Annotated in this window: 55 protein-coding genes and 1 pseudogene; 23 read left to right on the top strand and 33 right to left on the bottom strand. The window is 58.5% G+C overall.

All coding sequences use genetic code 11. From position 1 onward, the window contains the following. Window positions 1–101: 101 nt before the first annotated feature. The 6 genes from KZJ38_RS26635 to KZJ38_RS26660 all read right to left on the bottom strand — a co-directional run bounded on the left by KZJ38_RS26635 (window position 102) and on the right by KZJ38_RS26660 (window position 6,581). A complete protein-coding gene (locus KZJ38_RS26635) occupies window positions 102–1,163 on the bottom strand; it encodes an ABC transporter substrate-binding protein (protein ID WP_219802901.1) in 1,062 nt (353 codons plus the stop codon). Between the two features lie 95 nt (window positions 1,164–1,258). After that, complete coding sequence (locus KZJ38_RS26640; protein ID WP_219802903.1) at window positions 1,259–2,377, bottom strand: cupin domain-containing protein; 1,119 nt, start codon at window positions 2,375–2,377, stop codon at window positions 1,259–1,261. A gap of 78 nt (window positions 2,378–2,455) precedes the next feature. Beyond that, complete coding sequence (locus KZJ38_RS26645; RefSeq protein WP_219802904.1) at window positions 2,456–3,064, bottom strand: cupin domain-containing protein; 609 nt, start codon at window positions 3,062–3,064, stop codon at window positions 2,456–2,458. Window positions 3,065–3,066: 2 nt separating this feature from the next. Continuing rightward, on the bottom strand, window positions 3,067–3,687 hold the full coding sequence (locus KZJ38_RS26650; protein ID WP_246642023.1) for a cupin domain-containing protein: 621 nt from the start codon (window positions 3,685–3,687) through the stop codon (window positions 3,067–3,069). A 26-nt stretch (window positions 3,688–3,713) separates the two neighbouring features. Continuing rightward, complete coding sequence (locus KZJ38_RS26655; RefSeq protein ID WP_246642024.1) at window positions 3,714–4,787, bottom strand: ABC transporter ATP-binding protein; 1,074 nt, start codon at window positions 4,785–4,787, stop codon at window positions 3,714–3,716. A 57-nt stretch (window positions 4,788–4,844) separates the two neighbouring features. Continuing rightward, on the bottom strand, window positions 4,845–6,581 hold the full coding sequence (locus KZJ38_RS26660) for an ABC transporter permease (protein WP_246642025.1): 1,737 nt from the start codon (window positions 6,579–6,581) through the stop codon (window positions 4,845–4,847). A gap of 309 nt (window positions 6,582–6,890) precedes the next feature. Here KZJ38_RS26660 and KZJ38_RS26665 point away from each other — a divergent pair, with 309 nt between their 5' ends. Beyond that, window positions 6,891–8,693, top strand: coding sequence for an ethanolamine ammonia-lyase reactivating factor EutA (locus KZJ38_RS26665; RefSeq protein WP_219802908.1), 1,803 nt, complete (start codon window positions 6,891–6,893; stop codon window positions 8,691–8,693). Between the two features lie 21 nt (window positions 8,694–8,714). Here the strand turns inward: KZJ38_RS26665 and nikR are convergent, their stop codons facing one another. Next, complete coding sequence (gene nikR, locus KZJ38_RS26670; protein WP_219802909.1) at window positions 8,715–9,149, bottom strand: nickel-responsive transcriptional regulator NikR; 435 nt, start codon at window positions 9,147–9,149, stop codon at window positions 8,715–8,717. Between the two features lie 198 nt (window positions 9,150–9,347). Here nikR and KZJ38_RS26675 point away from each other — a divergent pair, with 198 nt between their 5' ends. Continuing rightward, on the top strand, window positions 9,348–10,397 hold the full coding sequence (locus KZJ38_RS26675; RefSeq protein WP_219802910.1) for a HoxN/HupN/NixA family nickel/cobalt transporter: 1,050 nt from the start codon (window positions 9,348–9,350) through the stop codon (window positions 10,395–10,397). Between the two features lie 138 nt (window positions 10,398–10,535). Here the strand turns inward: KZJ38_RS26675 and KZJ38_RS26680 are convergent, their stop codons facing one another. The 3 genes from KZJ38_RS26680 to KZJ38_RS26690 all read right to left on the bottom strand — a co-directional run bounded on the left by KZJ38_RS26680 (window position 10,536) and on the right by KZJ38_RS26690 (window position 12,719). After that, window positions 10,536–11,069: a chromate transporter gene (locus KZJ38_RS26680; RefSeq protein ID WP_219802911.1), complete on the bottom strand. Its 534-nt coding sequence runs from the start codon at window positions 11,067–11,069 to the stop codon at window positions 10,536–10,538. After that, a complete protein-coding gene (locus KZJ38_RS26685; protein ID WP_219802912.1) occupies window positions 11,070–11,639 on the bottom strand; it encodes a chromate transporter in 570 nt (189 codons plus the stop codon). A gap of 276 nt (window positions 11,640–11,915) precedes the next feature. Beyond that, on the bottom strand, window positions 11,916–12,719 hold the full coding sequence (locus tag KZJ38_RS26690; RefSeq protein WP_219802913.1) for an IclR family transcriptional regulator: 804 nt from the start codon (window positions 12,717–12,719) through the stop codon (window positions 11,916–11,918). A gap of 364 nt (window positions 12,720–13,083) precedes the next feature. Between KZJ38_RS26690 and KZJ38_RS26695 the strand changes: the two genes are divergently transcribed. Next, complete coding sequence (locus KZJ38_RS26695) at window positions 13,084–13,776, top strand: class II aldolase/adducin family protein (RefSeq protein WP_246642026.1); 693 nt, start codon at window positions 13,084–13,086, stop codon at window positions 13,774–13,776. Between the two features lie 169 nt (window positions 13,777–13,945). Here KZJ38_RS26695 and KZJ38_RS26700 read toward each other — a convergent pair whose 3' ends face one another. Further along, a complete protein-coding gene (locus KZJ38_RS26700; RefSeq protein ID WP_219802915.1) occupies window positions 13,946–14,272 on the bottom strand; it encodes a non-heme iron oxygenase ferredoxin subunit in 327 nt (108 codons plus the stop codon). 141 nt (window positions 14,273–14,413) lie between these two features. On the opposite strand from KZJ38_RS26700, the gene KZJ38_RS26705 reads away from it, so the two are divergent. From KZJ38_RS26705 to KZJ38_RS26725, 6 genes and pseudogenes are all read left to right on the top strand, one after another. Next, window positions 14,414–15,703: an aromatic ring-hydroxylating dioxygenase subunit alpha gene (locus tag KZJ38_RS26705; protein WP_219802916.1), complete on the top strand. Its 1,290-nt coding sequence runs from the start codon at window positions 14,414–14,416 to the stop codon at window positions 15,701–15,703. Between the two features lie 77 nt (window positions 15,704–15,780). Then, a pseudogene (locus tag KZJ38_RS36750) lies at window positions 15,781–15,987 on the top strand (2Fe-2S iron-sulfur cluster-binding protein); the annotation flags it as partial. Window positions 15,988–16,113: 126 nt separating this feature from the next. Further along, window positions 16,114–16,818, top strand: a complete 705-nt coding sequence (locus KZJ38_RS26710; protein WP_246642157.1) for an FAD-binding oxidoreductase — start codon at window positions 16,114–16,116, stop codon at window positions 16,816–16,818. Between the two features lie 28 nt (window positions 16,819–16,846). Then, window positions 16,847–17,839: an ABC transporter substrate-binding protein gene (locus KZJ38_RS26715; protein WP_219802917.1), complete on the top strand. Its 993-nt coding sequence runs from the start codon at window positions 16,847–16,849 to the stop codon at window positions 17,837–17,839. Window positions 17,840–17,905: 66 nt separating this feature from the next. Further along, a complete protein-coding gene (locus KZJ38_RS26720) occupies window positions 17,906–19,285 on the top strand; it encodes an MFS transporter (protein WP_219802918.1) in 1,380 nt (459 codons plus the stop codon). Between the two features lie 98 nt (window positions 19,286–19,383). After that, window positions 19,384–19,878, top strand: a complete 495-nt coding sequence (locus KZJ38_RS26725; protein WP_219802920.1) for a bacteriohemerythrin — start codon at window positions 19,384–19,386, stop codon at window positions 19,876–19,878. A 69-nt stretch (window positions 19,879–19,947) separates the two neighbouring features. Here the strand turns inward: KZJ38_RS26725 and KZJ38_RS26730 are convergent, their stop codons facing one another. The 13 genes from KZJ38_RS26730 to KZJ38_RS26790 form a co-directional block, all read right to left on the bottom strand. Further along, entirely contained in the window at window positions 19,948–21,282 is a 1,335-nt protein-coding gene (locus KZJ38_RS26730) for an MFS transporter (RefSeq protein WP_219802922.1), read from the bottom strand. Between the two features lie 92 nt (window positions 21,283–21,374). After that, a complete protein-coding gene (locus KZJ38_RS26735) occupies window positions 21,375–22,331 on the bottom strand; it encodes an alpha/beta fold hydrolase (RefSeq protein WP_219802924.1) in 957 nt (318 codons plus the stop codon). Next, window positions 22,328–23,878, bottom strand: a complete 1,551-nt coding sequence (locus tag KZJ38_RS26740; RefSeq protein ID WP_219802925.1) for an ethanolamine ammonia-lyase reactivating factor EutA — start codon at window positions 23,876–23,878, stop codon at window positions 22,328–22,330. Before KZJ38_RS26740 ends, KZJ38_RS26735 begins: the two co-directional genes overlap by 4 nt. A gap of 91 nt (window positions 23,879–23,969) precedes the next feature. After that, the gene (locus KZJ38_RS26745; protein ID WP_219802927.1) at window positions 23,970–25,190 is read right to left on the bottom strand and encodes a cupin domain-containing protein; all 1,221 of its coding nucleotides are present in this window, start codon (window positions 25,188–25,190) and stop codon (window positions 23,970–23,972) included. Window positions 25,191–25,267: 77 nt separating this feature from the next. Then, complete coding sequence (locus KZJ38_RS26750; RefSeq protein WP_219802929.1) at window positions 25,268–25,951, bottom strand: 2,3-bisphosphoglycerate-dependent phosphoglycerate mutase; 684 nt, start codon at window positions 25,949–25,951, stop codon at window positions 25,268–25,270. A gap of 38 nt (window positions 25,952–25,989) precedes the next feature. After that, the gene (locus KZJ38_RS26755) at window positions 25,990–27,051 is read right to left on the bottom strand and encodes a CobW family GTP-binding protein (protein ID WP_219802931.1); all 1,062 of its coding nucleotides are present in this window, start codon (window positions 27,049–27,051) and stop codon (window positions 25,990–25,992) included. Between the two features lie 88 nt (window positions 27,052–27,139). Continuing rightward, complete coding sequence (locus KZJ38_RS26760) at window positions 27,140–28,246, bottom strand: zinc-dependent alcohol dehydrogenase (protein WP_219803650.1); 1,107 nt, start codon at window positions 28,244–28,246, stop codon at window positions 27,140–27,142. Between the two features lie 112 nt (window positions 28,247–28,358). After that, window positions 28,359–29,207, bottom strand: a complete 849-nt coding sequence (locus KZJ38_RS26765; protein WP_219802933.1) for an HpcH/HpaI aldolase family protein — start codon at window positions 29,205–29,207, stop codon at window positions 28,359–28,361. A gap of 47 nt (window positions 29,208–29,254) precedes the next feature. Next, on the bottom strand, window positions 29,255–30,316 hold the full coding sequence (locus tag KZJ38_RS26770; protein WP_219802935.1) for an amidohydrolase family protein: 1,062 nt from the start codon (window positions 30,314–30,316) through the stop codon (window positions 29,255–29,257). Window positions 30,317–30,360: 44 nt separating this feature from the next. Further along, window positions 30,361–31,194, bottom strand: coding sequence for an alpha/beta fold hydrolase (locus KZJ38_RS26775; RefSeq protein ID WP_246642027.1), 834 nt, complete (start codon window positions 31,192–31,194; stop codon window positions 30,361–30,363). A gap of 58 nt (window positions 31,195–31,252) precedes the next feature. Next, a complete protein-coding gene (locus KZJ38_RS26780; protein WP_219802937.1) occupies window positions 31,253–32,089 on the bottom strand; it encodes a 3-methyl-2-oxobutanoate hydroxymethyltransferase in 837 nt (278 codons plus the stop codon). Between the two features lie 46 nt (window positions 32,090–32,135). Then, entirely contained in the window at window positions 32,136–33,077 is a 942-nt protein-coding gene (locus KZJ38_RS26785; protein ID WP_219802938.1) for an ABC transporter substrate-binding protein, read from the bottom strand. 25 nt (window positions 33,078–33,102) lie between these two features. Further along, window positions 33,103–33,402, bottom strand: a complete 300-nt coding sequence (locus KZJ38_RS26790; protein ID WP_219802940.1) for a hypothetical protein — start codon at window positions 33,400–33,402, stop codon at window positions 33,103–33,105. 236 nt (window positions 33,403–33,638) lie between these two features. On the opposite strand from KZJ38_RS26790, the gene KZJ38_RS26795 reads away from it, so the two are divergent. Next, window positions 33,639–33,800, top strand: a complete 162-nt coding sequence (locus tag KZJ38_RS26795) for a hypothetical protein (protein ID WP_219802942.1) — start codon at window positions 33,639–33,641, stop codon at window positions 33,798–33,800. Window positions 33,801–33,822: 22 nt separating this feature from the next. Here KZJ38_RS26795 and KZJ38_RS26800 read toward each other — a convergent pair whose 3' ends face one another. Further along, complete coding sequence (locus KZJ38_RS26800) at window positions 33,823–34,767, bottom strand: LysR substrate-binding domain-containing protein (protein WP_219802943.1); 945 nt, start codon at window positions 34,765–34,767, stop codon at window positions 33,823–33,825. Window positions 34,768–34,879: 112 nt separating this feature from the next. On the opposite strand from KZJ38_RS26800, the gene pcaH reads away from it, so the two are divergent. The 4 genes from pcaH to pcaDC are packed head-to-tail and all read left to right on the top strand — an operon-like array spanning window position 34,880 to window position 38,764. Then, the gene (gene pcaH / locus KZJ38_RS26805; protein ID WP_219802945.1) at window positions 34,880–35,590 is read left to right on the top strand and encodes a protocatechuate 3,4-dioxygenase subunit beta; all 711 of its coding nucleotides are present in this window, start codon (window positions 34,880–34,882) and stop codon (window positions 35,588–35,590) included. Continuing rightward, on the top strand, window positions 35,587–36,120 hold the full coding sequence (locus KZJ38_RS26810) for a peptidase associated/transthyretin-like domain-containing protein (protein WP_219802947.1): 534 nt from the start codon (window positions 35,587–35,589) through the stop codon (window positions 36,118–36,120). The genes pcaH and KZJ38_RS26810 overlap by 4 nt, the downstream gene beginning before the upstream one ends. Window positions 36,121–36,163: 43 nt before the next feature. Then, window positions 36,164–37,534, top strand: a complete 1,371-nt coding sequence (locus KZJ38_RS26815; RefSeq protein WP_219802949.1) for a class-II fumarase/aspartase family protein — start codon at window positions 36,164–36,166, stop codon at window positions 37,532–37,534. A 45-nt stretch (window positions 37,535–37,579) separates the two neighbouring features. Beyond that, window positions 37,580–38,764: a bifunctional 3-oxoadipate enol-lactonase/4-carboxymuconolactone decarboxylase PcaDC gene (gene pcaDC, locus KZJ38_RS26820; protein WP_219802950.1), complete on the top strand. Its 1,185-nt coding sequence runs from the start codon at window positions 37,580–37,582 to the stop codon at window positions 38,762–38,764. A gap of 140 nt (window positions 38,765–38,904) precedes the next feature. Here the strand turns inward: pcaDC and KZJ38_RS26825 are convergent, their stop codons facing one another. Beyond that, the gene (locus KZJ38_RS26825) at window positions 38,905–39,792 is read right to left on the bottom strand and encodes a LysR family transcriptional regulator ArgP (protein ID WP_219802952.1); all 888 of its coding nucleotides are present in this window, start codon (window positions 39,790–39,792) and stop codon (window positions 38,905–38,907) included. Between the two features lie 162 nt (window positions 39,793–39,954). On the opposite strand from KZJ38_RS26825, the gene KZJ38_RS26830 reads away from it, so the two are divergent. Next, the gene (locus KZJ38_RS26830) at window positions 39,955–40,404 is read left to right on the top strand and encodes an ACT domain-containing protein (RefSeq protein ID WP_219802954.1); all 450 of its coding nucleotides are present in this window, start codon (window positions 39,955–39,957) and stop codon (window positions 40,402–40,404) included. 535 nt (window positions 40,405–40,939) lie between these two features. Here the strand turns inward: KZJ38_RS26830 and KZJ38_RS26835 are convergent. Further along, window positions 40,940–41,629 carry an alpha/beta hydrolase gene (locus KZJ38_RS26835; protein WP_219802956.1) on the bottom strand — a complete coding sequence of 230 codons (690 nt, stop codon included), beginning with the start codon at window positions 41,627–41,629 and terminating at the stop codon, window positions 40,940–40,942. A gap of 733 nt (window positions 41,630–42,362) precedes the next feature. Between KZJ38_RS26835 and flgK the strand changes: the two genes are divergently transcribed. Then, a complete protein-coding gene (gene flgK, locus KZJ38_RS26840; RefSeq protein WP_219802958.1) occupies window positions 42,363–44,354 on the top strand; it encodes a flagellar hook-associated protein FlgK in 1,992 nt (663 codons plus the stop codon). 9 nt (window positions 44,355–44,363) lie between these two features. Beyond that, the gene (locus KZJ38_RS26845) at window positions 44,364–44,675 is read left to right on the top strand and encodes a flagellin N-terminal helical domain-containing protein (protein WP_219802960.1); all 312 of its coding nucleotides are present in this window, start codon (window positions 44,364–44,366) and stop codon (window positions 44,673–44,675) included. Window positions 44,676–44,775: 100 nt separating this feature from the next. On the opposite strand, the gene KZJ38_RS26850 is transcribed toward KZJ38_RS26845, so the two are convergent. The 3 genes from KZJ38_RS26850 to KZJ38_RS26860 all read right to left on the bottom strand — a co-directional run bounded on the left by KZJ38_RS26850 (window position 44,776) and on the right by KZJ38_RS26860 (window position 47,684). Beyond that, window positions 44,776–45,600 carry a flagellar hook-basal body complex protein gene (locus tag KZJ38_RS26850; protein WP_219802962.1) on the bottom strand — a complete coding sequence of 275 codons (825 nt, stop codon included), beginning with the start codon at window positions 45,598–45,600 and terminating at the stop codon, window positions 44,776–44,778. 62 nt (window positions 45,601–45,662) lie between these two features. Then, the gene (gene flgE, locus KZJ38_RS26855; RefSeq protein WP_219802964.1) at window positions 45,663–46,922 is read right to left on the bottom strand and encodes a flagellar hook protein FlgE; all 1,260 of its coding nucleotides are present in this window, start codon (window positions 46,920–46,922) and stop codon (window positions 45,663–45,665) included. Window positions 46,923–46,946: 24 nt separating this feature from the next. Next, window positions 46,947–47,684, bottom strand: a complete 738-nt coding sequence (locus tag KZJ38_RS26860) for a flagellar hook assembly protein FlgD (protein ID WP_425518439.1) — start codon at window positions 47,682–47,684, stop codon at window positions 46,947–46,949. Between the two features lie 260 nt (window positions 47,685–47,944). On the opposite strand from KZJ38_RS26860, the gene KZJ38_RS37220 reads away from it, so the two are divergent. After that, on the top strand, window positions 47,945–48,232 hold the full coding sequence (locus KZJ38_RS37220; RefSeq protein WP_425518416.1) for a hypothetical protein: 288 nt from the start codon (window positions 47,945–47,947) through the stop codon (window positions 48,230–48,232). 47 nt (window positions 48,233–48,279) lie between these two features. On the opposite strand, the gene KZJ38_RS26870 is transcribed toward KZJ38_RS37220, so the two are convergent. Next, window positions 48,280–49,803 (bottom strand): xylulokinase, encoded by a 1,524-nt coding sequence (locus KZJ38_RS26870; protein ID WP_219802968.1) that lies wholly within the window; start codon window positions 49,801–49,803, stop codon window positions 48,280–48,282. Between the two features lie 475 nt (window positions 49,804–50,278). Here KZJ38_RS26870 and KZJ38_RS26875 point away from each other — a divergent pair, with 475 nt between their 5' ends. Continuing rightward, window positions 50,279–50,806 carry a VOC family protein gene (locus KZJ38_RS26875; protein ID WP_219802970.1) on the top strand — a complete coding sequence of 176 codons (528 nt, stop codon included), beginning with the start codon at window positions 50,279–50,281 and terminating at the stop codon, window positions 50,804–50,806. 154 nt (window positions 50,807–50,960) lie between these two features. On the opposite strand, the gene KZJ38_RS26880 is transcribed toward KZJ38_RS26875, so the two are convergent. After that, entirely contained in the window at window positions 50,961–51,794 is an 834-nt protein-coding gene (locus KZJ38_RS26880) for an arylamine N-acetyltransferase family protein (protein ID WP_219802972.1), read from the bottom strand. A gap of 395 nt (window positions 51,795–52,189) precedes the next feature. On the opposite strand from KZJ38_RS26880, the gene KZJ38_RS26885 reads away from it, so the two are divergent. Both KZJ38_RS26885 and KZJ38_RS26890 read left to right on the top strand, forming a co-directional pair. Further along, window positions 52,190–52,807: a nitroreductase family protein gene (locus KZJ38_RS26885; protein WP_219803652.1), complete on the top strand. Its 618-nt coding sequence runs from the start codon at window positions 52,190–52,192 to the stop codon at window positions 52,805–52,807. Window positions 52,808–53,245: 438 nt separating this feature from the next. Next, window positions 53,246–53,779, top strand: coding sequence for a YkgB family protein (locus KZJ38_RS26890; protein WP_219802974.1), 534 nt, complete (start codon window positions 53,246–53,248; stop codon window positions 53,777–53,779). Between the two features lie 54 nt (window positions 53,780–53,833). Here KZJ38_RS26890 and KZJ38_RS26895 read toward each other — a convergent pair whose 3' ends face one another. Then, the gene (locus tag KZJ38_RS26895; RefSeq protein WP_219802976.1) at window positions 53,834–54,517 is read right to left on the bottom strand and encodes a hemerythrin domain-containing protein; all 684 of its coding nucleotides are present in this window, start codon (window positions 54,515–54,517) and stop codon (window positions 53,834–53,836) included. Window positions 54,518–54,791: 274 nt separating this feature from the next. Between KZJ38_RS26895 and KZJ38_RS26900 the strand changes: the two genes are divergently transcribed. Beyond that, entirely contained in the window at window positions 54,792–55,094 is a 303-nt protein-coding gene (locus tag KZJ38_RS26900; RefSeq protein ID WP_219802978.1) for a VF_A0006 family four-cysteine protein, read from the top strand. Between the two features lie 121 nt (window positions 55,095–55,215). Continuing rightward, entirely contained in the window at window positions 55,216–56,022 is an 807-nt protein-coding gene (locus KZJ38_RS26905) for a hypothetical protein (protein WP_219802979.1), read from the top strand. Window positions 56,023–56,065: the final 43 nt, after the last annotated feature.

The raw sequence follows: 56,065 nt of genomic DNA on the forward strand, positions 1-56,065 counted from the left end.
ATGCGGGACTGAGCTTCCGTGTGGTAACGGGTCGGCTCAACAAGCTACTGCATTTTTAGGCGAAGATAAAAGGCGGGCAGACTTTCCCGCCCTGGAATCGACTACGTGCCACTAAAAACACTATCGAACAATGCCTGGTTTTTCGCCTGATTGTCGATGATGTCCTTATTCGAAATGATTTGCATCGAGACGTCCGGGAGCTTGCGCTTCACCGTCGTGTTCGTCACCGCCATATCGTGCGCCGCGTACAGGGCCTGACCGTCGGTGAGCAGGAAGTCATAAAACAGGACCGCTGCATTCGGATGCCTGAGCATGTGCGCGACACCGACGCCGTTCGGCTGGGTGATAGCCGGCCCGATCGAAAACCAGTCGATAGGGGCGCCGGCCTCCTTCATGGACTGAACCTTGTAGTTGTAAATGCCGAAAGCCATCGGCACGTCGCCCGAGGCGACCAGGTTCGCCACGAGCGTATGGCCGCGACGCACGGACACGTGGTTTGTTGCGACGATCTGCTTGAAAAGGTCGATTCCCGATTGACCGCCGAGGTTGTGTACGGTTTCGGCGAACCACGGCAACGAATCCTGGCCTTCCACGCCAAGCTTGCCTTTCCACTTGGGATCGAGCAGGTCTTTATACGACTTTGGAAGATCAGCCTTCTTGATAAGGTTAGTGTTGTACGCGACTGTGAATACGTTCAGGCGCGTAGCCGTCCACGCGTTGTTGTCCTGAATTGCCGCGGGAATCAGCAATTTGAGAACCGGCGAATTGATCGGTTGCAACAGTTTTTCCCGATACATCGCCTCAAGCTGCGGGCCGTTGGTTTCGTACACGTCGGCTTCATAGCGACCGGCGCGGCCTTCCGAAATGGCGCGTTGCAGAATGCCCGAAGCGCTCGAGCGCCAGACCGTAACGTGCACGCCGTACTTCTGCTCGAACGCCTTGATGACCGGGTCGAAGTCTGCAGGCGGCAGCGACGAATACACCGTCAGCTTGCCTTCCTGCTTCGCCCCGGCGATCAGCTTTTGCGTGCGGTCCGCACCGTTATATTGTGCGACGGACTCACTCGATTCATAACCTGCGGAGAAGGCGGGACTGGGGCCCATCAATGTCAACGCGGCACCGAGAAGCCCAGCAATTGCTGCGAGGCGGATATTCTTCTTCATCAGGAGTCTCAGATAGGTTTACTTTGGCAGGGCACATCGGCCTGATGTACCCCGCACCTTCAGCTGTACCGGACTAACGGCTCACCGGCTGGGATTCAGGCTGCGAGCGGAGGCAGCGTTTCCAGTTCCTTCGTATACGCGCCGTCCATCTGCATCGCCAGGCCGATCTTTTCCAGCTCCGATGAAAACGTCGAACGGATGACCGGATTTTCGTCCGCGTAGTCGATCTGGCAACCGCCGATGCGCCGTGAAATCCACGCCTTCGGCACGCCTTGCGAATTGCGCTGAGAGACGACCTCGTGTTTGAGCGCGAGATAACGCGACGGATTCGGGTTCGTGTTGAAGTGCTGATGAAACTCGCCGTTGGCCGGCGTGATCAGCGAACCTGTCTGCCAGTCGTAACGCTTCGGCTCTTCTCCCTCACGCCACATCATTGAGTACCCTGAACCACTCATGATGATGACGTGCGCGCCGGGACCATGGGAGTGCGCTTTTTTGTAAGTCGAGGTCGGGAATTGAGAAATGTGGCTGTTCTGCGAACCGCGCGCCATGTTGAAACGGATATGACCGCCGCCGGCGCCCCGTTCAGCGGCGCTGATCAGCGGCAGGTTCACTGCGTCAGCGACAAAATTCGTTTCCATCAGCAGGCCCTTCTGCTCACCGCCGTTCGCGAAGTAGTCGGGCTCGCCGTTAAAGCGGTTCTTGAAATCGTACGCCGTGCCGAAGATGAAATCGATGTCTTCGAGCGCGTTGATCGTGGGCGGGCCGTTCGTGACCGAGACAAAACGCGCGGCATCTTTGCCGGACGTGTTGTAGTGCGTGTGCCAGCAGTTCAGGGGGATGGCGAAGAGGGCACCCGCCTGCCATTCGAACGTGACTTCCGCACCTGCTTCGTTGCGAACGGTAGTCGACCCGCGACCGCTCAGCACGTAGATCATTTCTTCGAACAACTGGCGCTGCGGTGCGAGCGATTTACCCGGCGGGATTTCGCAGACGTAGCAGTCGTTCGACGTGCGCGACGCTTCGTGATTGATGTACACGCCCTTGCCTCCACGACGCGCCCAATCTTTCAGATCAACCGTACGCAAGTCCTGAATATAGTGACCGTCGATGATGTCCAGGCCTTGCTGGGCAATCCAGCGCGTATACGCCGTTTCCTTCTCGGTAGCGAATTTCTTCGCCATGTCCTCGGAAACAACTGCGTTCTTGCTCATTCACTTCTCCATTCAATGCGGGTTGCGCACACCACAAGATAGCTCGCGGAGCTGCAAGCTAACTGATTCAGGCGTTGTTTAGACGGTGGCCGTGTGCTTCAGATATTCGCGAATCTTCTCGGCTGTGAGCGTGACGGCCGGATCGTATTCCGGTGCGTCTTCGAGTTGCTGCAGATCGTTGAGGCCGCTCTTCCAGAAAATGCGGTTGATCGCGGAGATCAGGCGCACGGGACGATCCGGGTCTGCGTTGAAATGCTGATGGGCGGTGCCGGGCGGAATATAGATCACGTCGCCGGCTTCCCATTCGAAGCGCTTGACGTCACCGACCGGCTTCCACGCGTACTGATCGACGATTTCGACATCGAAGTCCTGGTGCAGGTCATAGCCGCGACCTTCGAGCACGTAGAGGCATTCTTCAGCCAGGTGACGGTGCTTGCCCGACTTGCTGCCCGGCGGAATGATCTGCATGTATGCGTCGACGGTCTCCATGCGCGTGTTCATGCCTTCGTTCAGCAGGTGCTTGAGCAGGCCTTGGCGCGACATCTCCCACGGCATGTTCTCAGGTCGCACGATCTTCGCGCGTTTGGCGTTACGCTCCGCGGCCTGTTCAGCGTTTTCCAGCAGACCCTTGTAAAGCGCACGATTTTCTTTGCCAGCCAACCAGTTTCCCGATTCGGTCCATGCCATGATCAGTAGCCTCCTTCCGGATGATTGAAATCAGTCTCTTCCATGCGCGCGACGAAACCAGCACCGGTTGGCGACGGCTCATCGGGACGAGGCTCGACAGTCTTCTGGAACAGCATGTTCATGAACATGAACATCGGCTTCGTCTTGATGACGAGCGCACGCGCAGGCTTGTCGAGACTACGGTTGAAGTGTTGGTGCACGCAGTTGTTGTGCACGATCGCGATGTCGCCTGCTTCCCAGTCGTAGCGGACGCCGTCGTGCACTTCATAGCCGATGCCGTCGAGAATGTAAAACGCTGCTTCGTTCACGTGGCCGTGCTTCTGCGAGTGACCGCCCGGCGAGTATTCTTCGAGGTGAATGTGGAACGTCTGCGTGATTCCGTTCTTCGGCTGCACATAGTGGCGGCTGAAGGTCTGCGGTCCCTTGCTGAACTTGATTTCTTTCCCTTTGCGCACGCGCGGAACGGAACGCAGGCGTTCCAGTTCTACGTTCAGGTTGTACGCGCCTTCAATGCCACGCACGAATACGCGATTTTTCACGTTGCCCGCGGGACTGTGATGCGATTCTTCAGCGCGCTGATCCTCTTCATACATCTGGTTCGTGTCGATATTTGCTTCAGACATAGTGACTCCTTGTGGGTACAGCGAATTTACTGAGGGTTCAACGCGACACAGCGGGCTGGATCAATCGTCACCCAGATTTTTGCGCCAACCGGCTCGCGATGTGACGGATGCGCGCGTGCGAGCAGAATCTGTTCACCGACCTTGATCTGCAAATCAAGCGTCTCGCCAAGGAATACTTTGGAATAGACGGTTCCTTCAAACACATTGCCGTGCCCGATCGATGGCTTACGATCGAAAATCTCCAGATTCTCGGGGCGCAACGACACGACGGCTTTTGCGCCGACGTTCATGCCGCCGCTGTGGGTCACCGTGATCGGGCCGATAGTTGAATTAATGGTGAGCTCCTCGCCGTTCGTGTCCCGGACGGTGCCATCGACAAAGCTCGTTGTGCCGATGAAATCTGCTACAAACCGATTAGCCGGCTGTTCGTAGATACTGCGAGGGCGTGCCTTCTGGACGATGTGGCCGTCCTTCATGATCGCGATCTCGTGCGACATCGCGAGCGCTTCTTCCTGATCGTGCGTCACGTAGATCGTCGTGATGTTCAGTTCACGTTGCAAACGCTTGAGTTCGAAACGCATCTTGTCGCGCAGCTTCGCGTCGAGGTTCGACAGCGGCTCGTCCAGCAGCAGCAGTTTCGGCTCCATCACAATCGCGCGGGCGAGGGCCAAACGTTGCTGCTGCCCGCCGGACATCTTCGTTGCATCGCGATCCGCGGCATGATCGAGGCCGACTGCGGTGAGCGCACGCATGACCTTCGCGGTGATCTGCTGTTTCGTAAATTTCTTCTTGCCGACTTCAAGCGGGAAGCTGCAATTCCTGAAGACGGTCATATGCGGCCAGATGGCGTACGACTGAAACACCATGCCAAACTGGCGTTTGTTCGGCGGTACGAAAATCTTGCGATCTGCATCAAAGACGGTCACGCCGTCCGCCGTGATCTTTCCACCATCGGGCTTTTCGAGTCCTGCGATCGAGCGCAGGGTAGTGGATTTACCGCATCCGCTCGGGCCGAGAAGCGTGAACAGTTTGCCTTCGGGGACCTCGAAACTGACATTTTCAATGCCTGCGACTTTGGCGCCGTGACTGTCGAGATACACCGTGTTCAGATTCTGAATATTCAGCATAGTCGTCTCAATGATTTCCGTTTCGCGAGTTCAGATCGATTTCACGCCGAATTTGCTGCCCACCCACTGCGCGAGCGATACGAGCGCGAGCAGGCCAATCGCGAACATCACACTCAATGCCGACAGCTCGACGTATTGACCGTTTTGCCACAGCTCCCAGACCACGACGGAAATCGTTTCGCTACCAGGGCTATACAGCAGGATCGATGCGGACAGCTCACGGATCGACACAATGAACACGTAAATCCAGCCGGCCATCAGACCGGGCTTGAGTAGCGGCAAGACGATACGGGAGAACGTCGTGCCCCAGCCAGAACCGCACATTTCCGCGGACTCTTCCAGCTCCTTCGACAATTGCACCATCGACGTTTGCGTATAGCGCATCCCATACGGCATGAACCGCGTGATGTATGCAATGAGGAGAATCGACAGCGTGCCGTAAATACCGATGTTGACGTTCAGGAAGAAGACCATGAATGCCAGGCCTAACACGAGTCCCGGAAACACCATCGGAAGCGATGCGAGGTTATCGAGCAGCCAGCGGCCGCGAATCTTCGTCTTGATCACGATCCAGCACACAATGGAGGAAAGCAGCATCACACCCGTTGCGCACGAGAAGCCGAGAATCAGGCTGTTGCCTACGGCTTCTCTAAGTTCGGGATAACTGAAGATGTAGCGATAAGAATCGAGCGTCAGATGATGCAGGGCTTCCATCGATGGCGGCGCATAAAACTTCTGGAAGGAAGACCACAGCAGCACGAGCAAAGGCAGAACCACGATGACAAGCGCGTACAGCACAAAGAGCGCGGCAGTCAGATAGCGCCATGGTCCAAGGTCGATGGCGCGTGCGCGGAATGCCTTCCCGCTGACCGTCGTGAATTTTCCGCCCTTGGCAAGCAGGCGGCTCTGAAGGAAGATGCCGGCCGAAGTGATGAGCAGCAGGATCGTTGAATAGGAGGCAGCCAGTCCGGTCGGCGTCGGATATTGCTGCAACGCCTCGTAGATCGACGACGTGAGAACCTGGATTTTTACCGGCAGGCCGATCAGCGCAGGCACTTCGAACGATTCGACGGCACGCACGAAAAGGATAAGGACCGTCGAAACGATTGCGGGCACGGCAAGTCGGAAGGTGATGCTGAATGTGGTCTTGAACAGGCCGGCGCCACTCATGATGGCGGACTCTTCCAGTGATGGGTCCATGCCACGAAATGCAGCGGACATCAGCAGGAAAGCCATGGGGGAATATTGCAAGCCGTCGATCCAGATCATCCCGCCCATGCTGTAGATGTTGAACGGCGGGTGCGAAAGATCAAACAAGTGCATCAACGCAACGTTCAACACGCCGATCTTCGGGCTGGCAAGCAGAATCCACGCAATCGTAAAGAGGATTGCCGGATTGATGAGCGGAACGACCGTGACGACCGAAAAGAAACGACGCAAAGGCGTATTGGTGCGCTCGTTTATCCAGGCAAGCGCTGAGCCGACGACGAACGAAACGAGTGCGGCGCCAATGGCGAACTCCACCGAATTCGCGAAAGCCGACCAGGAGTCGGCGCTGCCGAACGCAATGCGGTAGTTGTCGAGCGTGAATACCGACGGCGTATCTGCACCCTGCGGCGTCATAAAGCTCTGCCACAGCAGGAAACAAAGCGGGATCAACGCCAGCACGGCGACGATAAGGATCGCGCTGCCTACCACCAGCCATTTTGAATCGAGCCGCTTCAAGAATCGAGGCGGCGTATTGGTGACATCAAGTTGAAGCTCCACCCACTGTCTCCTTACGTGACTTCTTTGGTTCCTATATATGGAACGGCGTTTCCATTTCAGGATGCGGTCCCGGTATTGAGCGCGCCCGGTAGATTTTTGTCAAGGAGCAGGAGGGGCGGGTTAGCCCTAGGGCGGACGGTTTTATTGCCTTCTGCACGGCCTTCTTTGCCGTATGACAGCGGCTGCGGTCAAATATTTCATTGAAAAACGATTCTTTTATGTGGAGAGCCGTTCCATTTTAGGGATGCTGTGGCTGCGCAAGCTGCGGTATGATCGCGGCACATAGGCCATTCAAACCGGAGACACCCTATGCCGAACGATGCAAAAAACGTTCATTCGCTTGACGATCACCTGGGCGGCTACGATCCTGACCATGAGCATGGTGACGACGCTGATCATGACCACGATCACGATTTTTCCCAGTCCGAAACAAATCAGGAAGCGGTGTGGCTGCTCGATAACGTCGTTCTCAACAGCGTAGGTATCGATATCGGTTCGTCGGGTACGCAACTCGTGTTCTCGCGCATCCATATGCGGCGCATCGCTGAAGAGCTCTCGAGCCGTTACATCATCGTCGGGCGTGAACCGATCTACCAGAGCCCGATTTCGCTCACGCCATACCTGAGCGAAACGCAGATGGATACGCGCGGGCTCAAGCGTATCGTTGCGGCGGCCTACAAGGAGGCCAATCTTGGTCCGGACGACATCGATACAGGTGCTGTGATCCTGACCGGCGAAGCGCTACGGCGTGAGAACAGTGAGGGCATCGCGGATATGCTCGCGGAACAGGGCGGCGAATTTGTCTGCGCGACGGCCGGGCATCACATGGAAGCGATGCTTGCCGTTTATGGTTCTGGCGCCGCGAAATACTCGCACGAGCACAAGAAGCGCGTGCTCAATGTCGATATCGGTGGCGGCACGACCAAGCTCGGCTTGGTGGATTCCGGCAACGTGATCGGTACGGCCGCGGTTCACCTTGGTGGACGTCTGATCGTGACAGATCAGAAAGGGCGCATCACGCGCCTCGACCCGGCGGGTAAAGACCACGCACGGGCAGCAGGATTCGCTTGGGAAATTGGCAGTCAAACGACGCGCGAACAGCTTGAACAGGTTGCCGACTGGATGGCGCAAACGCTTGTGCGTGTGCTGACCGAGCGCTTCACCGCTGACGATCTGAATTCACTGTTCCTGACCGATCCGATTGCGGACTTGGGTAAACTGGACGGTCTGATTTTCTCGGGTGGTGTCGGCGAATATGTTTACGAGCGTGAAACACGGGACTTTCTCGATCTTGGGAAACTTTTCGGTTCCGCGGTGCGTCAGCGCTTGCTCGCTGCTCAAGTGCCCTGGCCGCTGCTACCTGCCATCGAATGCATTCGCGCGACCGTTCTAGGCGCATCGGAATACAGCATCCAGTTGAGCGGTAACACGACGTTCATTTCGAATCCGCGCAACCTGCTGCCACGCAAGAATATGCAGGTCGTGCCGATCGAAGAGCGCATGCCCGAAGTGATCGATCCTGCCGCGGTCGTTCAATCGCTGCGCAAGAGCTTCCAGCGCTACGACCTGAAGGAGGGCGATCGGGATGTGGCAATCGTAGTGCGTTGGGCGGGGCCACCCGAATATTCGCGTCTGGCTGCACTCGCTCGCGGGTTGATCGACGGCAATCCGCGGACCATCGCGGCTGGCAAGCCGCTGTATGTCATTGCCGATGGAGACATTGCCAATTCGCTCGGCAACCTGTTGCGCGAATCACTGGGTGGAAATGACCTGTTCGTGATCGATGGCGTTTCGCTGCGAGGGCTCGATTACGTCGATCTGGGCCGCATCCGTATGCCGTCACGCACGGTTCCGGTCACGGTCAAATCGCTGGTGTTCAGCGAGGATCCCAGCCTGCACGGCAAATCCGATGCATCCGAATGGCATGCGCACGAAGATGGCACCGTACATCGTCACCATCACCCTGTAACCGCAGGCAAGCATCAACATCACGATCATGCACACGCACACGGCCATCACCATCATCACAATCATGACCATAGTCACGGTGCTGATCACGGGCATCACCACCATGTGGATCACACGCGTGACCACGCAGGCAGTCACGACTAACGGCTAAAGCCACAAACGCCGTCACACGTGCAAATGCTCGTGTGGCGGAGCGTGCTCTTCCATCAACGGCATCAGATGCAGGTTGCTGTTGCGCACACCACGTTGTGACGCAAGCGACCATGCGAACTGCTGAATCGTACCCACTGGACCGCGCAGCACGATCATTTCCAGGCAATTGTCGTGATCGAGATAGATGCGACTGCCGCTAACGATCAGCGCGTGTTGTGCGTGATACGCATCCGATAAGCGCTGCGCGAGGTCGCGCACGCCGTGCTCAAACACAATCGTCAAGGTGCCGACGCATTGTGCGTGGAGGTCATCGAGAAGCTCCCCTGAACGATGGGCGCGCAGGATGTCACGCAGCGCCTCCGAGCGGCTGTTATAGCCGCGCTGCTTCATCGTGTCGTCAAGCGTCGAGAGCAGGACATCGTCAATCGTAATCGTGATGCGTTGCATGTCGGCTATCCATTTCCGCAGAAATTGCGTCTTGACACCACCATAGCACAGCCCCCATCATTCGTTGTCTTTTGTTCCAAATACAGACATGTCGTTCTTATATATGGAACTTAAGATGCGGTCAGAAATATGAGGAACTTCGCAAAAAGTGTGAGCGATGTGCGGTCCGTGCATGACGGTCTTTCGGTGGAGACATGAATGATTCAATTCCTGAAATTTCTGTTCAATGATGCCGACACAAATATTCGAGGCCGTATAGGCGCGATGTATGTGCTCCTGGTCGTGTTCAACCTCGGAGCATGGGCGTGGGCATTCATCGCGTTACACGGGCAACCGGTGTTGCTCGGCACGGCCCTTCTTGCCTACAGCTTTGGGTTGCGTCACGCAGTCGACGCCGACCATATCGCCGCCATCGATAATGCGACGCGCAAACTCATGCAGGAGGGGCAGCGACCGGTGACGGTGGGGTTCATGTTTTCGTTGGGTCATTCGACCGTCGTCGTCGCCGCAACCGCTGCGATTGCGGCTACCGCCATGGCGTTGCAACATCGCTTCGAGGCGTTTCAGGAAATTGGCGGCGTGATCGGTACGCTGGTATCGGCGGGCTTTCTGTTCGTGATCGCGGCCATCAATCTCATCGTGCTGAGATCGGTGTTTGCGACATTTATGCGCGTGCGCCGGGGCGAGCGCTACGATGAAGAAGATTTCAACCTGCTGCTCGCCAATCGCGGCCTGCTCGCGCGCATTTTCAAGCCGATGTTCCGCCTGATTACGCGAAGCTGGCATATGTACCCGCTCGGCGTGCTCTTCGGACTTGGCTTTGATACGGCATCCGAAATAGGATTACTCAGCGTGTCGGCCACGCAGGTGTCGCATGGTGTGCCTATCTGGTCGATCATGGTATTCCCCGCGCTGTTCACGGCAGGAATGTCCCTCGTTGATGCGACCGACAGCATCCTGATGTTAGGCGCGTACGGCTGGGCGTTTATGAAGCCGATTCGCAAGCTCTATTACAACATGACGATCACGCTAGTGTCGGCGGTTGTCGCAATCGGCGTTGGCGGAATAGAAGCGCTTGGGCTGATCGCGGACAAATTGCATCTGAACGGCGCGTTCTGGGATGTAATCGGTGAGATTGGCGATAATTTCGGGGTGGTCGGCTATGCGATTATCGGCCTCTGCGCGTTCATCTGGCTGGCCTCTACCATCGTCTACAAGTGGCGGCGTATCGATGAACTGGAAGTGTGATCGCAATGACGAGGCGACACATGGTGCGTTCGGTTCGAACGCGCTCGCTCAACGCGATCGGTCTACCGAAAAACGCAAGAGGCGGATCTATGTCCGCCTCTTTGTGCTCAGTTCACATCCGCTGCCCGTTTCGTTCTATCAGAACGGCATGTAAAAAACGGCCGCGTAGGCTAGCGCTACGGCTGACATCAGCACGTACGGATTGAGCTTGGTGAAGTACACGACGCAAGCCGCAATGGCCGTTGTTCCCCATGCAAACGTAGTAGCGTGCATGGATTGCATCACGGCAACCGCGCCGGCGAAAATCAGACCAACTGCAACCGGCGCCAGCCCGCGCTCGATGGCGAGACGCCAACGTGTACCTTCACTCTTATGCCAGAACAGCGTCACGGTCACGAACACCGTTGACGACGGGATATACATCGCGAGCGTCGCAACGAGCGCGCCTATCAATCCCTCCAGATGCCAGCCGATCAGCGCGGAAATCAACGTAGTCGGCCCAGGGGATACGCGCGAGATAGCGAAGAGGTCAGCGAATTCCTGACCGGAAAGCCAGTGATAGACCGACACGCTTTGAAGCTGGATATCGGCAATGATGGTCTGGCCACCGCCAAACGAAAGCGCGGAAAGCGGCGCGAACAGAACGATAAGTCTTAGCAGGACGTTGGCCATTTACTTTTCCATAGCAGCGCAAATAACGCTAAGTGGTACGAGAACGAGCACGACAGGCACGGTAGGCCAGTGCAGCACGCCGACCGCGACGAAGGCGATAACGGCAAACGCGTAGCGCAGTAGCTTGCGCTCGATGCGCACCGCAACCTTGGCGCCCATCGAGAACGTCGCACCCACACCGGCCGCGGCAATGCCGAGTAGCAGAAAGTGCGTGAGCGGATAGCCCGAAAGACGCGCATAGAGCACCGCGAGCACGAGCACAACCACAAGCGCAGGCGAAATCATGCCGAGCGCACCAACCAGCGCGCCGAGCGGCCCACGCAGACGCTGGCCGACATAAAGCGAGACATTGACGGGGTTTGCGCCCGGCATGACTTGCGAGAGGGTCATGCCCGAGACGAACGCGTCGTTATCCAGCCATTTGCGTTCTTCGACGACAGCGCGATAGGACCATGCGGCAGTGCTACCGCCGAACGACATCACACTGATGCGCACGAACGTTGTGAATATGTCCCATAGCGCGACGTTTTGAGCTGCGCGCGCGGCAGCGGGTTCATCGATGGTAGACATGGTGCGAAGTGAACAGAGGTTAAAAGTTTGTTCCGCATAAAGGAACTGCATTCCGATTTATACCTGTACTTTTAACATGTCACGTCCATGCTGGGCAATGAGGTTTTGCGCGATGTGTACGTCCGTTGTGTTACGTAAAATAAAAAAGCGCTGTGCCTATCGGACACAGCGCTTTGAGGAGGGGCGTACTAAAGACTTGCTAAAGGCGGTTCGTTACGCCGCTACGTCCAGGCATCGCAAGGACTGAACGAAACCTTCGTAACCTGATGGACTATCTCAAGGGTGATAGCCAAGCGTTGCAGAAATGCCTTCCGTGGCGGCGATCAGATGCGGCAACGCCGCCCGCAGTGCTTTCTTCGTGAGACGTTGTGCAGGTCCGCCGAAACCGATTGCTGCGACGACATTGCCGGTCGTGTCACGCACGGGCGCCGCAATGCCGCGCATGCCGATTTCAGATTCCTCATCGTCGATCGCATAGCCGTCGCGACGGACTTCCTCAAGCGTTTTCAAAAACACCTGCGTATCCGTGTTCGTCTTGGGCGTTTGCGCGACAAGTCCCTGCCTGATCGCGCGTGAAACGACATCGGGCGTGCTGAACGCGAGCAGTACATGGCCTTCTGCGGTATAGCAGGCAGGTTTGCGCACACCGATATACGAGCGCATACGGATCGTCTGTTCGCTTTCAAGGTTGAACATGTAGACGACGCTCGTATCGTCGAGAATGGCCAGGTGGACGGTTTCGTCTGTCTGCGAGCGCAATACATGCAAGAACGGCAGCGCCTGTTTCGTCACGTCGAAACGACGGCGCACAAGGCCGCCGAGTGTGAACAAAAGGACGCCGAGCCGATAGCGGCCGTTGTCCGGATTCTGTTCCAGCATTCCCTCAGCGAGCAACGCAGCGCACAGACGATGCACCGTGCTCTTTGCGAGGCTCATGCGCTTTGACAATACGCTGATCCCCAGTTCGGGCTCCTCTTGCGAAAACATCTTGAGTAGTCGCAATGCCGCCGTCACCGATGACAGCCTGCGCGGCCCATCCTGTTCCGCTTCCAGTTCTGCGTCCGTTTCGTTGTTCCGCATGCTTTTTGCGTCCAATTTACTCATCCTCGTCATATTTAGCGCCGCGTCTTCAGGGAACGCAATCTATAGGGTAGCTCGGCGTATACCGGCGGCTCCCCGTCCGACGCATGCGCACTAACCCTAAGTTCTCTTCCGTTTACCTTGACTTTTCTATCGACGCACACGGATACTTATTTTTGTTCCATCTTAACATACGTGGTTCCACATATAAGAACAATTTTTAGCGCAGTAGCCAAGGTTAGCATCACTTGCGTCGGATTCCCAGGCAGATCGGGTACGCCCCGATAGCTGCAACCTTTCCCATGCTGGCGAGCGACATTGAATGCAAGCTGATTCCATGGAAGTGAAGATAATGGATCGACACATGCAGCAGAAGCACATGCTCGTTGACGCAATTCTGATGCTCGAACGTGCTGGGGTCATCGACTTCAACGGTCACTTTAGCTGGCGTGTGACGGGTCAAGATCGCATGTTGATCAACTCAGGTGCGTCAGTGCGTAGCGCGCTTGACGTGAATGACATCGTGACGATCGATTTCGACGGCAACCTGATTGACGGCGATGCGGTTCCGCCGATGGAGTTCCACATTCACTCGGAAGTCTATCGCAAACGACCTGACGTCAATTCGGTCGTGCATACGCATCCTACCTGGTCCACCCTGTTCAGCATGACGGGCAATGTCGTGCAACCGGTGATCATGCAGGCTTCAGTGCTCGGTAAGATCCAGCAGTTCCCGAAGACGGCTTCGATCAACCAGAGGCCGCTTGGTCAGGAGTTGGCGGAATGTCTTGGCGCGCACCGCGTCGCAATGCTCAAATCGCACGGTGCGGTGATTGCGGCCGAAGGCGTTCTTGAGGCATTTGTGCTCGCGTTTTATCTCGAGGAGAACGCGCATCGCCAGTATCTTGCGCAACAAATCGGTGAGCCGATGGTTCTATCGCCCGAACAGGTCGAGACGATCGGCCGTAATCTGTGGAAACCGAACCTGTTGCAAAAGGTGTGGGACTATCACGCGGGTAAGCTCCGCGCAGAACAGACAGTGCCGATGCATCAGTAATCAGCGCAGCGGAAATGCCCGTCGGCGATTATTGTGCAGGTTCGCACATCCTCCATTCCGCTAAAGGCAAGCTTCTGCCAGACGAAGCACTTACGCTGCTTTCGCGACCCGTGAGGCATGCAGCACGCACGGCCTTTCCCGATGTTTGATTGCATCGGGAGCGTCGTTTTCAATCCCCATCCGTTTCGATCACGATCACCCCATCTTCAACGTGCGTCCTGTACGTCTTGAGCGGAATCATGCATGGCGGCGCAACGACCTCACCGGTCCTGATATTGAACGAGCCGTTGTGGAAATCGCATTCCACTGTGTCGCCATCAATATAGCCTTCCGACAACGAGCCTGGACCGTGCGTGCAGGTGTCATCCGTTACGAAATATTCACCCTGAACGTTAAATACAGCGAGTGTCAGGCCGTTCTTTTCGACCTTGATCGCTTTACCTTCAGCTACGTCTCCTGCGTGGCAGAGGTGAGCGAATGCGCAAGCGTGACTCATAGGGAATCTCCATCGTTGACATGTTGTGGGTCCGATGATAACTTTGTTCTTGCTTCTTGAACAGCGTTCCTCATAGAAGAACATAAGAGGAAACGGATTACAACTGCGTTGCGCAACAACAGCACCCCCGAGGCACATACCATGTTGAGAAAAGAGCAGAACGATCTCGTCACACAAACCGGCCCCGGTACCCCGATGGGCGAACTGTTCCGTCGTTACTGGCTGCCGGCGTTGCTGTCGGAAGAACTGGCGGAGCCTGGGGGCGAACCGGTTCGTCTGCAACTGCTCTCGGAACGCATGCTTGCGTTCCGGGATTCGGACGGCAAGCTGGGCCTGATCGATGAATTCTGCGCACACCGTGGCGTGTCGCTGTGGTTCGGCCGCAATGAGGACGGCGGTATTCGCTGCCCGTACCACGGCTGGAAATACAACGTGACCGGTCAATGCACCGAGGTGCCGTCCGAAGCAAAGGAAAGCGGCTACGCGGAAAGGATCAAGCTGAAGTCGTATCCGCTCGTTGAACAGGGCGGCGTCATCTGGGTGTACATGGGGCCGGCCGACCAGCAGCCGCCCCTTCCCGCATGGGAGTTCTCGACTGTGCCGGCACGACAGTCATTCATGAGCAAGCGGATTCAGGAATGCAACTGGCTACAGGCGCTCGAAGGCGGCATCGATTCAAGCCACGTTTCGTTCCTGCACAGCGGCAGCCTCAACGCCGATCCGTTGTTCAAGGGCGCCAAGGGCAACCAGTACAACATGAACGACCTCGCGCCCGTCTTCGAGGTTGTCGAAGCGTCCGGCGGCCTGGCAATCGGCGTGCGGCGCAACGCAGAGGACGATCAGTATTACTGGCGTATTACGCCGTGGGTCATGCCTTGCTTCACGATGGTTCCTCCGCGTGGCGATCACCCGATACATGGCCACTTCTGGGTGCCGATTGACGATCACAATTGCTGGGCCTGGAGCTTCGATTACCATCCGACGCGCGATTTGACGGAAGGCGAAGTGCAAGCCATGAGGGACGGCAAGGGTATCCACGTGCGCTATGTGCCGGGCAGCAACTACGTTCCCGAGCAGAACAGGACGAACAACTATCTGATGGACCGCGCGGCACAGAGGGCGGGCACCACGTACAGCGGGGTGGAAGGCATCGCCATGCAGGATGCCTCGCTTCAGGAGAGCATGGGGCCGATCCAGGATCGTACGAGAGAGAACCTGGTTGGCACCGACAACGGCATCATCATGATGCGCAGCCGGATCATGAAATCCGCGCGTGCACTCGTCGAGCACGGCACGCTGCCGCCGGGCCGCGATGCGGAGTCGCAGAAAGTTCGCTCGGTTGCCATTCTGCTGAAGCGCGAAACTCCGTTCAGCGACGGCGCACGCGATGCAATGATCGCGGAAGCAGGCAAGAAACACCAATCGATCTAAAGCCCCTGCAACTCCGCTGTTCAAAGAGGTATTCGTTCGAGCCGCCGGAAAAAGGACGCAAAGCACGAATACCCGACATGGATGAGACTCTTGTGAATAACCAGAATCATCGCATCACGCTTGCGGGCACCGATCAGTTCTTCGAATGCGCTAACGATGACGTACTGTTGCGATCGGCCCTCCGGAATAACATCGCGTTTCCATACGAGTGCAATGTAGGCGCGTGCGGCAACTGCAAATTCGAACTGATCGAAGGCGCGGTTGACGCCAGATGGCCCGAGGCGCCTGGCTGGACCGCGAAGGACCGCGAGCGCCGTCGTCATCTTGGCTGTCAGAGCACGCCGCGAGCCGACTGCACGATCAGGATACGTCCAAGTCAGCACTACGCGCCTATACATCGACCGAAGCGTGTGACGGGTACGCTCACATCGCGTCGCCCGGTCACGCACGATATCTGGGAATTCCGCTTCGAGCTTGCCGATGACATGCGATTTGAGCCGGGACAATACGCGTTGCTGACGCTACCCGGCGTTAGCGGTCAGCGGGCCTATTCGATGAGCAACATCGTGCAAGGCTCGCATGCAAAGGTGCTTGATTTCCAGGTGCGCCGCGTACCGAATGGTCGCGGGAGCAACGCGCTGTTCCACACCCTGGCGACCGGCGATGAGGTCGGGATCGATGGTCCCTACGGTATGGCCTATCTGCGTCGGGACGTGAAACGCGACATTCTATGTCTCGCCGGCGGTTCGGGCCTGGCGCCGATGATTTCGATCGCGCGCGGTGTGGCGGCAGACCCGGAAATGCGGGGCGTCAGACTGAACTTCCTGTATGGCGGTCGTTCGCCACGTGATGTGTGCGGACGCGACATGCTCGAAGCGCTCGAGAATTTCGGCGAGCTTCTTCATTTTGACGCAGCCGTTTCGGACGCGGGCGGTGAGCAGTGGGGCGGTCACACCGGCTTTGTGCACGAACTGGCTGAGTCGATGTTCGGTGATCGCCTGCGCGACATGGAAATCTATTTTGCGGGACCCCCTGCGATGGGGCAGGCGATCCAGAAGATGCTGCTGGCGCACGGCGTGTCGTTCGGACAGGTGCACTTCGACCAGTTCTATTGATTTTTCTTCGCACTCTAAAGGAGACAGCGTGAGCAAGCTGCAGCTTTCAGTTGCGGTCGGCCCCTATGACCGTATGCGCCCCTTGGTCGATGGTGAAGTGCAGATCGAGGGCGTCGATCCGACATTCATGTTGCAGGAACCCGAGGAAATCTTTTTTCGCGCGCTGCGTCACGCGGATTACGACATCTGCGAACTGTCGTTAAGCAGCTATTCGGTCAAGACAGCAGCGGGTACGTCGGCCTACGTTGCGATTCCGGTATTCCCGTCGCGGGCGTTCCGTCACACGTCGGTGTATGTGAACGCAAACGCGGGTATCAACAAACCGGAAGATCTGAAGGGCAAGCGCATCGGCGTGCCCGAATATCAGTTGACCGCGAACGTGTGGGTGCGCCTGTTCCTCGAGGAGGAATACGGCGTCAAGGCATCGGATGTCACGTGGGTGCGTGGCGGTTACGAAGACCCGACGCGCGTCGAAAAGATCAGTCTGAATCTGCCTGAAGATGTGGAACTGGCGAACGCACCCGAAGGCAAAGCGATTTCCGGCATGCTCGACGCCGGTGAAATCGATGCGCTGATCGGCCCGCGCGCACCGTCGTGTTTCGAGCGCGGCTCCCCGAACGTGAAGTATCTGTTCGACGATCCGCAGGCAGAAGCCGCGGCCTGGTATCGCAAAACAAGGCTGTTTCCGATCATGCACACGCTTGGCATCAGGCGCACGCTCGTTGAACAGCATCCGTGGCTGCCGATGTCGGTGATGAAGGCCTTCGAGAAATCGAAAGCGATCGCACTGCACCGTCTGACCGATACATCGGCTACGAAGGTGACATTGCCGTTTATCGAGACTCAACTGCGCGCCGCGCGCGCATTGATGGGCGACGATTTCTGGTCGTACGGTTTCGCCGCGAACGAACATACGCTCAATCGATTCCTCGCGCAGCACCACGCGGAAGGACTGTCGAGCCGCCTGCTGGAGGCGAAGGATCTGTTCCATCCGGCGAGTCTCGAAAGCTTCAGCATTTGATCGGTCATCAGGAAACGTCGGGGAGATCTCCGGCGTCTTTATTCGGGGGCGCGTAGAAAGATAACCATGCAACAGATCGCAATCGAGCGGGGTGGCTTCGCTGCGAAGGAGGATGCGCTGGCAGGCAGCAAGCTGATATTTGCTGTGATCGCAATATCCCTTGCTACTGCGCTCAGTAGCCTCGATAGCGTGATTGCCAATATAGCGTTGCCGACCATCACAACGATACTGCATACCAGCCCTGCGGATTCGGTGTGGATCGTCAATGCTTATCAGCTGTCGATCATCATGACGTTGTTGCCGCTGTCGTCACTCGGCGATCGTGTCGGCTATGCACGCATCTACGTGGTGGGTCTGGCACTCTTCACATTCGCATCACTGATGTGCGCGATGTCGACATCACTCGATATGCTGATCATTTCACGTGTCTTGCAGGGACTAGGTGCAGCTGGTATTGGCAGCGTGAACACCGCCATCATCAAGATGATTTATCCATCGCGGCTGCTCGGGCGAGGTGTCAGTATTCATGCGTCGGTTGTTTCCATTTCGACCGCTGCCGGGCCGACGATTGCAGCGGCGATCCTCTCTGTGGCGACATGGCCGTGGCTGTTTGCGATCAACGTGCCGCTCGGCGTTATTACGTTCTTCGTCGGATTCAAGGCACTGCCTCGACCGCCTGTCTCGAGGGCGTCTTATGATTACTTCAGCGCACTGCTGAATGCAGCCATGTTCGGACTGCTCGTGATAGGCGTTGATCGGATGGGTCACAGTGACGGCATTAGCGCAAGCGTCGTGATCCAGCTATCCGCGGCGGCGATCTGTGCGTGGCTGCTGGTGCGTCGCGAGCGAAAGCGAACCAAGCCGCTATTGCCGGTAGATCTGCTGCTTACACCGGCATTTCTGCTGGCCATCCTGACATCTGTCTGTTCGTTTACCGCGCAGATGCTCGCCTTCGTATCGCTGCCATTCATGCTACAGGACGCGCTCGGACGCAGTACGATGGAAACCGGTGCGCTCATTACACCGTGGCCGATTGCGGTGCTATGTATCGCACCTCTGGCAGGTTCATTGTCGAACCGCTTTAAAGCGGGGGCGCTTGGTGGTGTCGGACTGGCTATCCTTGCAACCGGTCTGACATTACTCGCGCTACTGCCCGCGCATCCCGCTTCGTTCGATATCGGCTGGCGCATGACGGTCTGCGGAATCGGCTTCGGGCTGTTCCAGCCGCCTAATAACAGGTCGATTCTCGCCCTTGCGCCGCTGGGCCGCACCGGCAACGCGAGCGGCATGATTAGCGTAGCGCGCGTGCTCGGACAGACATTCGGTGCTGTGCTGACCGCATTGATATTGCTGATCGAGCCTCATCATGCCGGCGAGGTTGCGTTGATCACCGGCGCGAGTTTCGCCGCTGTTGCGGCGTGCGTCAGTCTGACTCGTTTGTTGTAGGTTGAAATCGCTACAAAGGCGCTCTCTGCCTGGGTTCTTAGTCGTTTTCAGAACCCATTTTTCTTCTGTTGTCGATGGCGTTGCCTGGAGAGATAGTGATGAACACACAAGACTTTACGCACGCATCCCAAACGGCTGACATTGAAGCGCCGGCGCGCCAAAGCGACGCTAGCATGGTCTGGTCAGATGCACGGCTGCTCGGTTTCACACCGATGGATGACGTACACGAGGAATTCTACGAGGTCGTGCTACGCCTCGTGACTTGTACCGATACCAATGCGCTGGCCGCGATCGAGGAATTTGAGGGCCACGCGGTCCGCCATTTTGCGCAGGAAGACGAATGGATGAGCACGACGAATTTCCCACCACGCGATTGCCATATCGAAGAGCATGCGGCTGTTTTGAAATCGGTGTGCGAGGTCAAGGCGGCTCTTGAGGCGGGTCAGGTCAACGCGGGCGTTGTGCGCGATTTTGGTGTGCATCTGTTTGGCTGGTTTCCCGGCCATGCAGACTATCTGGATTCCGCGTTGGCAGCGTGGATGACGAAACTGACAATGGGTGGAAAGCCCGTTGTGCTGAGACGGACCATCTAGTCGAAACGAAGCCGCGGCCACCCAGCGAACGCGCGGGCTGAGCCGCCCGCCGCCCGCTTCAAGCTGCAGTTACTTCGTCGGGAAGCGATCCCGGGCCGCGCGTGAGAGCCAGATCGTGGCCACGCAACCGACGACCGACACGATTGCCGGCGCCCAAAATATCTGGGCCATGTGCAAGCGCATGTGGATCAGTTCACCGCCGGTCATGGGGCCGGCAATGGCGCCAAAGCGTCCGAGACCGTGTGCCCAGCCCGTTCCCGAAGCGCGGATCTGAGTGGGGTAGCAAACGGCCATCAGAGCATTCGTACCCGATTGCGTACCCAGGATGAAGAGGCCGACGCCGAATACGCCAAGCGCAAGCGCCATGGAGTGCGTTTGCTGCCCCAGGAACAGGGCCGCCGCGGCTCCGAGCGCCATATACAGAGGCACAACCCAAAGGCGCCCCCGATCAAGCATCAACGACATCATGAGGCCTCCGAGAACGCCACCCAGGTAGTACATGGAAGCAGCGTGTTCGGCTTGATGCGGGTCCAGGCCCAACGAATGCAGAAGGGTCGGCATCCAGCTGTTCATGAAAAAATTCGCGAACAGCGTCGTGATCGACATCACCCAGATGAGCGGAGTGATGATGCGCAGATTGCCTTCGAATAGTTGGCTGACGTGGAATTTCTTTTCCGCAAGGTGAAGGATCTGAAATCTCGTACCGACCGGAATGTTCAACTCCGGACGGATCCTGCGCGCAAGCTTCACGATCTGTGGATCGTGTGCGTTACGCACGGCCAGGAACTTGATCGACTCGGGCAGGAAGAAGCCCGCCAGGACCACGGTCACCAGCGGAGCGAGGCCGCCGATGGTGAAAATCAGGCGCCATTGCGTGGGGTGAATGATGCTTCCGAGTTGGCCAGGCAGAGCACCACCAAAAGTCAGCCCCACAAACATGATCGTGATCAACAGCGAGCGCTTGCGCTGCGGCGCGTATTCGGCTGTCAGCGCCACTGTATTTGCGGGTAGACCCCCGAGCGCAATACCGGTGAAGAAGCGGAAGACCAGCAGCATAGCAAAGGAGTGGGCAGTTGCGCTAAGCAGGGTGAACACACTGCAAAGCAATGCCGAAGAGAGGACGGCCACACGCCGGCCCCAGCGATCGCCGATGTAGCCGAAACCCAAGGCGCCAAACAGCATGCCGAAGAGGCCGACACTGAACAGAGGGGCCAAGGCGTGTCTCTCGAGTCCGAATTCATTGGCGATACCAATCGCCGCGAATGCGGCGGCCGAAAGATCGTAGCCATCACATAATTGGCATAAAAATCCAATGAACACGACTGTCCAGATAAATGGGCCTATTTTTTGTTCGTCAACAAGATCAGCAATGCGAACTGTTTGTGAATCTACTTCCTGGTTCATTTTCGCTAGTCTCCAGCTGTAGCCTGCGCGGTGTAAGCACAGGTGGCAAAGTATCGGATGCGAACGACACTCAAGAAATGGGAAGGTGGATGTCAGCTATTCAAACTCATTAACTCACTGGAGTTTCGAATAATGCAATCAATCATTCCGGGATGGTCACTGCTTAGATGGGTTCCACCTTCGATAGGGTGAAACACCGATTTTTTCCATGCCTTGATTAACGCGTATACGCCGATGGGCGTAACCTCGTCACGCGTACCGTGAATTAACGCACCGGGAATGTCATGCAATTGATCGGCATTGTTGAGTAGCTGGTGAGGTGACAGGAATCCGTCATTCAGAAAGTAGTGTACGGAGATGCGAGCCATTGCCAACTCTTGCGCCTTTGTTTCTGGGCCTGTTTCGCGTTCCTGGTCTCGCAATCCGGCCAGATGGTCTTCCCAGGCGCACCACAAATAAGCCGCCTCGTATTCCTCTTCTGGGACGCCGCAATTCAATACCTCCCCGTAGGCCTGTAGGAGATCTTGACGTCCGGTGGCGCCGGTCCATCCGGAGAATTGTTCCCAGGCCTCGGGATGCAGGCGACCGGCGCCGCCTCCATAAAGCCACTCCAGTTCGTTTCCGGTGCAGAGAAAAACGCCGCGCAGGAGCAGGGCGCGGACCCTTTGTCGACGGGTTTGCGCATAGACCAGGGCCAGCGTGGTCCCCCAGGATGCACCGGAAATAATCCAGCGTTCAATACCGAGCAGGGTGCGTACTTGCTCAATATCGGAGATCTGATCGTCTATCGTGTTGTGCTCTACGCTGGCCGCGGGCGTAGAACGGCCAGCTCCGCGTGGGTGAATGAGCACGATTCGATAACCGAAGGGATTAAAGAATCGCGGATCCTGGCGGTTAGGGAAACCGCCGGGGCCTCCGCATAGATGCAGCAAGGGAACTCCCAGGGGATTGCCATGGGCCTCCCAGAAGACGCGATGACCGCCGCTGGCATCGATCCAACCGGATTCGCGGGCGGTGCTTGGGGGATAAAGATCGCGCAGATAGATCATCGCGCGGCTTCGGTTGCCGTTCCGGTCACGGGTTCAAACGCCGCTTGGCCCAAACCGCTTGACGTCGGGAACACCAGGGATTTGATCACTACGGGCGCCGCCGAGGCCGTAGGAAGTAGTTCACCGATGTCAACAAAATCGAATTCCTTGAGTGAGATCCCGTCTATGGAAACGATGGGCACCGGGAGGTCGCGTTCCCGCTTGAAGTGGATGCCGATCAAGCCGCCGACATCGCCCTCACCGATCAGGACGATAGGTTGCCCGGCTGCGATCCGCATGCGCATGGCGTTCATGACACCGACAACAAACGCGTCCATGCGGCGATAGAAGGCGGTCCCGGCAAACCGATAGAAGAGGGCAACGGCCTTCGTGTCCGACTGCAGGTCCATCCGCTCAAGCGCTGTGGTGACTGCCTTTTCGATGTCGTTGGGGTCGAGTTGATCGGGCTCGAGATCGAAATCGAGGACCACTACCGGGAGGTTGCGCAGCGGAAGAACCGACTGCGGTTCAACATAAACCGTGCTGCCACTGACTTGAACCGTGTATTGCGAGGCACCGACGACGGTGGCCCGGATACCCTCATCCGTTTCCCTGATTTCAGCTCCCGAGGCTTCGATGCGCTTGCGAACCGCGGCGGCCAACATCAAGCCCAAGTCGCCGAATACCCGTGTTTCGCGGCCGTAAACGTATTCCGAAACACCGCCCGAGAACGTGACAAGATCGGGAACCCGCGCGCCTTCCAGGGGCGTGAGGCGCAGCAACGAAGCCGTTAGCGGACTGAGTTCCGCGCCGTTCTTCATCGACGCCTCGCACAGGCGCTCGGCCATGCGGTCAACGATCGCCTCCAGTACACCGGGGAGCGGGGGATAACCCACGGTCAGCGTGGCGCCAACCTCCTCGGCAAATCGTTCGCCCGCGGCTTCGACACGGGTAACGCTGCCTTCCGCGTCAAAGGTAATGATGCGGGCGCCGATGTCGATCGCGGTCACGCTTTTGACCTCGCCATCTTCACAGATAGCGATCTTCGTGGTCCCGCCGCCAATATCCAGATGGAGCAGGCGGGTACCTTGACGCAGCGCACGCAAGACGGCGCCGGAACCGAACGCGGCCAGCATGGATTCGAGACCATCGCCGGCGGAGACCGAAACGAACTTGCCCGCCTGCGCTGCAAACAGATCACCGATTGCGCGTGAATTACGACGGCGGACCGCCAGGCCGGTCAGGATCAGGGCGCCGGTATCAATCTGATCCGGCGTGACGCCCGCCTTTTCGTATTGCTCATCAATGAACGCACCCAGCCGGATCTCGTCGATCGTCAGATCGTCGGTGTACGGGGTGATCAAGATATCCGATTCGTGAAGGATCGTACGTTGTGCGACGATGTAGCGCGTGGTCGTTCGTTCGAGAACGATGTGCGAAATGACCATGTGGGAAGTGGAGGACCCGACATCGATTCCCACGCTGACCAGGTGGATTTCATCTTCTTCCTCCAGACTTCGGCCGGTGTCGGTAAAGAAGATCCGACCTTCTTGCGGCTCGTTGCTCATACGTGTCTCCAGTCCATAAAAGACCGGGCTGTGCCCCTGAAAGAACACAGCCCTCTACACTCACTACCTGCGGACCCACTACACGAACGCACTAAACTACCGAGTCACCGACATTCTTTTCCGGCTTGACGTACCACGAAGCGTTCATACGGCTTTGCACGCCATTCTTCGCCAGGCGTGATTCGTACTCTTGACGGATATACGGATCCTCCATCCAGTAGGGAATAGCCGTGCCGCCGGAGCCGACGTCCTGAGCCGTGTAATCGGTATGCTTCGAACCCGGGGCACCCGGATCACGCCCCGGGTTGTGCGGACCAAACCATGCCGTCAGGCGGAACGGTTCGCTGGACGTGCTGAAGTGCTGGTGGTACCAACGTGCGCCGCCAGGCGCTGCGGTAACCATTCCGCCGTAACCGTAGTCGAGGCGACGAACCTTGTCCGCTTGACCGGTGGCCCACGGGGTTTCACCACATTCTTCCGGCCACGTGTACGTATAGCCTTCACCCTTCAGGCAGATGAGGATTGCTGCTGACGTGTGAGCGTGAGCCTTCGAATAGCGGCCTTGCTCGTGCTGACCGATCCAGAAGTAGAAGCAGTTTTCCGTCATGAATGGCTCAACGCGGCGATAGCCCGGCGAACGACGGTTGTCCAGCGGCAGATCGCAGTTGACCGCGTCGGTGATCAGGTTGGTACGACGACGGGCAAGACCGCGCACCGGATCCGTTTCGATTTCATCGCGCGGCTTGTAGAAATCTTCGTCTGCACTGAAGCGATCACGGAACACGAACGGGTTGTTAAACACCGCTTCGACGTTGTTGATCTGATTCATCACGTTCGGCGCCGTGTTGCCTGCGAGCAGAACCGCGCCGGAGTTCGAGCCGTCAACGATGCGGAACCAGGCGTTCATCGGAATCGAGAACATCGAGCCGGCTTGCCATTCGAAGACATGCTTGCGGCCTTCGCCTTCGAGCCAAACCTCAGTGGTGCCACGGCCTTCGACCACCCAGTAGATTTCCTCGAACATGTGCTTTTCGGGGTTCAGTGCGCCGCCGGCGGGCACTTCAACCACATAGCAACCCCACTTCGTTTCCGTGCCCAGGAGCTGGATGTAGTGCCCGCGGCCCCCTTTGCGCTTCCATTGCACCATCGGCAGATCGCGCACATCCTTGACACCAATGTCACGGAAGACGGGAACCCCTTCGCTTTCCATGAACAGGTCATAGGGCGTCGGTTGCTTCTTGAATTCGCCAAAACCTGCTTTCTTGTGGCCGGCGGGTTCGTGCCAGTGGGCAAGGTCCTTTTCATGCGGCATCGCGTCTCTCCTTGTATGGGGCCATCTTTTTGGGCAAACACGCTCTTAAGCGCGTATCCGCCCCGGGTTTGGGAAACTCAGTCGTTGTAGGCGACGGGTTGAGCGTTGGGAATTTTCATCGACGCCGTCGTCTCATCCGGATGGCCTTCAATGATCTGTATGAGAGACCGCAAGGTCGTCCCGTGGGCGCATACCAGTACACGTTTGCCCGCCTGTATGCGCGGCAATATCAGATCCGTCCATGCCGCGCGCACACGGATTGCCGCGTCGCTAATGGATTCAGCACGGGGCAATGACTGGGCAGCGAATGGCGAATACCGGGGATCCGACTCCGGACTGTAGGGGGCGTTTGGCGGCACGGGCGTTGGACGGGCATCCGTGTTAAAGCGGAAATTCGCCAGCTCGAGCGCACCGTACTGGGCCGAAACTTCCGCTTTGGTCATGCCGGTCAAAATACCGTAATGCCGTTCATTGAGGCGCCAATCGGTGACCGGCGACCGGTCATGGTCCGGATAGAGGTGCCTGGCCACGATCCAATAGGTGCACAGGGCCCGGGACAGCATCGAAGAAAGCCCATCATCGAAACTCCATTGCGCACACCTTAGCAACTCGGCCGCTTTCTGGGCCTGAATCACGCCCTGTGGCGTCAGATCGATATCTGCCCATCCGGTAAACCTGGAACTGGCATTCCATTCGGATTCGCCATGTCGGAGCAGCACCAGTTTTGCCTGGGGTCCGAGAGGGGCAGGGGCGAGCACCATTGGGTTTGCCTCTTCTCTATCCGTTGTGCGTGATGGCGTCAGTGGTGGACACAGGCTTCAAAACCGGCTCTCAAGGCCTCACGATTGAGGTCGCGGCCGATCAGCACGTACCGGCTGTAGCGGGCCTTCGCTTCGGCCCAAGGGCCTTGAAAGTCACCCTCCATGAGCATGTGGACCGATTGGAATACGTAACGGCGCTCGCATTCGGAGATCTGGAAAATCCCCTTGGTGCGCAAGATATCGGTGCCCTGCATCGTCACCAGATTCCCAAGCCATTCTTCCAGCCTGGTCAGATCCAAGGCCTTCTCCGTTGCCAGCGAGACGCTATGGATACCGCCGGCCTGGATGTGGTTATCTACGTCGTGCGCGTGATCGTGGTGGTCATGACCGTGACCGCAATGTTCGTCATGCACGTGTCCGTGATCGTGGTCGCAATGCTCATCGTGATCGTGCTCTGGAGCCTGCGCCATCGTGGCCAGGCCTTCGACGCGGGACAGGTCAAACGATCCGCGGCCGATTACCGCATCGAGCTGGATCTGACAACGCGATGTCTTGTAAACCCGTGCAAACGGGTTCAGCTCCCGAAGTGCAGTCTCGATGCCGTGCAACCGCTTTTCCTCGATGTGTTCAACCTTGTTGATAATCAATTGATCCGCGAACGCGATCTGTTCCACGGCTTCCCGACTATCTGCAAGTCTCTGATGGATGTGCACAGCATCCACCAGAGTGATGATCGAATCGAGTTTAAAGTGGGCCTGCAAATGTGGATCGACGAGGAACGTCTGGATCACGGGCCCTGGGGCCGCCAGACCAGTAGTCTCGATGATCACCGCGTCAAAGGTCTGAGACGCGGCCAGAAGCTTGTAAAGCACCTGGATCAGATCGGCCCGGACCGTGCAACAGATGCATCCGTTGTTCATTTCAAACAACTCATCATCCGATGACACAAGCAGATCGTTATCGATGCCGATCTCACCGAACTCGTTGACGATCACGGCGTATTTTTTGCCATGATCTTCGGACAGAATGCGGTTGAGCAGCGTCGTTTTACCCGCTCCCAAATAACCCGTGAGAACCGTTATAGGGATAGGTTTTTTCATTTCGTCTCTCCGGCGACCTCAGGACTCAGCCGCCCTGCGGTCTAAAAAATGACAACCTTAGGCCGCAAGGACCCGGATTCGCTTCGATTTACATCCACGGCATGATCGACACGTGTATCGCGTCTTCGGCGCCGCCCACGGCCTTGATCGCCGTGTCTGAATCCTTGAGGGCAAAGCGGTGCGTAGTGATCTTTTCAAGCGGGAAACGCTTCGAAGCCAATTGCTTCAATGCGAGTTCGCAAGCCTTATACGAGTGGCCGCGAGCCGACTTGATCGTGATGGCCTTGACGGTAACCTTGCCAATCGGGAAGTTCGGGAAGTCAGCCATCTCGCCTTGAATCAGCAGCGTGCCGCACTTGCGCTTCAGTGCTTCGATGCCGAGCAGAATGGCCTTTGTGCCTGCACCAGCCGTGCAGTCCAGCGCGACGTCAACGCCACGTCCGTTCGTTGCTGCCAGAATCTTTTCCAGCGGGTCTTCGCTAGACACGTCGATAACGACGTCGGCGCCAAGTTCCTTCGCGATCTGAAGGCGCTTGGAGTCTTTTGCCGTACCGGTCACGATGATCATGGAGGCCCCCGCCTGCTTGCACGCAACGACTTGCGACAGACCTTGCTGGCCCGGCCCCTGGATCAGCACCGACGTGTCATAGCCGACGTTGCAATCGAACAGTGCCCATTCGATGCCGTTCGCCATAGGCGTTACGACACCTGCGAGTTCCGGGTCCAGACCATCCGGAACCTTGTGGACGACGGCATTGGATGGCAGGTAGATGTATTGCGACAGGCCACCCAGCAGCGGCGAGTGGTCATTGTCGATTGCCGTGTAGCCGAGGCGGATGCCCTTGGGGTTGAAACGCCAGTCGGTGCCGATGCAGTGACGGTATTGGCCTGCGTGACAGTGTTCGCACTTACCGCACGAGGTGTAGTGTTCCGGGAAAATGCGATCGCTGATCTTGAGGCCGGTGCGCTTCAAAAACTCGGGGCCAGCCTTCTCGAGAATGCCGATGTTTTCGTGACCCATCACGACCGGAGCGCCCTTCAGTTTCTCCTTGTACATCTTGACGTCGGTACCGCAGATGCCGGCAACTTCAACACGCATCAACGCGCAATCATCCGCCACCTCAGGCATGTCGAATTCACGCAATTCGAGTTCGCTCGGGCCAACACGAACCTGTGCAAGAACCTTGTCCACCATCTTCAATACTCCTTGGAAAAATTTGACCGGCAGTGATTCAGCTTGCCGTCTGTCGCCTATATATTTCGTCAATCAGGTTTTCGCGTGATTGGCCGATTTAATGATTGACCGACTATTGGCCCAGTCTGGAGCGAACCGAAGTCACCGTATCGAAGTTACGTGGCGCCGCTGCCATGAGGAAGCGGTAGCCTTCATCGATCACGCGTTGGGCGTTGTCCTTCGTCACGTGAGGATGACCAACGATCACGTTGTGCTCTTTGCAGGTGGCAACGATCTGCGCCATAGCGGCCAAAACTTCCGGGTGCTCGGTCTGACGAGGAACCCCCAGTTCCTGACTCAGGTCGCCCTCTCCGATCAGGATGGCGCCGATTCCAGGGACGTTCTTCAGCATGTCCGGGAGGTTCGTAATGCCCGCCGTGTCTTCGATCTGGAGCACCGCAAAGATCTCGCCTTCGGCAGCCAGCGGCCATACATCGGCTTTCGCGTAGTATTCCGCCATCGACAGACCCCAGTAACGCGCAGCCTGCATCGGACCATCGCCACGGATGCCCGCCGGTTCGTACAGCGGCTTGTCCTTCAAGCGTGAGTATCGGCATGCGGAAATCGCGTTGTATGCCTCTTCGACGGTCGAGATGTGTGGGAACACGACGCCATAGCAACCGATGTCCAGCGCCTGTTTGGCCAAAAACTGATTCATCTCGCAACCGTTAGCCGGCACGCGGGCAAGCGGCGTGACCGCTGGGGCGAGTCCGTTCTTTGCGATCTGGCTGCGGTTCATCAGGTATTGCAGGCTGTTGCGCAAGCTCTTGATATCCCAGCCACGGTGCTCGCCTTCGAAGACCACCGAGTCATAAGGTGACGCCTGGAGTTCGGTTGCGGTTTCGATTTCGCACGGAGCAAACAGCGAGAATGCGTGGCCGCCCGTTTCGAGTGCGCGGATAACACCATTAAGACGCGACATGTTTCAACCTTTTGATGAAGGGGAGTTCAATGAGCTCTCCATCGTTGCTATTTCGCGGCCACGGCCTGTGCCTGGGCTTCACGGGCCTTCAGGCGGGCTTTCAAGCGGGCATCGAGGCGCGGGTAGACGCGGCGGGCATTGCCTTCGAAGATCTTGAACTTGGTCTCTTCGCTCAGGCCTTGCACTTGATCGATGTAGCGCTTCGTATCGTCAAATGCGTGACCCGTTTCCGGATCGATGCCGGGCACTGCGCCCAGCATTTCCGATGCAAACAGGATGTTGTCTTCCGGAACGACACGAGTCAGGAGCTCAATGCCCGGAAGGTGGTAGACGCAGGTATCGAAGAACACGTTCTGCATCACGTGCTCGACGAGCTGGCGCTTTTGCATCGCCAGGCTCATGCCGCGGTAACGGCCCCAGTGATAGGGAACGGCGCCGCCGCCATGCGGGATCACGAAGCGCAGGGTCGGGAAATCCTTGAACAGGTTTACCTGAATCAACTGCATGAACACGGCTGTATCCGCGTTGATGTAGTGGGCGCCCGTATGGTGGAAGTTCGGATTGCAACACGAACTGACGTGGATCATGGCCGGCACGTCGAGCTCAACCAGCTTTTCGTAAATCGGGTACCAGTGGCGGTCGGTCATCGGAGGGCCGCTCCAGTTGCCGCCGCTCGGATCAGGGTTCAGGTTCACGCCCACGAAACCGAGTTCGTTGACCGCGCGCTCCAGTTCCGGGAGGCAATTCGCGGGGCTGACGCCGGCACTTTGCGGTAGTTGCGCGACACCGGCAAAGTTGTCGGGCAGCAGTGTTGCAATCCGGTGGATGAGATCGTTGGACAGGCGCGTCCATTCGAGCGACGTTGCTTCGTTGCCGATGTGGTGCGCCATGCCGGCGGCACGGGGGCTGAAAATGGTGAGATCGGAACCGCGTTCGCGCTGGAGTTTCAGTTGCGGCTGAACGCTAGCGATGATCTCCTCATCGCTGACACCAAGGTCCGTGCTTTGGGGCTTACGTGATGGATCCAATAACCCGGCTAGCTGCTTGTCGCGAAAGACATGCAAAGCCAGAGGTTCGGTCGTGTAATGGCAGTGGGTATCGATAATCACGGTAGGGGACCGCCGTATGTAAGATCGTTCGCGACGTTGGTTTGTCAGGCCTGAGCGAGGCCCTGCTTTTCGAATGCGGACCTGAAGAACGCATCCAGGCGTTCAGTGGTGTTGGCTGCCTGCTGATCCGCTGCGTTCACTGCCCAGTACTCCGAATTCGGAATGCACTCGTGCAGGTACATGGCGGCTGAAGTCGCATGCGACGCGTCTTGTCCGGGAATGATCAGCGTCGGGGTGTTGAGCACGAGCAGGTCTTCGGGCTCGGCTCCCGGTGCGGTATCGCGGTCGAACAGGGTCCGGCCCATGCCGGTCACGATTGCGCGGTAGTTTGTGACGTCGAACGATGCGAATGCCTTCGCGAATTCCTTGTTCGTCTGGATCACCGATGCCCAAGGTCCGCCACGGGGATCTGCACCGAACGGCTTGCCGGACTCAAGCGCGAGTTCCACCACTGCGGCCATACCGTTTTGACTCACAAACGCCAGGTGCTCAGAGAAGCGCTGATGACTGCTCATGCGGTAGCGGGCACCGCCTACAGGCCAGTAGAGAACCTGACCCAGAACGCGTTGCGGGTGCTGGGTGGCGAATGCGATGACGGGCGAAACACCCATGCAGCCGCCCATCAGGAATGCGCGGTCGATACCGAGGTGATCGAGGAGACCCATACCTTGGGCAACCATGTCTCGCCATGTCACGCGTTCAATACGGCCGCCCGACTGACCGGTTTCGCGCCGGTCAAAGACGATGCACTTAAAGCGCTTGCTCAGATAATCGAGCGGCTTGACCCTGGCATAGACACCGAGCGTGCTCCACGTTTCGATCGTCGCATTGAACCCTCCCGGGCTGTACATCAGAAGCGCGGGCCCGTCGCCGATCACATCGTAACGCGTGGAAATTCCGTCAACAGTAACGAAATGCATGGTTAGCTCCCGGGGATCAGATTGCGGCTTTAGCTTTCGGGGTGCCTTTGATCTGCTTGCCGGCGCGAACATCGGCAAACAGTTCGGTCAACGCGTTCAGCGTCGTACGCGCCACGTTTGCGTATTGCTCCAGTTCGGAGTCGATGCTGCCCGCACCGTAGCCGATCGCGGCATGGGCCATGCGCACACGACCATCAAGCCAGGGACCGCCGCCGAAACCGCCTATCACAGGGATATCCACGGCCTTGCACACTGCCTCGCCGGCAACGGGGCCCGAGTTTGTGAAGTCGATCATTGAGGCCCCAGCGGCTTCCATGATCTTTGCGTCCTTGACCAGTTGCGTAACCATGGCGTCGGAGACCAGTGCGCCGTTTGCGTTGCTGTATTGAATGCCGTATTTCAGTGCCGTTTGCGGCGTGATGCCGAACTGGGCCATCACGGGGATGCCGGCCTTGACCAGGGCAGTCACCGCCTCCGGATAGTCCGCGGCTCCGTCCAGCTTGATCATGTCAGCGGCTGCTTCCTTGACCAGACGGATACCGGCTTCCACCGCCGACTGGACACCGCGCTGGAGCGAACCAAAAGGCATGTCGGCGCAAACCAGTGCACGCGTGGCGCCACGGCGAACCGCCCTGGATACGATGATCATTTCATCCAGAGTGATTTCGAGCGGGTTCGCGTGACCCCAGACGTTGACGCCCACCGAGTCACCGACGATGAGCATATCGACGCCCGCACGTTCTGCAATGCGAGCTATTTGCACATCCCAGGCAACCACGCCCATGATCTTCTGTCCGTCACGCTTCATCTGTTGGAGCGCCGGGATCGTGACTTGTTTATCGTTAGCTTGCATGTCTGATTCGATAGTCGATTTCGATTCTGGATCTGTGGCCCAAGGCTCAGCCCACGAGGTCCAACGTACCGGCGGCAAAGATGTCTTCGAGTGCGTATTTCTCGGCCAGGATGCCTTGCTCCGACGCAAAGCGGATCACGCTTTCGAGCGCCTGTCGGTTGGGCTCGACGCCGTACGGGAGCGGATCGCCGCCAAGCGTGTCCATGACGCGGCCATAGAACTTGTCACCGGGCTGACGATCCGAGGCTTGCGTTTGCTGGAGCCGTTCGAGCCACTGGCGCTTGGAATCCGCGAATGCCTTGAAGAGCGAGGGCGCCAGATCCGGGTTCTGTTCAAGCAGTTCGTTGCGAACGACGACTGTATGGTTGATCGGGTAGTAGCCCGAATCACGCATAGCCAGAAAGGCCACGTTCTGTGCGTCGGGAATCAACGGAACCAGATTCGGGTTGTCGACTTTGAGACCCACGGCCGCCGCCACTTCACCGGAGATCAGCAGATCTTCGACCTTCTGGCCCGGTTCCACAGGCACCACATTGCCCGGCGCCTTGTACTCCGCCACGTGCTCATCGCCAGAGAGAACCCAGGTGATGTTCGAAAGATCAACACCGTATTGATGTTCAAGAACCGCACGGGCCCACACACCAGCCGTTACCGTATAGCCACGATTGACACCGACCTTGCGGCCTTCCAGCTGGCGCGGGTGCTCGATGCCGAGATTGCGATTCACCAGAATGCCGCCATGGTGGAACGCGCGAACGATGAAAACTGGAAGGGCGGTAAATGGCTTACCGTGCGCCCGGGCACACAGATAGGTCGTGATAGCCATTTCGGAGACGTCGAACTCAGTACCGCGAACCATCCGCCGAAATGCCTGGATGATCGCCGGCACTTCTTCGAATTCGAGCGACCAGGGACCGGTGTCAACCTTGCCTGTTTTAAGGGCCTCAGTGTGCCCAAAGGTCTGGACGCAGGTCTTCAGAATTGCCATTCGAGAAGTCTCCTATCAACGGCCGTTAGCAACAGGCATCAAAATAATCATCAGGGACGAGCAGCGAGCGTCTTAGCCATTTCCAGGGCAAGTCGTCGTCATCGAATTCCGACATCGGTTTAAAGACCTTAAAACGATGACGACCCTCGTCGGTCCAGAACGCAACCACGGTCTCCAGCGGAGGACACCCGGGCGACTGACACTCGATCTCCGAAACCATGATCACGATGTCGATCCCGAGTTCGAAGTTCGCGCGCACCACTTCACGAATGCGGTCCGCGTGCGACAACGAAAGAGGATCGGGCCTCCCGATATTTCCTAGCATCTCAGGTCCCGCAGGTTGAATCGCGAATCTGTATCGGGTTATCTAGTTCTTTTATGTGGAACGTTGTTCTGAATACAGAATCAACCTTATCACTAAGGATTGGCAGCGTCAACGACGCAGGGAGTGAAAATCAGGGCTGTGAGCTGCTGCTGGACAGCGTGAGTGTCCGTGCCTCAAGGACGAGGCGTAGCGATAACGACGAGGTGGTTTGGTGGTGTGATTTCGGAGCTGCAAGCGTGTCCGTGCCGCTCGACATGAGCGCGCTGGTAACGTTGCTGACCGTGGTCGTGGTGATGAACAGCCGGCTCGATCCGATCCGGCTCGTCGCATTCGGGCTCGCGGCTCGGGGTGGTGGGAATCATTGCTTGAGCCGCTCGCGCGGCGCGCTAAAGCGTTAGCTAAGCGCCGGCCTCGCATCCATCATGATCGCGCCTGCCCGCCGACGGCTACCTCGCGCAAGCGCGCGATCATCGCGCGCGTGGCCGCGCTATGGTCGGCGTCGCGTTTCGTCGTAATGCCGACGCGTTCCTCGCTGCCAGGCAGCGCAGCCGGCGCCACGGCGAGCGAACTGCTCGCGATATCGCGAGCGACCGCGCTGCGCGGCACGAGCCAGACCGCGTCGTGCTCGAGCGTCAGCGCGCGCGCCATCGAAATCGACAGGGTTTCGACCAGCATGGCTGGCGTGCCGATTCCCGTAGCCTCAAGCAGGCGTTCTGCCGACTGGCGGATCAGCGTGCCGGACGGTGGCAGCAGGACCGGATACGCGCCGCTGCCGACGGTCTCGCGCAAGCCGCTCCGGCTCACCGCGTGGCCGGGCCGCGTGACGACCACCAGCGGATCGTCGAACAGGTATTCAAAGCGCAGCCCTTCCGAGAGCTCCGGATCGCTCGCGCGATTCACCGCGAAAGCAAGCTGTCCCCCGCGCACGCCCTCGAGCAGATCGGTATTGGAGGCGGTCACGACCTGCAGCGCGATATCGCGCCAGACGGTGTGCAACGCTGCGATGGCGGGCGGCACAAGAATCGCAGCGAGCGTCGGCAGCACGCCGAAGCGGATTTCCGCGCGCTGCGGATCGTCGCGCACCGATAGCGCGCGGAACCCATCGCGCAGCGTCGCGAGCGATTGCATCGCGAAAGGCAGAAGACGCTGGCCGTCGGGTGTCAGTCGCGCACCTTGCCTGCCGCGTATGAACAGCGTCGCACCGATCATCTCTTCGAGTTCCACCAGCGTCTTCGATACCGCCGGCTGCGAGATCGACAACTGTTCGGCGGCCCGCTGCAACGAGCCACACTGCGCGACGGCGACGAAGCAGTGCAAATGGCGAAGCTTGACGCGTGCGCCACTGGAAGGCAGTTGTATATCCATTGGTTATGGAAAGTCGCACGAAAATTCAATTTCCATAATCTTAGATGCGTTTCAGAATGGCTGTCACGATGCCGGTGCCGACCGGACAACACCTCGGACAGGAGACCGCCTTATGGCAGCCAGCCCGCTCGACGTCTTCGACTGGACGTCGCACCCGCCGTACGACTACGCGCCCTACCGCTCGACCGCGAGGCGCTCGCCGCGCGAGGCGCTGTTGCCGATGCCGGAGCGCATGCGCAACCTGCGCGCGCCGGTTTACGGAGCCGACCGGCTCGGCGCGCTCGATCACGACCTGACGCGCAATGCGGTCAGAAATGGCGCGCCGCTTGGCGAACGCATCATCGTTATCGGGCGCGTGCTCGATGAACGCAACAAGCCGGTGGCGGGCGCGCTGGTCGAAGTCTGGCAGGCGAACGCGGCGGGCCGCTACGTGCACAAGGGCGACCAGCACGATGCGCCGCTCGATCCGAACTTTCTCGGCGCGGGCCGGTGCGTGACCGACGCAAACGGCGTCTACCGGTTTCTGACCATCAAGCCAGGCGCCTATCCGTGGGGCAACCACCCGAACGCATGGCGTCCTAACCATATTCATTTCTCGCTGTTCGGTGATTACTTCGCGTCGCGTCTCGTCACGCAGATGTATTTTCCGGGCGATCCGCTGCTCGCGTTCGACCCGATGGTGCAGGGTGTGCCCGAACAGGCGCGCGAACGGCTGATCTCGAGGTTCTCGCTCGATGTGACCGAAGAAGGTTACGCGCTCGGCTATGTATTCGATATCGTGCTGCGCGGCGCTGCGCAAACGCCGATGGAGACGAAGCGATGAGCCGCCAGACACCTTCGCAGACAGTCGGTCCGTACTTCGCCTATGGGCTTGTGCCGGAGCAATACGGATTCGATCTGAAAAGCGCGTTCCCGACGCGCCTGATCGAATCCGACGATCCGGCGCCGCGTGTGACGCTGACCGGTCGCGTGCTCGACGGCGACGGCGCGCCGGTTCACGACGCGCTGATCGAATTCTGGCTCGCGCGCGGTGAAGCGCCGCCGGCGATGTGCCGTATCGGCACGGGCACCGATCCGCAGTGCCGCTATAGCGTCGATCTGCCGCGCCCGCAGGCGGCCGGCAACGAGGCGCCGCATGTCGATGTGATCGTCATGGCGCGCGGGATGTTGCTGCATGCGATCACGCGCATCTATCTGGACGACGAAGCACAGGCCAATGCGGCCGACGCCACGCTCGAGGCCGTGCCCGCCGCTCGCCGCCACACGCTGATCGCTCGCGCGATCGGGCACGGGCACTACCAGTTCGATATCCGCTTGCAGGGCGAAAACGAGACCGTCTTCTTCGAGCTGTAACAGACTGCGCCGCCCGTTTGATCGACCGGAGGAAAGGAAGCCGATGCAATCACTACGCGCCATGTTTTCGACGGCGCCGATGCGTGCGCTATGGGATGACGACGCAATCTATCGTGCCATGTTGCGCTTCGAAGCGATGCTTGCGGAAGCGCAGGCTCAATGCGGACTGATTCCGCGCGAAGCGGCACACGTTATCGGGCAGGTATGCGCCGAGGCCGACGGATTCGACTGGACCGCGATTTCCGGCGACGCGCGTATCGCAGGCACGGCGGCCATTCCTTTCGTCAAGGCGCTCAAACGCGAAGTCGAGCAGCGCGCGTCCGGTTGTTCGGCATTCGTGCATTACGGCTCCACGAGCCAGGACGTTTGCGAAACCGCGCTCGTCATGCAGACACGGCAGGCGCTTGCACTCATTTACGCGCAGATGCAACGACTCGGCGACGCGCTCGCCGGTCTGGTCGAGCGGCATCGCCGCACGCCGGTTCTCGCGCGTACGCTGATGCAGCCCGCGGCGCCCGTGTCGTTCGGCTGGAAGGCGGCAGGATGGCTCGATGCGCTCGCACGCTGCGCGCTCGCGTTGCGCGAGGCCGGAGAAGCGGCTCGCGTGCTCCAGCTCGGTGGCGCCAACGGCGCACGCGTTGCGCTGGGCACGCATGCCGATGCGGTCGCGACGTCGCTTGCTGCGCGATTGAGCCTCGCATCGACGCCGCTCGCCTGGCATGGCGCGCGCGATCGCCTCGCGCGGCTCGGTAACGAACTCGCGCTCTCGTGCGCGATGCTCGGCAAGCTCGGCCGCGATATCTCGCTGATGATGCAAAGTGAAGTGGCCGAGGTTTTCGAGCCGTCGGGAGAGGGCAGGGGCGGTTCATCGGCGATGCCGCACAAACGCAATCCGGTCGCCTGCATGCATATGCTCGATGCCGCGTCGCGTGCGCCGGCGCTTTCGTCTTCGCTGGTGGCCGATATGACCGCCGAGCACGAACGCGGCCTCGGCAGTTGGCCCCATGCATTGCCGTTGCTGGCCGATCTTTTCATGCTGCTCGATAACAGCGTGACGATGGCTGCCGAAACGATCGAAGGACTGCGTGTCGAGCCGAATGCGATGCGCGCGAACCTCGAGCGTTTGCACGGTGTTGTCTATTCGGAGGGCGCCAGTTTGCTGCTCGGCTGTGAAATCGGCACGCAGGCTGCGCAACGCATCGTCAACGAATTGTGCAAACGGGCGCTCGACGAGCAAGCCGACTTCTGCGCGCTGCTGCATACGCATCCCGACGTGCAAGGCAAGATTGCGGCCGAGGTTATCGATCGCGCTTGCGGTCTCGACGCGTGCCTCGATGCCGCCGCTGCGCAGTGCGCGCCGATACTCGCCGCCTGGCCGGCCCAGCGCGCGGCGCTGGGCGGCGAACCGACGTAACCGGTTCGAACCACGATCTTCATTATCGAAAGGAAGGAATTTCGCATGCCCTACGCAAGCAACGGCGGCACCCGTCTCTACTGGCGTTGCGACGGCAAGCGATCGCTGCCGGCGCTCGTGCTCGGCAATTCGCTCGGCACCGACTTCTCGCTATGGGACCCGGTATTGCCGCGTCTGATGCGACACTTCCGTGTGATCCGCTTCGATATGCGCGGCCACGGCGCTTCCGATGCGCCGCGTGGCGCTTACACGCTCGCTCAGTTAGCCGGCGATCTTGCAGCGATCGTCGATGCCGCGGGTCTAGAGCGCTTTCACTACTGCGGCGTGTCGCTGGGCGGCATGGTCGGCATGGCGTATGCGCAGCGCGATGACCATCGGCTCGATCGGCTCGTGTTGTCGAACACCGCGGTGCAGTTTCCCGAAGACGCGTGGAACGCGCGCATCGACCGCGTGATGAGTGGCGGCATGCAAGCCGTCGCGGACACTGTGCTCGAGCGGTTTTTCACCTCGGCTTTCCGGGCGCGCGGCGACGTGAATCTCGAACGCGTGCGCGAGACGCTGCTGTCGATCGACCCCGATGGCTATATCGGCTGCTGCAAGGCGATCCGCGACATGCGCATTGCCGAGGGCCTCGGCGCGATCGATGTGCCGACGCTCGTTATTACCGCTAGTGACGATCAGTCGACGCCGCCCGCGCGCGGCGCAGAAATCGTGGCAGCCATCCCCGGTGCGCAACTCGCCGGCCTGCCCGGTGCGCACATTCCGATGACCGAGTTGCCCGTCCAGTGGAGCGACACGGTGCTCGCCTTTCTTGCACCCGAAGGCGAGCTGTCGGAGCTCGAGCGCTACGACATCGGCCTTGAACGCCGCCGCGAAATTCTCGGCCGCGACTATGTCGATGCGCGCCTGGCTGCACGCACTCGTTTTAATGCGCGCTTTCAGGAAATGATCACGCAGCTCGCGTGGGGCACGATCTGGACGTCGAGCCGCTTCGACGACGTGACGCGCCGCATCGTGGTCCTGTCGATGACCGCCGCGCTCGGACGCTGGGAAGAATTCGAACTGCACGTCGGCGCTGCGTTGCGTGCCGGCGTCGAAGCACAGATGATCGAGGAAGCGCTGTTTATGGTTAGCGTGTACGCGGGCGTGCCGGCCGCGAATACGGGCTTTGCAATCGCGGGCAAGCTGCTCAAGGAACATCCGGCCGGGGACCCTCATCGGGCGTCGTAGGCAGCTGAAGCAATGAGCCGAGGCCAGGGCCGGTGCCGCGCGGCCTTCCCGTGGCGTTTTCGATTCCATCGCCCACGTTGAGGTCTTCCGTATCCACCGGTACCGGCTCGACGATCAAACGAGCGAGCTATCCCCCCGGCTTACTGGCGAAGACTCGCTTTCGCAGCAGCAAGCACGCGCTTGCCGACTTGCTGCAGAACCGTATGATCCATAGTCCACTCGTGCCAGAAGAGCGGCACTGATGCTTTCTTACCGGGAAATATCTCCACCAGCGTGCCGCTATCCAGTAGCGGTCGGGCCTGAAGTTCAGGCACGAATGCGTAGGCGAGGTCTCTGCGTACGCCATCGAGAAGGGTCACCGGCGATGGAATGTCGTGCATCGGCATTTCATCCGCGCCGATTCGAAAGTGCTTCCATACGAATCCGGAGTGAATGAAGTCCTTCGCATTGAAACGGATTGCAGGCGCCTCGCGCAGGGCAAGCTTTATCGGTTTGTCGGCGAAATGGCGCGCGTAGAAGTCGTTGCCCGCCACGCACACGTAATCCATGATGCCAAGACGTCGAGCCGTGCAGCCCTGCAATGGCGCTTCGGCACTGGTAACCACACCGCTGACCGTGCCGTCGGCAAGCAATCGGGCCGTGTGCTCCTGATCCTCCACCAGAACCTGCAGAAGAATGCCGCATTCGCGCGCGATTCGCTCCCATGCGTCGGTAAACCACGTGGCAAGGCTGTCGGAGTTGACCGCGATCGAACATACCGCGCGGCCGGCGCTTCCCGAGGTCAGCGCTGCGTCAAGCCCCTGATCCAGCAACTCAAGCTGACGCGCATAGCGTAGCAATGCCGCACCGGCGCGAGTCGGTCGCGCGGGACGCTGCCGCAGAAGGAGCATTTGGCCCGTCTCTTCTTCCAGCGCTTTGACGCGCTGCGTGATAGCGGACTGCGTAATCGACAGGACCTGTGCCGCTGTGGCGAAGCCACCCGTTTCAAGCACGGCAACGAAGGCTGCCAACTGGGCGCGGTCGAACATGAGCGATCCGGGGAGTGAGCGTGGCGAACGGCGCGGCGTGGTCGCGTCGCGCGAGAGTGCACAGTGTATAAGTAAATTTAATCCGTTTGCACTTTCTCTAATAGTCGTTAACGGCTCGACGCATGAACGGCAAACTTGCGATTCGTTATCACGACTGCTGCCATGAGAGCTCAATCCACCACCAAACCGCTGCCGGGCTCACGAGACCTGCAACATCTGCTCGGTAGCATCACGCCGGTACTCAGTCCGACGCGGTACACATACTGCACCGTCCCGCTTGATGAGGGCGATCCCGTCATAGAATCACAAGCTGTGGCGACTTTTCTCGAGGTAGAGGGCAAGACGCTGGTTGTCGAATTCGAAGCAGCCGTCACTGCCGGGCTCGAAGCAGTCGGGGAATGGGCCATGCTGACCATGAAGGTCCATTCTTCGTTAGATGCAGTTGGTTTTATCGCGGCGATCGCATCGGCCTTGGCGGAGCAGCGCATAAGCGCCAACGTGATGTCCGGCTTTTTTCACGACCACGTGTTTGTGCAATGGTCGAGGCGACATGACGCAATCGCGGTGCTCGAGGCGCTCATTGCCAGATATCGGTCAGTCCCAGGTCGATAGGACGTGTCGTTGACCGGACAGTTTGAAAATCGAAGGCCACATGAAGAACATTGACTATCAACTCCGCCAGTTCGTTGTATTCGCCGCGCGCTGAATCCGCACTCCAAACACCTCGCGGAAACGACGGCGCTGATAGTACATCGACATAAAAAAAACCCGGCGGATATAGCCGGGTAAACAAGGGTAATAGATGTCGCAACGGGACCATTGCGGCACCGGCTAGGATGATAACGGTTTTGCGATAAACGTGTTTTTTCGATTGCACGTATGTAACCGTTAAAATTTAAAAAAAAGAATAATCTGTCGTGACCGGGTCGACGAGAGGACTCCCGGCATCCATGAGCCGCTTGTCCATTTGCTGCGAGACCGCTTTGGAACAATCCTGTGAATTGCCCAGGATTCCTGCCGCGATGCGGCCAGGAACATGAGGGCAGGCGGATGTATCGTCTTCCGGAAACGAGCCACCCGCGATCGATCACTGCCGCTTACCTGGCCTGCTTGCCCCGCCCGCTTACCCGGCCGCTTACCCGCCCGCTTACCCGCCCGCGTTCACCGCCTTAAGGATCGTATCAACAACAACCTTTGGCGCCGTCAAGGTCGGCAGATGGTCAACTGCAGCCGATACAACCGTTGCGTTCATGCGCGCGGACATAAACGCCTGGGTTTCCTTGACGATCATCCGGTCCTGCTCCGCCAGCAAGTACCACGTTGGGACATCTTTCCAGTTCGGGCGGCCGACCGGCGTCGTGATACATGGGATCGCGATCGGACGCTGGGCCGCGGCTACCAGTTCGCGCGTTTCCGGCGTTGCGTTTTGAGCGAACGCGTTCTCGAACGCCTCGTGGGGCAGCCACATCAGTCCGTTGGCATCCGGGGCGAGTTGGGGCGCCTGAGGATGCGGCGTCCCGCGACCGAAAACATCGGCGACGGTTTCACCCTCGTCCGGTGCGAGAGCGGCAACGTAGACCAGCGCCTTCACCTTTTTGCTCTTCGCCTCGCCAATGACCGCGCCTGCGTAAGCGTGGCCGACCAGAACCGTAGGACCGTCTACACGTGCCAGCACGCGTTCGACCGCAGCGACGTCGTCGGCGAACGTGGTGAGCGGAAGCGGTGCGGCGACGACGTTAAGCCCGGTCGACTTCAACGACCAGACGACACTGCCCCAACTCGAGCCATCGGCCCATGCTCCGTGAACCAGAATGACGTTTGAAACTTTGTCAGACATGACTGCTCCATTTGTTACGAGTGAGTCTTTTAAAGCGGTCAGGTTACAACCCGTTCAACGGGTTTCACGTTCCCCGGTTCCACCGGTTCACGTGCCTGGCGCTCATTGCAGGAGGATACGTCGAGAAGGGCGACTAAGTCATCGACTGGATCCACTCTGCGATGGCGCGGCTACCCAATGTCAAACGTATAAATACCGGTTACGTATTTAATAGAGAATCGTTTTTCTTTTGCCATTACATGTAACTAATATAAATAGAAGTAACCGGTTATATGAATTTAACAGGAAAAAATACAGTACAAAAATATAAGTAGAGCGGTTTTTGGTTTCTTTTCCTGGATTTGACTCGGACAACGAATGACTACGATAAGCGTCACTTGAGCGCTCTACGGCAAGGGTAAATCTATCGGTGTTAACCGTATTGAAAGTAACCGTTAAAAGCTAAATGGCTTTGCGGTCGAGCATGTCTTGACATGATGAATTGACCGCTTCGTAAGCCGGGACGATTTCTGGTTTTCTCCCGTTGCGGGCAGGGCGGGCATAGATGTCGCCGCATAGATGGTCACGTCATCGTTTGCGAGAGAAGCAGCCGCAATGTATTCGAGGTGCCTATGTCGGCTATCTCGACGAGTCACAAGAAATGTGGAATTCGTAGATTGTCGACGAGCCGTGAGCATGTATCGCTTGTCCACGCAACGGACGGTCGTCACCCCCGCCTTTTTCCGGAGCACGCATGTCATCGAATCTTTTCGGCATTGGCCTGAGCGGACTGAATGCAGCCCAGCTCAGCATGTCAACGATAAGCAATAACATCAGTAACGCATCTACGCCTGGTTATGATCGCGAGCTTGCGCTGCTTGCCGAGTCCCATGGCATGGCGACGAGTTCCGGTTTTATGGGCAGCGGCGTCACCATGGTGACGATTCAGCGTCAGTTCAACCAGACGCTGCAGACCGAGCTGAACAATGCGCAATCGCAAAGCTCATCGTTAAGCTCGTATTCGCAGCTAATCTCGAGTCTCAGCAATCAGATCGGTGACCCGACGAGCGGAATTGGCGCGGATATCACCGCGTTTTTCAATAGCATGCAGCAGCTTTCGGGTTCTCCCGACGATGGGCCGACCCGGCAATCGGCCATCAATAGCGCGCAGGTTCTGGCGGATGCGATTCGCTCGATGGGACAGCAGATTGACCAGATGCGTCAGGGCGTCAATACGACGCTGTCGAGCACGGTGACGCAGGTCAACAACCTGACGAAGCAGATCGCGCAGCTCAATGCGCAGATTGCCGCAGCCGGCTCAAGCGGACAGCCCCCGAACCAGTTGCTCGACGCGCGCGACCAGGCCGTTTCGCAGTTGTCGCAACTGGTGGGCGTGAATGTTCAGCAGGCCAGCGACGGCACCGATTCGATTACGCTGGCGAACGGAATGTCGCTGGTACAAGGCAACCAGAGCTATCAGCTCGGGACGACGCCGTCGCCGAATGATCCATCCGAACTTGCGATTACCTATCAGCAGCCGGATTCGACAAAGCCCGGTTCGTTCGTTACGACCGTGCTGCCCGATTCGGCCATTTCCGGCGGATCGCTCGGTGGCACGCTCCAGTTTCGAAGCCAGACGCTCGATCCGGCCGCACGGCAACTCGGTGCGCTCGCAACCAGTTTCGCAGCGCAGGTCAACGCGCAAAACGAACTCGGTGTCGATCAGAATGGTAAAGCGGGCGGGCCGCTATTCAAGGTCGGTGACCCGAACGTCATCGCAAACGCAAAGAATACCGGCAATGCGACCGTGTCCGCGACGCTCACTGACCCGTCCTCTCCGCCCGCCGACGATCTCAAACTGACGTTCGACGGCACCAATTACACCCTTACCGACACGGCGACGGGCAAAGTGCTCGGAACCTCGACGACGCCGCCTGACGCAAACAACCCGATCGGTGGCGTTGCGATCACGATCAACGGCACGATGTCCGCCGGCGATTCCTTCACCATCCAGCCGACCGAAGGCGCGCTCGACAGTTTCGGACTCGCGACAACCGATGGTGCCGATATCGCCGCGACGTCGCCGGCGATCGCGTCAGCCGGCAGTTCGAACACGGGCACCGGGAAGATCTCGGTCAACGCGGCGAGTTCCGGCTTCAGTCTCACGTCCTCGATGACGCTGAAATATGACGCGTCGACTGGCACGCTTTCCGGTTTTCCACCGGGCACGCAGGTGACATTCGGAGATCCGCCGCAGACCATTACGATCAACGCGTCGACCGACACTGTGCCGTACGACCCAAAGAACGGCGACACCTACACCATCAACAGCACGGCTACTCCGCCGGTGTCGCCAAATGGCATTTCGTTCTCGCTGTCCGGCACGCCTGCCGATGGCGACACATTCACGATCGGACCGAACACCGATGGAACGGACGACGGCAGCAATGCCACAGCGATGTCCAATATCGGCAACAGCACCGCGTTTAACGGCACGACCTTGACGAACGGATACGCGGAGTTCGTCAACAACATCGGAAATACGGCGAGCAATCTGCAATCGATGTCGCAGGCGCAGAGCAGCACGCTCTCGCAGATCCAGGCGCAACAGCAGTCGGTGTCCGGTGTGAACCTCGATGAGGAAGCGACGAACCTGCTGCAGTACCAGCAGCTTTACCAGGCGAACAGCAAGGTGATCCAGACCGCGCAATCGCTTTTCGACACGATCTTGCAGGCAATCAGCTAAGGATCGGCCATGCGAATTTCCACACAATCGACCTACGAGAACACTATCCAGAATATGGATAACCAGCAGTCGATGCTTGCGCGTCTGGAGCAGCAGGCGTCGACGGATATTCGCGTCGCGACAGCCGGAGACGATCCGCTGGGGGCCGCGCAAGCCGTGCAACTGTCAGCCCAGGATTCGGCGCTTGCGCAATTCGCGTCGAATCAGAACACCGCGACAAGCCTGCTGCAGACCGAAGGTTCGACGCCAGGCAGCGTGACGAGCACGCTGCAATCCAACGAAAACTTCCCGACCTCACTTGGCGCCTCTCATAGGGGCTGAGGTAGCGCGATGCACGCAGCGGCCCCTTGAACGTACATTCTTGTAGAGGCGTGACAGCCGGTCGGGCCGCGCCTCCCCGCGTTGTAACGGCAAAGGTTGTTCAATGTTTCGTCGATGATCTGCTGCGTTTCGATCGTTTGTGTGTTCGCTTGGCTGTCGCGCCGCGCGCTGCCGGACCGGCAAGCGAGCCGGGCAAGCCGACATTCGACGATTCGATCGCGTTGCCCCAAATGGAACCAAGGTTCGACGTACCCGGCACGCCGACCCGCGCGTCGCCCGATTCGCTTGTCTGCGCGAACTGATTGCGGCCGAGGTGCTGCAGGTTGTGCGGGTTCGCGAAATTCGCGAGCAATACCTGACCAAGCGCCACCTTGCGGCCATCGCTGTACGTACCCGTGATTGTCCCGTCACCGCCGATCGAGTAACTCGCCAACCGTGACGCTCCAAAGCCGTCCTGCGTCGGCGCGGACCTAACGGTGCTACTGCCGCCGGAATGACCCGAGGCATGGCTGCCGAGTTGGGTGGTACGACTCAGGTCGAGCGTGACAATCTGGGGCGAGGCGCAGACGGTATTCGGAATCGCCAATCTGAATTTCCCCATCGGTGTGATCGTGTTGCCGTCCGGGTCGGCGGTCGAAGCAAGTCTGCCAGACGAGTCGAACGTCATGCTGCCAAGGTCGGTGGGCGCGATGCCCGACGGACCTGCGAATACTCGCCATTTCCCCGGATTCTGATTTTTCACAAAGTACACACTGACTGTCGTTTGTCTGCCGAGCGAATCGAACGTTTGACCCGACGTAACGAAGTTAAAGCTGGTACTGTCCTTATAATCGAACGGTTTAGTGGTTAGCTTTGTCGCCGCGACGGCTGGCTTGAGCGCGTCCTCCGCGCCCGTCATCGCTGCATCGACTGGTCGGTCATGCATGGCTTGCTCGTATCCTTTCGGGGGCCGGCGTACAGCATTGCCGGCTGCCCGTGGGTGCTGCGTTAAAGGTTGATCAGCGTCTGGTCGATCGTCTGCTGTGTCTTGATTGTTTGGGCGTTCGCCTGATAGTCGCGCTGTGCGGTGATCAGATCAACAAGCGAACCCGTCAAATCCACGTTCGACGTTTCAACCTGGCCGCCTGCGACAGAGCCGAGGTTCGAAGAGCCCGGTACGCCAACCTCGGGTTCGCCCGACTCGCTCGTCTGTGCGAACTGGTTGTTGCCAAGATTTTGCAGTCCGTTCGGGTTCGTGAAGTTGGCGAGCAGCACCTGACCAAGCGTCGCGGTTCGACCGTCGCTGTAGGTGCCCGTGATTGTGCCGTCGTCGCCGATCGAAAAATTCGCGAGTTGCGAAGTGCTGAAACCGTCCTGCGACGGCGCTGAGGTAACCGTGCTGCCCGCACTGCCTCCACCGAATTGTGTCGTACTGCTCAGGTCGATCGTAATCGTCTGGTTCGCGGCGCCGTCCGTATTGGAGATACCTAGCGAAAATTGTCCGGTAGTGGAGGACGGGTTGCCGGATGAATCTACCGAAGACGTCAATTTGCCGGACGAGTCGAACGTCATACTGCCCATAGCTACCGGCGTCGTACCGGCAGGGCCGCCAGACACGTCCCATTGGCCGGGGTTGTTCGGGTCTTTTACAAAATACAGATTGATCGTGGTCGGCGTGCCAAGCGAGTCGAACGTCTGGATTGACGTGGTGAAATTGAAGCTCGACGTGTCCTGGGGGTTCACGGGCGTAGTCGTAGGCGTTGTCGCCCCTGAATCGAGATTGATGCCAAACGTTGCTTTTGTCGTTGCCACCGGCGGCAGCAGGCTCGAATTCGGGATCTGAATCGGCACGATCTGGCCTTTGTTCAGCTGACCTTGCGAATTGGCCAGAAATCCCATCAATTTGTTGCCTTCGGCGTCGACAATAAAACCATTCTTGTCAGGCACGAACTGGCCGTTACGTGAGTACGTCACCGTGCCATTCGGATTTTGCATCTCGAAGAAGCCATTGCCGTTAATGGCCATGTTCGTCGGGATGTCGGTCGTCGTCGTTTGCCCTTGCGAGAAATCCTGCTGCACGCCGGCAAGACGCGTACCGATACCGATCTGATTATTCACCGCGGTCGCGATCGAGTTCGCGTACAGGTCGGCGAATACCGCCGAGCTCTGTTTGAAACCGACCGTTTGTGCGTTGGCGATGTTGTTGCCGACCACGTCGAGGTCATTCGATGCGGCCGCCAGGCCGCTCAAAGCTGATTGGTAACTCATGTTGCGCTCCGTGTGGATAAGACATCAAAGGAAACCAGATACGCCGCCGTTAAGCGAGACCGTCGAGTCGTCCTCCAGAGTGAGGCCCGGCGTGCCATCCGCCTGTGTGACGACACCAATGACCAACTTGCCCGTGAGCGGAGTCGGGGCATTGCTGCCGACCGCGGCTCCGCCGACGTCTTGCGCGACGAACGAATAGGTGCCGATGGGAAGTGATTTTTTGTTTTGATCGACCGGGTTCAAGCTGGGAACCGGGACGACGCCGGCGGGCTCCGGACCGAGATCGAGGGTATTAACCACCGTTCCGTCCGAGTTTTTGATCTGAATCTGAAGGTCCTTTGCAGCGGCCGGCAGCTTGATGCCGAATGCCGACGCTGCGACCGTGGTTTCGTCCTTGGTACCGTCCGATTTAAGGGGGTTGTCGATTCTGAACGTGCCGTCGCCGGGCACGAGCACATCGCGTCCAATCAAAGACGCGGCCTGACCTGCTTCGCTTGCCGAGAGTTGGGTGGACAGCGAGCCGAGCGACTGGTTGAGCTGCGCGATACCGCTCACGGTGTCGATCTGCGCAAGCTGCGACGTCATTTGCGAGCTGTCCATAGGCGAGGTCGGATCCTGATTTTGCAACTGCGTGATAAGCAGTTTCAGGAAGGTTTGTTGCAGATCGCTCGCCGACGTACTTCCGTTCGGGCCCATGGTATCGGGCGGCGACTGCGTCGAGTTTGTTCCATTGCTGCCGATTGGCGTGGTGCCGCTCAAGATGTTCTCCTCAGGTAACCGTCGGGGTGTGAAGTTGCTTCTGGAGGGTGTTCGTCAATGACATTGCTGTTCGATCTCCTTGATTCGCGCTTTAGTGGCATTGCGCTGACGATGTGATTCCAGATGCCATGGTCCGCATCTTAAGAGCGCGACTAAAGGTCAAATCAACGAACAGGCAGGAAAGTTTTGGTTAATTCGTTTTTGTTTAAAAAAACCGGCTTTCAAATCTTTACTAAATGGATTTAGTTAGTGTTTGTTAAGGAATGGAAACTAAAAAACACCGCTATTTAATGAATAAGATGGAGTATGTAACTCGTAAAACGAAATTTAAGGGTTATGGTGAGGATTCAATCAATGTGGATCGGGAGTCAGTACTGGCGCATCCGGAGCGCGTGAGCGCGCTGATCTCGCAGAACGGCAATGCGTATGAGGAAGGGCGCGGCGATGCGTGGGACCCGATTCGCGTATTGGGCGGATTCAAGGGAAGCGAACCGCGCGGTTGTGCGCGACGTTGCGCAGCGGACAAAAGGAGGACGCGCCGGCGGTGTTGACAGGATGGGTGCTCGCGCAGATGCGATGTGCGAGCGAATTTCGCCTGCTACTCGAGCGGATCCTCTTCCGGAAACGACGTGATGGTGGTCGCAACATGCTGGAAATGCTTGAGGCGACGATGCAGAAACGCTGCGCGCTGAGGGTCCGGCGCGACGATACGTTCCTGATAACCGCGGTCTCCTCGCGCGCTTAGGCGCGTCTCTGCTTCGTTCCAGCCGAGTACGCGTGCAGCAAGCCGCGCTACGCCGACAGCAGCCAGATAGTCCGCATTCGGTTTCACATGTAGCGTCTTGCCGAATGCATTGGCCATTGCCTGCGTGAAGATCGTGTTGCGCGTGGCGCCGCCGATTGCCGTCATCTCTCCGCCAGGCGACACGCCTAACAGGTCGCCACACCATCGCAGCGATTGCGCGAGTCCTTCCAATATCGAACGCAGCATCTGCGAGCGAGTCGTCTGCGATGAAATGCCGATAAAGGCGCCGTGCGCCGAGAGAGTGTGAACAGGGCAACGCTCGGGGGAAATGAACGGCACGAACGTCGGACCGTTGGACTGGTCCAGGCTTTGACCGGCTTCGGCTTCGAGCAGATCGAAGTACCGCTCGGGATCCACGCCCGGTTGATGGCCGATCAGTGTCAATGCCCACGCAAGCACGTTGCCGGCGTTGAGAACCGGCGCGATTCGGATAAGTGCGTCCGGCTCCCACGAGCTGAGCGTGAACACCGTGTCCGCAACCGGACGCTGCGGCCCGGCCGCGTCAACCAGTTGCGCGACCCAGCCGGTCGTTCCGACATAGACGTACGGACGGTGCGTCCCGCTGACACCGGCACCCAGCGCCGTTGCCGCCGCATCGCCGACGCCGCACAACACGGGCGTCCCGGAACGGAACCCCGTTGCAAGCGCGGCTTCATCGTGCACGCCGCCGACGATGGCGTCGGCCGCGCTGAGCTCCGGCATCAGCGCGGCCGCAAAACCGAAGCTATCGAGCAGCGCGTCGTGCCAGACGCGTTCGCGCGTGACGAGCAAGCCGGTGGTCGACGCAGTCGTCCAGTCGCACACCGATCTGCCGCAAAGCCGGTGGACCAGGTAATCCTTTGCGCCGAAAAGCACGCGACGTGTTCGCGCTAACCGTTCGAGCTCGTGCTCGCGCAGAAACATCAATTTGGGCAGCAATGATCCCGCGGTAACCGGATTGCCGACAGATGCCTGTAGCGCCGCTTTGCCGAACCGTTGATTGACGGCATCGCTCTCTTTGGAAGCGCGCATGTCGGAGTAGAGCATGGCTCGGCCAACCGGCGCGTCTTCCAGGTCAAGCGCGATCAGGTTCTGCATTTGCCCCGTCATCGCGATCATCTGGATTGACGCAGGGTCGATACCAAGGCGCCACCATGTCTGTGCGACACCGGTAAAAAGCCGATACCACTGGTCCGGATCCTGCTCGACGGCACCGTCGTTGCCCGACCACGTGTCGATCGCCTCGGTCAATGGGTGGAGCAAGGTGCCGTCGCGGCTCACCAGTACGGCTTTCAGGGACGTCGTCCCCACGTCGAAGGTCGCAACGAACAAATTCATAGGCAATAGCTTTGGCAAAATGGCGCGTGCGTAAGCACACGGATGGGTTCATCGTGCGTAACAGCTCTGTTCGATTGCCTATTCCATCGCTAGTGAACTTTCCTTCATCGCACGAGTTACCTTCAAACGGCGCTTTTGTCGACGCTACAAGCCGCGTTTCCCCACGAGGTTGATTCGCATCATTAAATGATCCTGCATACGCAGACCACTTGCTGCAAAACCAGGGTGTGTAAGCGAGTCTGGCTCAAATGCAGCCCTTGGCGTTGCTCGACAGCGCACTTGGCCCGGGGGCGCGGAAACGGGTGAACGCGCGTACCTACCCGGGTTCGTCTGCTATGTAGTCCCTTCGCGAATCGGATCATGGGTTCCGTTGGCCGTCCAATAATCAAATTGCTTGATCCGCCGCCGGACGACTGGGCTGGACGAAACGGGCGCGGCGCCATCAGGGGTTTCAGGCATCCGAGGAGGAGCACACATGGCTGGCTATTCGAATGTAATCAAGGGTATGCATCACAGCGCGTACCGCTGCAAGGATTCGGAGCAAACGCGGCAATTCTATGAAGATCTGCTCGGATTGCGGCTCGCGCTGGCGATGGAGCTAACGGCGACCGCGACCGGCCGCCCCGTCAAAGCACTGCACACGTTTTTCGAAATGGGGGACCACTCGTTTCTGGCGTTTTTTGAACTCGTTGGCGAAGAGCGCGAAGGCATGTTCGACTCCAAGTCCGATTTCGATCTGCATATCGCGCTAGAACTCCCGGATGTGCAGACCCAGATGGCATTCCTCGATAAGGCGCTCTCCGCCGGCATCGAAGTGCGAGGCCCATCGATGCATGGTGTCGCCCAGTCGATCTATCTGCGAGATCCCAATGGCTATGTGATCGAGTTGACGGCCAAGCTGGAGCGTTACGACGAGGTCATGTCGCAGCATCTGCATCATGCCCGCGCAGTGCTCGATCAATGGCAACGGACGAAGTTCGAGGCGCCGGTGCAAGGCGGATAGCAGATAATAATCCGGCGTGGTTCGATCGCAGCTCGGTCTCGCGGCTTGGTCTATGAGCAGCGTCATGGACCAAACGAAACGGCTGGCCGTCAGTCGTTCTTAGCAAAGAGCGTTCATCGATGCTGTCGATGAAGGTCATGCGAAGTAGCGGCAGTTATCTTCGTACGCGGTTTGCGCGTGCAGGGCGTGCAAGGCAGCGCGCAAGCGCATCATCGAGCGACGCCCCCGCTTCCGGAAGCGAAATCCCGAATGAATCCCGCAGCACGGCTCGCAACTCGCCGACATCCTTTAGATGGGTGTGCGCGGGCTCGGGCGTGTACGTGCTGAACTCGCCGTTGAACAACGAATAGCGGGCCCCGCGGACAGCGCGCGAGGCAAGCAGGTTATTGACGAATAGCGAATCCGGATGGAAATTCACATAGAAATTGCCTAGCGTGTCGTCCGCGCTGAGCTGGGGGACCAGGTCGAACTGGTAGACGGGTGCCCATTTATCGCCGAGCTCCGCCAGCAGCAAGAAGCCCCCTTCCTCCAGCGTATCGATGCGGAACCGTTCGTGCGGGGTCTGCTGGGCGTCCCGCACGTCGAGGCGCAGCGGAGCCGTTAGCGTGACGGTGCCGAAGCCGACATCGGCGATCCAGCGTTCCTGATCGATCTCCACCAGAGTCAGCGTGTGCAGCCGTGCCGGCGGTACCGCATTACTCCATACGACCCGCGCTCCCAGTGCTCGGGTCTTGAAGCCAAGCGCATCGAGTACTGCCTTGAAAACGGTGTTGTGCTCGAAACAGTATCCGCCTCGCCCCGCGCCGACCAGCTTGCTCTGCGAAGCATCCAGATCGATCAGAACCTCCTGGCCGAGTATCACCGACAGATTTTCGAACGGGATCGCGTCCGGATGGAGCGCGTGCAATGCGCGAAGCGTTTCGAGCGTGGCCGTGCGGGGACCGGTATATCCGATCCGCGCGAAATAGGCGTCGAGATTGATCGTCATGGAGGCTTTCCGTCCAATTCATGTGAGAGTGCGAGAACTGAGCGGCTGAGTTTGAACCTTCGATGACTCAAATATAAGAATCAAGATTCCCGATTTTTGTGTACACCAAGAAAGAAGAAAATTAGTCGTTGGCGGCAAAGGTCGTGCTTTTAGCCATCGCGCGTTTGATGAAATTTCAATACGAATTGAAATTTATGTTGAGTAACTTTTATTCCGGTGCAATTGGTATAAAAGTTATATACATGAAATAAGTTTTATTCTTTTCAATCGTAAATAGATACTCGTTGGCCCGGGCGGCGATTCGCTGCCCGCCCACTTATGAAAAGAGTCAAAGCGCTTGTCTATTTGAATCTTTCTACTTACATCAAGGAATGTTCGTGAAAAACGAAATCAGCATGACGAACGCCGTCATCGAATGCGTTCTGAGCCCCAACGCGGTCACGTACTACGACCCGGACTTCGCACTGAGCGACGATCAGATCGTCCGGCTGGTGGAAATCGCCACCACCGCACCGTCATCGTTCCACTTGCAGAACTGGCGGTTCATCGCGGTACGCACACCGAAAGCCAAAGCCCGACTCAGGCCGATTGCCTGGAACCAGCCCGCGATCACCGAGGCTGCCGTTACCTTTATCGTCTGCGGTCAGCTGGTCGATACCAGCGTACTGCCGGAGCGACTGGCTCCGCTGGTGAACGCGGGCGTTATGTCGCCAACGGCGGCGGTGGAATGGGAAAGTGACGCACGTAATTTCTATATGGCGCACCCGCAGCGTCGGCGCGACGAGGCGATACGCACCGCTACCCTGGGCGCTGCCGCAATCACTTATGCAGCCCGCGCGTTAGGCCTGCGGTCGACGCCGATGACCGGCTTCGATGCCGATGCCGTGCATCGCGAGTTCGGACTGGCTGAAGAAGAAGTGCCGGTCATGCTGGTGACCATAGGCGCCGAACGCGAGGGGAACTGGGCACAGAAGCCGCGCCACCCGCAGCGCGAGGTTCCGGAATTCGTATAGGCGCGTGCGGCGGCAATGACCGCGCGGAATTAGCGCAAGACTGTCCGGGGCCTCTGTCCCGAGGCCCTCAAATGAAGGTCCGCGCCATTTCGCGGCCGAATCCCTTTGACCAGCGGCAACACACCAGCTGGAAGCAACGGTGCACGATCAACAACGCCCCACCCGACACGACGGGCCCAAACGCGGGCGCGTCGGCTTTCCTTTGACTTGCCTCATCGTCCGCGCCGCTTCCCGGTCGAGCGCGGTACCCGCCGCTTGATACTTTTAGTCAATTTCCCGAGCCGGTTGACTATTACCATCGCGATTCCTGACGGACATACTGCTCCCACTGACGAGGCGAACCGGTGAAACGAGCTTTCAATGGTTCGCATACAAGTCCTTGCGCTTCCAGGCCGCCGTTGGCGCCGGAGCGTTCACCGTTCCAACATGGAGGGAATCATGAATCTGCTTGTCAATGTACTGGGCCGTTCCGGTCTTCTGAAGCGTGACCTCGACTACCACCTGCTGCGCGCCGCGATGGTGGTTATTTTTGCGTGGTTCGGCTACGACAAATGGTTTGATGCCGAGATCACAGGGCTCGTCCCGCTGATCACCCACGGCCCGCTTATCTTCTGGATGATTCCGGTGCTGGGCGTGGGAGGCACGAGCATTTTGCTTGGAACCGCGGAATGGACCTTTGGCTCGTTGCTGCTGCTGGGCTACTGGAACAAGAAGTTGGGGGTGCTCGGCGCGCTCGGTTCTACGTTCAGCTTCATTGCGACGTTCTCGATTTTTCCATTTGCTCCTGGCGCATGGGAGTCTGCTGCGGGTGGGTTTCCCGCCATGACAATCGTTTCGGCCTTCCTTTTGAAGGATCTTGTTTTGCTGGTGGTCTCGATCTATCTGCTCAAGCAAGACGTCGCCCGAGTGATTGAGGCCCAGACATTTGCCGATCGGCGAAACACCGTCGGCTCCGCAAAACTGGCCGCGTAAGGGTGTGAGGAGCGCGCCCCAGGCTCACCTTGAGTGGAGGGCCTGGCATTCCATTCATCGCTCTAGCGAGCGTTTGATCGCGATGTGAATGTCAGGCCCATGTATGCGCTCGGCGTAGGACATGTACCCCTGTAGCGCCTGTTGTTCGAAAGGGGACAAGGGCGTTTCCGGTGCGCTTTCAAGCTTCGCGCAAGTGATCATGCCCACCGCCAGTATCAGGTCTTCCTGCGAGAAGTGCTCGCGTCCCGCATCGGCCATCCGCTCCCACTCGTCAGCCGAAATATGCCGCTCGATCACCGGCAAGGCTCTCGATTCCTCCAGTGACATATGGTCGAACAGCGCTGGGAGTAACTGCTCGATCGATTGCGCTAGAACCGAACTTTGTTGAGAGGCGGCGCTGCTACGCCACGCTCGCAGCTGATCGTCGACCTGGTCGAGGATCTGCGCGAGGCGGGAGTGGTGACCCTCCATCAGAAGAGTTATTTCCGCGACTTCCTCCGTCCCGCGGTTCTTCAGCCTCGGCCACAGGAACTTGTCCTCGAGCGTGTGGTGCTCATGCAGGAAGGCGCACAGGAACTGGATGTGATCGGCCACGACGTCTGTCCGTTCCCGATCATTCGACTTAACGCTGGCGATCAGTGGCGGGACAGCATCAAACTGCTGCCTGAACATGGCATGGACTTCAAGCATCCTTCGCGTATCGGCAAAGGGTCCTTCAGGGATGCGTTCTCTGCTCATGGTTTCGCTCAGTTCATGGAGCGCTCATGCGAGCACTCACAGGTCGGGTGTCTGGATGCGACTCGTAGACGGAACCAACGTCCACGCGAGCGCGCAGCAGTGCCGTCTCGGGCCATGCTAACTGAGGGCTTAGGCAAGCGACGCGTTCCCTTTTCAGGCGCTTCGTCTGGCGACCGGGCGCTTCGCTTTGCAGACGAGCGGATCACGAGAAGCTATCGGGTGCGGCGTGTTACGATTTCCCCGCCCGTTGTTTTCGCGGTTCTTTCGCACAATCATGCGTAAACTTGCCTATCTGCTTCTCCCGGTGACGCTCGTCACGCCGCTTTCAGCTCTGGCATTTGTTAACGACAATCCTGACTACAATCAATGCATCATGCATTCGTTGGCAAATAGTCAAAGCAGCTTCGCGGCTCGCGCGATTAGCGACTCGTGCGACGCACTCTACAGAAATGGCGAACTGCTTTTGCCGCGCGAGAGGGCGTATCACGTGTGTGTGCTGCAAAATCTGCAGAGCGTAAGAGGGGCATTTGCGGTCAACGAGATATTGCATGCATGCCGGCGTCAGAATCAGATGTAGAGCAGGCAGCTTGACGATTGCAGCGTCGAGTCGCTGATCGCCTGCCCGTAAGAAAGCGGCCCCATGCCTGGTACAGGGCAATCGACAGCCCGGCACTATACTGCGATGCATGGAGGTGTCTATGACCGATCAAGACAGGCTGCATCCGTTACGTCCGCTTCTGAAAAACTGGATCTGGGAGCATGGTCGTATTGGGACCCGATATCTGGATTGCGTCGATGGCGAGATCCGGTTCGACGAAGGCAAGAAATCGCGTTTCGCCGCTGAGGAATATATATACGTACCCCTTGATAAAGAACCTGTAGACCATGCCGCGTCGGCGGATGCGCCCGCGATCCAGGAAGCAGGGCTTGCGAGATTCTTGCGAGCTGCGCAGTTGGGCACGCCTGAGGACGCCGGTTCGGTCGCCGAGGTTCAGCGCGCCGTGCAGGACTGTCTCGAACTCGGCCTGTTCAGCGCCTATCAACGGGAGGCTCGCGAGGCCTTGGCGCGCTACGCGCAGGAGCCGATGTTCGACGACGAGATCAGGGCCGCGGTGGTCGACGACATCCGGCGCACTTACGTCGGCATGCGGGAGCAACTGGCGCTATACGATTTCAGCGTGCTTTATGGCTTGTCCGCACCGCTGCTGATCAGCGAAACGCCGTTTATCGACTGGCGCGTGCGCACGAGTCCCGCCCTTCCATTTGTATCGCTTCCGCTTGGACCTTATTGCCTGCTGGTAGGCGCATCGTCGGGCAGAAAAAGCCGGATCGGTCCGGTGGTCTGGAAAGCGGTCACTGCGTTGGGCCCGTTGAAGGACCACAACCGCCAGATCATGGAGCACGCGCGTCTATGGCTGGTGGCGACCACGGATGACCAGCTCATCGCCGCACAAAACCGTCTTGCCGCGGCGAAGGGCACCGAGCATAAGGACGCGAAACCCTGATTGAAGCCGCGCGAACAATCGGGCTACGTCGTGCCGGCTGCGT

This window comes from Paraburkholderia edwinii (genome assembly GCF_019428685.1).
Classification (GTDB): Bacteria; Pseudomonadota; Gammaproteobacteria; order Burkholderiales; family Burkholderiaceae; genus Paraburkholderia; species Paraburkholderia edwinii.

Excerpts from the sequence above, each read along its gene's own strand:
- KZJ38_RS26635 (WP_219802901.1), bottom strand. The coding sequence starts at position 1,163 with ATGAAGAAGAATATCCGCCTCGCAGCAATTGCTGGGCTTCTCGGTGCC.
- KZJ38_RS26640 (WP_219802903.1), bottom strand. The coding sequence starts at position 2,377 with ATGAGCAAGAACGCAGTTGTTTCCGAGGACATGGCGAAGAAATTCGCT.
- KZJ38_RS26645 (WP_219802904.1), bottom strand. The coding sequence starts at position 3,064 with ATGGCATGGACCGAATCGGGAAACTGGTTGGCTGGCAAAGAAAATCGT.
- KZJ38_RS26650 (WP_246642023.1), bottom strand. The coding sequence starts at position 3,687 with ATGTCTGAAGCAAATATCGACACGAACCAGATGTATGAAGAGGATCAG.
- KZJ38_RS26665 (WP_219802908.1), top strand. The coding sequence starts at position 6,891 with ATGCCGAACGATGCAAAAAACGTTCATTCGCTTGACGATCACCTGGGC.
- nikR (WP_219802909.1), bottom strand. The coding sequence starts at position 9,149 with ATGCAACGCATCACGATTACGATTGACGATGTCCTGCTCTCGACGCTT.
- KZJ38_RS26675 (WP_219802910.1), top strand. The coding sequence starts at position 9,348 with ATGATTCAATTCCTGAAATTTCTGTTCAATGATGCCGACACAAATATT.
- KZJ38_RS26680 (WP_219802911.1), bottom strand. The coding sequence starts at position 11,069 with ATGGCCAACGTCCTGCTAAGACTTATCGTTCTGTTCGCGCCGCTTTCC.
- KZJ38_RS26685 (WP_219802912.1), bottom strand. The coding sequence starts at position 11,639 with ATGTCTACCATCGATGAACCCGCTGCCGCGCGCGCAGCTCAAAACGTC.
- KZJ38_RS26690 (WP_219802913.1), bottom strand. The coding sequence starts at position 12,719 with ATGCGGAACAACGAAACGGACGCAGAACTGGAAGCGGAACAGGATGGG.
- KZJ38_RS26695 (WP_246642026.1), top strand. The coding sequence starts at position 13,084 with ATGCAGCAGAAGCACATGCTCGTTGACGCAATTCTGATGCTCGAACGT.
- KZJ38_RS26700 (WP_219802915.1), bottom strand. The coding sequence starts at position 14,272 with ATGAGTCACGCTTGCGCATTCGCTCACCTCTGCCACGCAGGAGACGTA.
- KZJ38_RS26705 (WP_219802916.1), top strand. The coding sequence starts at position 14,414 with ATGTTGAGAAAAGAGCAGAACGATCTCGTCACACAAACCGGCCCCGGT.
- KZJ38_RS26720 (WP_219802918.1), top strand. The coding sequence starts at position 17,906 with ATGCAACAGATCGCAATCGAGCGGGGTGGCTTCGCTGCGAAGGAGGAT.
- KZJ38_RS26725 (WP_219802920.1), top strand. The coding sequence starts at position 19,384 with ATGAACACACAAGACTTTACGCACGCATCCCAAACGGCTGACATTGAA.
- KZJ38_RS26730 (WP_219802922.1), bottom strand. The coding sequence starts at position 21,282 with ATGAACCAGGAAGTAGATTCACAAACAGTTCGCATTGCTGATCTTGTT.
- KZJ38_RS26735 (WP_219802924.1), bottom strand. The coding sequence starts at position 22,331 with ATGATCTATCTGCGCGATCTTTATCCCCCAAGCACCGCCCGCGAATCC.
- KZJ38_RS26740 (WP_219802925.1), bottom strand. The coding sequence starts at position 23,878 with ATGAGCAACGAGCCGCAAGAAGGTCGGATCTTCTTTACCGACACCGGC.
- KZJ38_RS26745 (WP_219802927.1), bottom strand. The coding sequence starts at position 25,190 with ATGCCGCATGAAAAGGACCTTGCCCACTGGCACGAACCCGCCGGCCAC.
- KZJ38_RS26750 (WP_219802929.1), bottom strand. The coding sequence starts at position 25,951 with ATGGTGCTCGCCCCTGCCCCTCTCGGACCCCAGGCAAAACTGGTGCTG.
- KZJ38_RS26755 (WP_219802931.1), bottom strand. The coding sequence starts at position 27,051 with ATGAAAAAACCTATCCCTATAACGGTTCTCACGGGTTATTTGGGAGCG.
- KZJ38_RS26760 (WP_219803650.1), bottom strand. The coding sequence starts at position 28,246 with ATGGTGGACAAGGTTCTTGCACAGGTTCGTGTTGGCCCGAGCGAACTC.
- KZJ38_RS26765 (WP_219802933.1), bottom strand. The coding sequence starts at position 29,207 with ATGTCGCGTCTTAATGGTGTTATCCGCGCACTCGAAACGGGCGGCCAC.
- KZJ38_RS26780 (WP_219802937.1), bottom strand. The coding sequence starts at position 32,089 with ATGCAAGCTAACGATAAACAAGTCACGATCCCGGCGCTCCAACAGATG.
- KZJ38_RS26785 (WP_219802938.1), bottom strand. The coding sequence starts at position 33,077 with ATGGCAATTCTGAAGACCTGCGTCCAGACCTTTGGGCACACTGAGGCC.
- KZJ38_RS26790 (WP_219802940.1), bottom strand. The coding sequence starts at position 33,402 with ATGCTAGGAAATATCGGGAGGCCCGATCCTCTTTCGTTGTCGCACGCG.
- KZJ38_RS26800 (WP_219802943.1), bottom strand. The coding sequence starts at position 34,767 with ATGGATATACAACTGCCTTCCAGTGGCGCACGCGTCAAGCTTCGCCAT.
- pcaH (WP_219802945.1), top strand. The coding sequence starts at position 34,880 with ATGGCAGCCAGCCCGCTCGACGTCTTCGACTGGACGTCGCACCCGCCG.
- KZJ38_RS26810 (WP_219802947.1), top strand. The coding sequence starts at position 35,587 with ATGAGCCGCCAGACACCTTCGCAGACAGTCGGTCCGTACTTCGCCTAT.
- KZJ38_RS26815 (WP_219802949.1), top strand. The coding sequence starts at position 36,164 with ATGCAATCACTACGCGCCATGTTTTCGACGGCGCCGATGCGTGCGCTA.
- pcaDC (WP_219802950.1), top strand. The coding sequence starts at position 37,580 with ATGCCCTACGCAAGCAACGGCGGCACCCGTCTCTACTGGCGTTGCGAC.
- KZJ38_RS26825 (WP_219802952.1), bottom strand. The coding sequence starts at position 39,792 with ATGTTCGACCGCGCCCAGTTGGCAGCCTTCGTTGCCGTGCTTGAAACG.
- KZJ38_RS26830 (WP_219802954.1), top strand. The coding sequence starts at position 39,955 with ATGAGAGCTCAATCCACCACCAAACCGCTGCCGGGCTCACGAGACCTG.
- KZJ38_RS26835 (WP_219802956.1), bottom strand. The coding sequence starts at position 41,629 with ATGTCTGACAAAGTTTCAAACGTCATTCTGGTTCACGGAGCATGGGCC.
- flgK (WP_219802958.1), top strand. The coding sequence starts at position 42,363 with ATGTCATCGAATCTTTTCGGCATTGGCCTGAGCGGACTGAATGCAGCC.
- KZJ38_RS26845 (WP_219802960.1), top strand. The coding sequence starts at position 44,364 with ATGCGAATTTCCACACAATCGACCTACGAGAACACTATCCAGAATATG.
- KZJ38_RS26850 (WP_219802962.1), bottom strand. The coding sequence starts at position 45,600 with ATGCATGACCGACCAGTCGATGCAGCGATGACGGGCGCGGAGGACGCG.
- flgE (WP_219802964.1), bottom strand. The coding sequence starts at position 46,922 with ATGAGTTACCAATCAGCTTTGAGCGGCCTGGCGGCCGCATCGAATGAC.
- KZJ38_RS37220 (WP_425518416.1), top strand. The coding sequence starts at position 47,945 with ATGGAAACTAAAAAACACCGCTATTTAATGAATAAGATGGAGTATGTA.
- KZJ38_RS26870 (WP_219802968.1), bottom strand. The coding sequence starts at position 49,803 with ATGAATTTGTTCGTTGCGACCTTCGACGTGGGGACGACGTCCCTGAAA.
- KZJ38_RS26875 (WP_219802970.1), top strand. The coding sequence starts at position 50,279 with ATGGCTGGCTATTCGAATGTAATCAAGGGTATGCATCACAGCGCGTAC.
- KZJ38_RS26880 (WP_219802972.1), bottom strand. The coding sequence starts at position 51,794 with ATGACGATCAATCTCGACGCCTATTTCGCGCGGATCGGATATACCGGT.
- KZJ38_RS26885 (WP_219803652.1), top strand. The coding sequence starts at position 52,190 with ATGACGAACGCCGTCATCGAATGCGTTCTGAGCCCCAACGCGGTCACG.
- KZJ38_RS26890 (WP_219802974.1), top strand. The coding sequence starts at position 53,246 with ATGAATCTGCTTGTCAATGTACTGGGCCGTTCCGGTCTTCTGAAGCGT.
- KZJ38_RS26895 (WP_219802976.1), bottom strand. The coding sequence starts at position 54,517 with ATGAGCAGAGAACGCATCCCTGAAGGACCCTTTGCCGATACGCGAAGG.
- KZJ38_RS26900 (WP_219802978.1), top strand. The coding sequence starts at position 54,792 with ATGCGTAAACTTGCCTATCTGCTTCTCCCGGTGACGCTCGTCACGCCG.
- KZJ38_RS26905 (WP_219802979.1), top strand. The coding sequence starts at position 55,216 with ATGACCGATCAAGACAGGCTGCATCCGTTACGTCCGCTTCTGAAAAAC.